58 protein-coding genes, 1 tRNA gene and 1 pseudogene (1 of these 60 running past the window's edge) are annotated in these 54,197 nt (G+C 71.2%); 32 read left to right on the top strand and 28 right to left on the bottom strand.

Annotated elements, in window-relative coordinates:
- Window positions 1–156 precede the first annotated feature (156 nt).
- Window positions 157–324: a CysS/YqeB C-terminal domain-containing protein gene (locus ABT116_RS50810; protein WP_502983805.1), complete on the top strand. Its 168-nt coding sequence runs from the start codon at window positions 157–159 to the stop codon at window positions 322–324.
- 107 nt (window positions 325–431) lie between these two features.
- On the opposite strand, the gene ABT116_RS01940 is transcribed toward ABT116_RS50810, so the two are convergent.
- Window positions 432–851 carry a nuclear transport factor 2 family protein gene (locus tag ABT116_RS01940; RefSeq protein WP_351626441.1) on the bottom strand — a complete coding sequence of 140 codons (420 nt, stop codon included), beginning with the start codon at window positions 849–851 and terminating at the stop codon, window positions 432–434.
- A gap of 110 nt (window positions 852–961) precedes the next feature.
- Here ABT116_RS01940 and ABT116_RS01945 point away from each other — a divergent pair, with 110 nt between their 5' ends.
- From ABT116_RS01945 to ABT116_RS01955, 3 genes are all read left to right on the top strand, one after another.
- A complete protein-coding gene (locus ABT116_RS01945; protein WP_351626444.1) occupies window positions 962–1,234 on the top strand; it encodes a hypothetical protein in 273 nt (90 codons plus the stop codon).
- 81 nt (window positions 1,235–1,315) lie between these two features.
- Complete coding sequence (locus ABT116_RS01950; protein WP_351626447.1) at window positions 1,316–1,651, top strand: DUF6233 domain-containing protein; 336 nt, start codon at window positions 1,316–1,318, stop codon at window positions 1,649–1,651.
- Between the two features lie 306 nt (window positions 1,652–1,957).
- Complete coding sequence (locus ABT116_RS01955) at window positions 1,958–2,110, top strand: hypothetical protein (protein WP_351626450.1); 153 nt, start codon at window positions 1,958–1,960, stop codon at window positions 2,108–2,110.
- A gap of 175 nt (window positions 2,111–2,285) precedes the next feature.
- Here ABT116_RS01955 and ABT116_RS01960 read toward each other — a convergent pair whose 3' ends face one another.
- Complete coding sequence (locus ABT116_RS01960; RefSeq protein WP_351626588.1) at window positions 2,286–3,554, bottom strand: MDR family MFS transporter; 1,269 nt, start codon at window positions 3,552–3,554, stop codon at window positions 2,286–2,288.
- A gap of 169 nt (window positions 3,555–3,723) precedes the next feature.
- On the opposite strand from ABT116_RS01960, the gene ABT116_RS01965 reads away from it, so the two are divergent.
- The 3 genes and pseudogenes from ABT116_RS01965 to ABT116_RS01980 all read left to right on the top strand — a co-directional run bounded on the left by ABT116_RS01965 (window position 3,724) and on the right by ABT116_RS01980 (window position 6,830).
- On the top strand, window positions 3,724–4,485 hold the full coding sequence (locus ABT116_RS01965; RefSeq protein WP_351626452.1) for a phosphoglyceromutase: 762 nt from the start codon (window positions 3,724–3,726) through the stop codon (window positions 4,483–4,485).
- Window positions 4,486–4,704: 219 nt separating this feature from the next.
- Window positions 4,705–4,839, top strand: a pseudogene (locus ABT116_RS01970) (ATP-binding protein); the annotation flags it as partial.
- Window positions 4,840–6,173: 1,334 nt separating this feature from the next.
- Entirely contained in the window at window positions 6,174–6,830 is a 657-nt protein-coding gene (locus ABT116_RS01980; RefSeq protein ID WP_351626454.1) for a hypothetical protein, read from the top strand.
- 109 nt (window positions 6,831–6,939) lie between these two features.
- Here ABT116_RS01980 and ABT116_RS01985 read toward each other — a convergent pair whose 3' ends face one another.
- Window positions 6,940–7,830, bottom strand: a complete 891-nt coding sequence (locus tag ABT116_RS01985) for a LysR family transcriptional regulator (protein WP_351626456.1) — start codon at window positions 7,828–7,830, stop codon at window positions 6,940–6,942.
- A gap of 133 nt (window positions 7,831–7,963) precedes the next feature.
- On the opposite strand from ABT116_RS01985, the gene ABT116_RS01990 reads away from it, so the two are divergent.
- The 3 genes from ABT116_RS01990 (at window position 7,964) to kilB (ending at window position 9,898) form a co-directional block, all read left to right on the top strand.
- On the top strand, window positions 7,964–8,416 hold the full coding sequence (locus tag ABT116_RS01990) for a nuclear transport factor 2 family protein (RefSeq protein WP_351626459.1): 453 nt from the start codon (window positions 7,964–7,966) through the stop codon (window positions 8,414–8,416).
- A gap of 74 nt (window positions 8,417–8,490) precedes the next feature.
- Window positions 8,491–9,333 carry an NAD(P)H-binding protein gene (locus ABT116_RS01995; RefSeq protein WP_351626461.1) on the top strand — a complete coding sequence of 281 codons (843 nt, stop codon included), beginning with the start codon at window positions 8,491–8,493 and terminating at the stop codon, window positions 9,331–9,333.
- Window positions 9,334–9,433: 100 nt separating this feature from the next.
- Entirely contained in the window at window positions 9,434–9,898 is a 465-nt protein-coding gene (gene kilB / locus ABT116_RS02000; protein WP_351626464.1) for a plasmid transfer protein KilB, read from the top strand.
- A 401-nt stretch (window positions 9,899–10,299) separates the two neighbouring features.
- Here kilB and cdgB (ABT116_RS02005) read toward each other — a convergent pair whose 3' ends face one another.
- The gene (gene cdgB / locus ABT116_RS02005) at window positions 10,300–11,832 is read right to left on the bottom strand and encodes a diguanylate cyclase CdgB (RefSeq protein WP_351626591.1); all 1,533 of its coding nucleotides are present in this window, start codon (window positions 11,830–11,832) and stop codon (window positions 10,300–10,302) included.
- 1,776 nt (window positions 11,833–13,608) lie between these two features.
- On the opposite strand from cdgB (ABT116_RS02005), the gene ABT116_RS02010 reads away from it, so the two are divergent.
- From ABT116_RS02010 to ABT116_RS02025, 4 genes are all read left to right on the top strand, one after another.
- A complete protein-coding gene (locus tag ABT116_RS02010; protein WP_351626465.1) occupies window positions 13,609–13,809 on the top strand; it encodes a hypothetical protein in 201 nt (66 codons plus the stop codon).
- A 299-nt stretch (window positions 13,810–14,108) separates the two neighbouring features.
- Window positions 14,109–14,738 carry a DinB family protein gene (locus ABT116_RS02015; RefSeq protein WP_351626467.1) on the top strand — a complete coding sequence of 210 codons (630 nt, stop codon included), beginning with the start codon at window positions 14,109–14,111 and terminating at the stop codon, window positions 14,736–14,738.
- Window positions 14,739–14,848: 110 nt separating this feature from the next.
- Window positions 14,849–15,271 carry a YciI family protein gene (locus ABT116_RS02020; protein WP_053670840.1) on the top strand — a complete coding sequence of 141 codons (423 nt, stop codon included), beginning with the start codon at window positions 14,849–14,851 and terminating at the stop codon, window positions 15,269–15,271.
- Window positions 15,264–16,409 carry an RNA polymerase sigma factor gene (locus ABT116_RS02025; protein WP_351626470.1) on the top strand — a complete coding sequence of 382 codons (1,146 nt, stop codon included), beginning with the start codon at window positions 15,264–15,266 and terminating at the stop codon, window positions 16,407–16,409. The genes ABT116_RS02020 and ABT116_RS02025 overlap by 8 nt, the downstream gene beginning before the upstream one ends.
- Window positions 16,410–16,473: 64 nt before the next feature.
- On the opposite strand, the gene ABT116_RS02030 is transcribed toward ABT116_RS02025, so the two are convergent.
- The 3 genes from ABT116_RS02030 to phoU all read right to left on the bottom strand — a co-directional run bounded on the left by ABT116_RS02030 (window position 16,474) and on the right by phoU (window position 17,860).
- Window positions 16,474–16,725 carry an SCO4226 family nickel-binding protein gene (locus tag ABT116_RS02030; protein ID WP_351626472.1) on the bottom strand — a complete coding sequence of 84 codons (252 nt, stop codon included), beginning with the start codon at window positions 16,723–16,725 and terminating at the stop codon, window positions 16,474–16,476.
- A 128-nt stretch (window positions 16,726–16,853) separates the two neighbouring features.
- On the bottom strand, window positions 16,854–17,009 hold the full coding sequence (locus ABT116_RS02035; RefSeq protein WP_167345925.1) for a hypothetical protein: 156 nt from the start codon (window positions 17,007–17,009) through the stop codon (window positions 16,854–16,856).
- Window positions 17,010–17,158: 149 nt separating this feature from the next.
- Window positions 17,159–17,860, bottom strand: coding sequence for a phosphate signaling complex protein PhoU (phoU, locus tag ABT116_RS02040; protein ID WP_351626475.1), 702 nt, complete (start codon window positions 17,858–17,860; stop codon window positions 17,159–17,161).
- 246 nt (window positions 17,861–18,106) lie between these two features.
- Between phoU and phoR the strand changes: the two genes are divergently transcribed.
- Window positions 18,107–19,396, top strand: a complete 1,290-nt coding sequence (gene phoR, locus ABT116_RS02045; RefSeq protein WP_351626478.1) for a two-component system sensor histidine kinase PhoR — start codon at window positions 18,107–18,109, stop codon at window positions 19,394–19,396.
- A gap of 5 nt (window positions 19,397–19,401) precedes the next feature.
- Entirely contained in the window at window positions 19,402–20,073 is a 672-nt protein-coding gene (gene phoP, locus ABT116_RS02050; protein ID WP_502983806.1) for a two-component system response regulator PhoP, read from the top strand.
- A gap of 75 nt (window positions 20,074–20,148) precedes the next feature.
- On the opposite strand, the gene ABT116_RS02055 is transcribed toward phoP, so the two are convergent.
- A complete protein-coding gene (locus ABT116_RS02055; protein WP_351626483.1) occupies window positions 20,149–20,835 on the bottom strand; it encodes a copper chaperone PCu(A)C domain-containing protein in 687 nt (228 codons plus the stop codon).
- Between the two features lie 581 nt (window positions 20,836–21,416).
- On the opposite strand from ABT116_RS02055, the gene ABT116_RS02060 reads away from it, so the two are divergent.
- The 6 genes from ABT116_RS02060 (at window position 21,417) to ABT116_RS02085 (ending at window position 27,840) form a co-directional block, all read left to right on the top strand.
- The gene (locus tag ABT116_RS02060; protein WP_003953493.1) at window positions 21,417–21,899 is read left to right on the top strand and encodes a CarD family transcriptional regulator; all 483 of its coding nucleotides are present in this window, start codon (window positions 21,417–21,419) and stop codon (window positions 21,897–21,899) included.
- A 331-nt stretch (window positions 21,900–22,230) separates the two neighbouring features.
- The gene (ispD, locus tag ABT116_RS02065; RefSeq protein ID WP_351626489.1) at window positions 22,231–22,995 is read left to right on the top strand and encodes a 2-C-methyl-D-erythritol 4-phosphate cytidylyltransferase; all 765 of its coding nucleotides are present in this window, start codon (window positions 22,231–22,233) and stop codon (window positions 22,993–22,995) included.
- Complete coding sequence (gene ispF, locus ABT116_RS02070; RefSeq protein WP_351626497.1) at window positions 22,985–23,479, top strand: 2-C-methyl-D-erythritol 2,4-cyclodiphosphate synthase; 495 nt, start codon at window positions 22,985–22,987, stop codon at window positions 23,477–23,479. The genes ispD and ispF overlap by 11 nt, the downstream gene beginning before the upstream one ends.
- Window positions 23,480–23,579: 100 nt before the next feature.
- Window positions 23,580–24,977, top strand: a complete 1,398-nt coding sequence (cysS, locus tag ABT116_RS02075; protein WP_351626500.1) for a cysteine--tRNA ligase — start codon at window positions 23,580–23,582, stop codon at window positions 24,975–24,977.
- A gap of 107 nt (window positions 24,978–25,084) precedes the next feature.
- Window positions 25,085–26,026: a 23S rRNA (guanosine(2251)-2'-O)-methyltransferase RlmB gene (gene rlmB / locus ABT116_RS02080; protein WP_351626503.1), complete on the top strand. Its 942-nt coding sequence runs from the start codon at window positions 25,085–25,087 to the stop codon at window positions 26,024–26,026.
- A gap of 128 nt (window positions 26,027–26,154) precedes the next feature.
- The gene (locus ABT116_RS02085; RefSeq protein ID WP_351626506.1) at window positions 26,155–27,840 is read left to right on the top strand and encodes a DoxX family protein; all 1,686 of its coding nucleotides are present in this window, start codon (window positions 26,155–26,157) and stop codon (window positions 27,838–27,840) included.
- Window positions 27,841–28,076: 236 nt separating this feature from the next.
- On the opposite strand, the gene ABT116_RS02090 is transcribed toward ABT116_RS02085, so the two are convergent.
- The 4 genes from ABT116_RS02090 to ABT116_RS02105 all read right to left on the bottom strand — a co-directional run bounded on the left by ABT116_RS02090 (window position 28,077) and on the right by ABT116_RS02105 (window position 31,919).
- Complete coding sequence (locus ABT116_RS02090; RefSeq protein WP_351626508.1) at window positions 28,077–28,808, bottom strand: nucleotidyltransferase family protein; 732 nt, start codon at window positions 28,806–28,808, stop codon at window positions 28,077–28,079.
- A 99-nt stretch (window positions 28,809–28,907) separates the two neighbouring features.
- Window positions 28,908–29,357, bottom strand: a complete 450-nt coding sequence (locus tag ABT116_RS02095; protein ID WP_351626511.1) for a hypothetical protein — start codon at window positions 29,355–29,357, stop codon at window positions 28,908–28,910.
- A 219-nt stretch (window positions 29,358–29,576) separates the two neighbouring features.
- The gene (locus tag ABT116_RS02100; RefSeq protein WP_344466332.1) at window positions 29,577–30,665 is read right to left on the bottom strand and encodes an ABC transporter ATP-binding protein; all 1,089 of its coding nucleotides are present in this window, start codon (window positions 30,663–30,665) and stop codon (window positions 29,577–29,579) included.
- Window positions 30,666–30,950: 285 nt separating this feature from the next.
- Window positions 30,951–31,919 carry a helix-turn-helix transcriptional regulator gene (locus ABT116_RS02105; RefSeq protein ID WP_351626515.1) on the bottom strand — a complete coding sequence of 323 codons (969 nt, stop codon included), beginning with the start codon at window positions 31,917–31,919 and terminating at the stop codon, window positions 30,951–30,953.
- Window positions 31,920–32,021: 102 nt separating this feature from the next.
- Between ABT116_RS02105 and ABT116_RS02110 the strand changes: the two genes are divergently transcribed.
- Complete coding sequence (locus ABT116_RS02110; protein ID WP_351626516.1) at window positions 32,022–32,477, top strand: DUF3224 domain-containing protein; 456 nt, start codon at window positions 32,022–32,024, stop codon at window positions 32,475–32,477.
- A gap of 57 nt (window positions 32,478–32,534) precedes the next feature.
- Window positions 32,535–32,608, top strand: a tRNA-Thr gene (locus ABT116_RS02115).
- Window positions 32,609–32,679: 71 nt separating this feature from the next.
- On the opposite strand, the gene ABT116_RS02120 is transcribed toward ABT116_RS02115, so the two are convergent.
- Both ABT116_RS02120 and ABT116_RS02125 read right to left on the bottom strand, forming a co-directional pair.
- On the bottom strand, window positions 32,680–33,330 hold the full coding sequence (locus tag ABT116_RS02120; RefSeq protein ID WP_351626518.1) for a L,D-transpeptidase: 651 nt from the start codon (window positions 33,328–33,330) through the stop codon (window positions 32,680–32,682).
- Window positions 33,320–33,832: a SigE family RNA polymerase sigma factor gene (locus ABT116_RS02125; RefSeq protein WP_351626521.1), complete on the bottom strand. Its 513-nt coding sequence runs from the start codon at window positions 33,830–33,832 to the stop codon at window positions 33,320–33,322. Before ABT116_RS02125 ends, ABT116_RS02120 begins: the two co-directional genes overlap by 11 nt.
- Before the next feature lie 149 nt (window positions 33,833–33,981).
- Here ABT116_RS02125 and ABT116_RS02130 point away from each other — a divergent pair, with 149 nt between their 5' ends.
- Entirely contained in the window at window positions 33,982–34,365 is a 384-nt protein-coding gene (locus ABT116_RS02130) for an SH3 domain-containing protein (RefSeq protein WP_351626523.1), read from the top strand.
- 71 nt (window positions 34,366–34,436) lie between these two features.
- On the opposite strand, the gene ABT116_RS02135 is transcribed toward ABT116_RS02130, so the two are convergent.
- From ABT116_RS02135 to ABT116_RS02145, 3 genes are all read right to left on the bottom strand, one after another.
- Window positions 34,437–35,363 carry an aminoglycoside phosphotransferase family protein gene (locus ABT116_RS02135; protein ID WP_502983804.1) on the bottom strand — a complete coding sequence of 309 codons (927 nt, stop codon included), beginning with the start codon at window positions 35,361–35,363 and terminating at the stop codon, window positions 34,437–34,439.
- Between the two features lie 42 nt (window positions 35,364–35,405).
- Entirely contained in the window at window positions 35,406–36,389 is a 984-nt protein-coding gene (locus ABT116_RS02140) for a zinc-binding dehydrogenase (RefSeq protein WP_351626529.1), read from the bottom strand.
- A 62-nt stretch (window positions 36,390–36,451) separates the two neighbouring features.
- Window positions 36,452–37,612 carry an FAD-dependent oxidoreductase gene (locus ABT116_RS02145; RefSeq protein WP_351626531.1) on the bottom strand — a complete coding sequence of 387 codons (1,161 nt, stop codon included), beginning with the start codon at window positions 37,610–37,612 and terminating at the stop codon, window positions 36,452–36,454.
- A 129-nt stretch (window positions 37,613–37,741) separates the two neighbouring features.
- Between ABT116_RS02145 and ABT116_RS02150 the strand changes: the two genes are divergently transcribed.
- Entirely contained in the window at window positions 37,742–38,419 is a 678-nt protein-coding gene (locus ABT116_RS02150) for a pentapeptide repeat-containing protein (RefSeq protein WP_351626533.1), read from the top strand.
- A gap of 26 nt (window positions 38,420–38,445) precedes the next feature.
- Here the strand turns inward: ABT116_RS02150 and ABT116_RS02155 are convergent, their stop codons facing one another.
- Window positions 38,446–39,102, bottom strand: a complete 657-nt coding sequence (locus tag ABT116_RS02155; protein WP_351626535.1) for a hypothetical protein — start codon at window positions 39,100–39,102, stop codon at window positions 38,446–38,448.
- Between the two features lie 79 nt (window positions 39,103–39,181).
- Complete coding sequence (locus ABT116_RS02160) at window positions 39,182–39,682, bottom strand: hypothetical protein (RefSeq protein ID WP_184910036.1); 501 nt, start codon at window positions 39,680–39,682, stop codon at window positions 39,182–39,184.
- 7 nt (window positions 39,683–39,689) lie between these two features.
- On the opposite strand from ABT116_RS02160, the gene ABT116_RS02165 reads away from it, so the two are divergent.
- Entirely contained in the window at window positions 39,690–41,135 is a 1,446-nt protein-coding gene (locus ABT116_RS02165; protein WP_351626593.1) for a M1 family metallopeptidase, read from the top strand.
- 4 nt (window positions 41,136–41,139) lie between these two features.
- On the opposite strand, the gene ABT116_RS02170 is transcribed toward ABT116_RS02165, so the two are convergent.
- Complete coding sequence (locus tag ABT116_RS02170) at window positions 41,140–41,652, bottom strand: GNAT family N-acetyltransferase (protein ID WP_351626537.1); 513 nt, start codon at window positions 41,650–41,652, stop codon at window positions 41,140–41,142.
- Window positions 41,653–41,821: 169 nt separating this feature from the next.
- Entirely contained in the window at window positions 41,822–42,397 is a 576-nt protein-coding gene (locus tag ABT116_RS02175) for a TerD family protein (protein ID WP_033312269.1), read from the bottom strand.
- A 159-nt stretch (window positions 42,398–42,556) separates the two neighbouring features.
- Between ABT116_RS02175 and arfB the strand changes: the two genes are divergently transcribed.
- Window positions 42,557–42,994 (top strand): alternative ribosome rescue aminoacyl-tRNA hydrolase ArfB, encoded by a 438-nt coding sequence (gene arfB, locus ABT116_RS02180; RefSeq protein ID WP_351626540.1) that lies wholly within the window; start codon window positions 42,557–42,559, stop codon window positions 42,992–42,994.
- 42 nt (window positions 42,995–43,036) lie between these two features.
- Here the strand turns inward: arfB and ABT116_RS02185 are convergent, their stop codons facing one another.
- Window positions 43,037–43,504 (bottom strand): GNAT family N-acetyltransferase, encoded by a 468-nt coding sequence (locus tag ABT116_RS02185; protein ID WP_351626542.1) that lies wholly within the window; start codon window positions 43,502–43,504, stop codon window positions 43,037–43,039.
- 46 nt (window positions 43,505–43,550) lie between these two features.
- A complete protein-coding gene (locus ABT116_RS02190; RefSeq protein WP_351626545.1) occupies window positions 43,551–44,135 on the bottom strand; it encodes a flavin reductase family protein in 585 nt (194 codons plus the stop codon).
- A gap of 337 nt (window positions 44,136–44,472) precedes the next feature.
- On the opposite strand from ABT116_RS02190, the gene cdgB (ABT116_RS02195) reads away from it, so the two are divergent.
- Together cdgB (ABT116_RS02195) and ABT116_RS02200 are read left to right on the top strand one after the other, a co-directional pair.
- Window positions 44,473–46,131 carry a diguanylate cyclase CdgB gene (gene cdgB, locus ABT116_RS02195; protein ID WP_351626547.1) on the top strand — a complete coding sequence of 553 codons (1,659 nt, stop codon included), beginning with the start codon at window positions 44,473–44,475 and terminating at the stop codon, window positions 46,129–46,131.
- 117 nt (window positions 46,132–46,248) lie between these two features.
- A complete protein-coding gene (locus ABT116_RS02200) occupies window positions 46,249–47,211 on the top strand; it encodes a carbohydrate-binding protein (protein ID WP_351626550.1) in 963 nt (320 codons plus the stop codon).
- Between the two features lie 5 nt (window positions 47,212–47,216).
- Here the strand turns inward: ABT116_RS02200 and ABT116_RS02205 are convergent, their stop codons facing one another.
- The 3 genes from ABT116_RS02205 to ABT116_RS02215 form a co-directional block, all read right to left on the bottom strand.
- Window positions 47,217–48,146, bottom strand: a complete 930-nt coding sequence (locus ABT116_RS02205) for a 1-phosphofructokinase family hexose kinase (protein ID WP_351626553.1) — start codon at window positions 48,144–48,146, stop codon at window positions 47,217–47,219.
- 120 nt (window positions 48,147–48,266) lie between these two features.
- Complete coding sequence (nagA, locus tag ABT116_RS02210; protein WP_351626556.1) at window positions 48,267–49,478, bottom strand: N-acetylglucosamine-6-phosphate deacetylase; 1,212 nt, start codon at window positions 49,476–49,478, stop codon at window positions 48,267–48,269.
- Window positions 49,478–50,419, bottom strand: coding sequence for an ROK family protein (locus ABT116_RS02215; RefSeq protein WP_351626558.1), 942 nt, complete (start codon window positions 50,417–50,419; stop codon window positions 49,478–49,480). The genes nagA and ABT116_RS02215 overlap by 1 nt, the downstream gene beginning before the upstream one ends.
- 135 nt (window positions 50,420–50,554) lie before the next feature.
- On the opposite strand from ABT116_RS02215, the gene ABT116_RS02220 reads away from it, so the two are divergent.
- Together ABT116_RS02220 and ABT116_RS02225 are read left to right on the top strand one after the other, a co-directional pair.
- On the top strand, window positions 50,555–51,808 hold the full coding sequence (locus ABT116_RS02220) for an ABC transporter substrate-binding protein (RefSeq protein WP_351626560.1): 1,254 nt from the start codon (window positions 50,555–50,557) through the stop codon (window positions 51,806–51,808).
- Window positions 51,809–51,843: 35 nt separating this feature from the next.
- Window positions 51,844–52,089 carry a DUF3263 domain-containing protein gene (locus tag ABT116_RS02225; protein ID WP_351626562.1) on the top strand — a complete coding sequence of 82 codons (246 nt, stop codon included), beginning with the start codon at window positions 51,844–51,846 and terminating at the stop codon, window positions 52,087–52,089.
- Between the two features lie 82 nt (window positions 52,090–52,171).
- Here the strand turns inward: ABT116_RS02225 and otsB are convergent, their stop codons facing one another.
- Together otsB and ABT116_RS02235 are read right to left on the bottom strand one after the other, a co-directional pair.
- Complete coding sequence (gene otsB, locus ABT116_RS02230) at window positions 52,172–53,149, bottom strand: trehalose-phosphatase (RefSeq protein WP_351626565.1); 978 nt, start codon at window positions 53,147–53,149, stop codon at window positions 52,172–52,174.
- Between the two features lie 6 nt (window positions 53,150–53,155).
- Window positions 53,156–54,197: the 3' portion of an alpha,alpha-trehalose-phosphate synthase (UDP-forming) gene (locus tag ABT116_RS02235; protein ID WP_351626568.1), read on the bottom strand. The gene runs 347 nt beyond the window's last position; only the last 1,042 of its 1,389 coding nucleotides appear in the window; its start codon lies beyond the right edge, outside the window; the stop codon is at window positions 53,156–53,158.

The raw sequence follows: 54,197 nt of genomic DNA on the forward strand, positions 1-54,197 counted from the left end.
CCGTCCACTCCACCGGCGGCGCCCCGGGCGTACGGGCGCTGCGGCTGACGACCCGGATCCGCTCGGCGACGACGAAACAGGCCAGCCGGCTACCCATGGGCGGAGGTCGACCCGCACCGCTCCGAGTTCCGCCGCTGGGTCCCCGGCACTCCCGGCCTGCCCACGGGGGCGGACGCCCTGCTGCGGGCCCGCGCGCAGGCCCGCAAGGAGGAGGGCGGCGCCGAGGACGCCCGGGAGTTGCGCGGGGAACTGCTGCGGCTGGGGGTGGTCGTGCGGGACGAGGACCGGCGGCAGTACGTCCGGGTCGTGAGGGGTGAGGGGTGAGGGCAGGGGGCGACCTCGCCACGACCCTGCCCGGCCCCGCGTCGGGCGTCAGGGCGTGCGGGCCCGGTCGACGGTGTCCTTCGGCCCTGGTCGGCCCGCGCCGGGCGTCAGGGCGTGCAGGCCGCGGCGATCGACACGCTGTTCTCGTACAGGTGGTGCCGGGTGATCCGCCCGCCCTCGACGGTGAGGTGCAGCGCGAAAGGCCCCGCGAAGGACTTGCCGGTCGCCCGGACGGTCCCGGAGAGATGCCCCAGCAACACGGCGTCCGTCCCGTCGACGAGGAACGTGTCGACGGACGCGCGAGCGTCCTCGGGGACGGTGTACTGGGCCAGCTCATCGGCCTGCGCCGCACATTCGGCGGCGGTGGACCGAGGCCGGATCCACGGCACGGCGGGGTTCTCGGCGAGCATCCAGTCGACGGTGTCGGCGAAGAGAGCCGTCAGCCCCTCGGTGTCGCCGGCGAGCCGGAGTTCGAGGAACTTCCGGACGGTGGAGCGGGTGACTTCGGCGGTGTCGGCAGGTGTCATGGAACCCAGCCTGCCGGGATGCGCGGGGCGCGTCGATTACCTCGGAGGTAGCCTCTGCACCCTGCCGACGCCGGGGTGGGGCGCGGTACCCGACGGGCCATGGGGGGACCGTGAAGACACACCTTGCCGCCATGCATCTGAGCGGAGCGGTGCTGCTCCTCACCTATCTGGTGCCACCGGCCTGGGCCCTGGACGCCTACGGGGCGGCCCCGGCCCACGATCCGTCGGCGGACGTGCCGCCGTTCATGATCTTCCCGGTGATCGCGCTGAACTGTGTGGGTTACCACGTGGCGGTGCAGATCCCTGCCGGGCTGCTGGGCACCCGGCTCGGCTCGTCGGCCATGGCCGCGTACGTCTGGCCGAGCCGCCGCCTGGCGATCTGAGGGAGAGCCCGAACGGTCGTCGTGGGGCGGAGGCAGGGTGGGGGTGTGCCGCGGGAGCACCCTGCTCCTAGAATCGAACGCATGAACGATCCAGAGTCGCGGCTCGCGCTGCTCCGCTTCCTGGAGCGCGTGCAGGAGCGCGACCTGGCACGCACCCGCCGATGGATCGCGGACGAGGAACGCCGCCAGACCGAACGCCGACGCGGTCCCCTGGCCCGGCCCCCCGCGCCGGACTGGCTGATCGAGCACGGCCTGTCCGGACGGGAAGCCGTGTACGTCCATGCCGGCGGCTGCTGGAACGCGGGCCGGCGCAGCAAGGGCGTCGACCGCGACCATGCCCGGCGCGCGCTCGCCGACGGGGTCAAGGCCTGCCCGCAGTGCCGGCCGGATACGGAGCTCGGGTTCGTGGACGGGTAGCGCGGCCGGTTTCGGAGGGGGCGTTGTGGACGGCCGTCCCGGGAGGGGCGTTTTCGACGGCCTGCCCGCCGTGGTCGGGGGCGGGGCGCCGATGCCCGGGCCCGTTGTCAGTGCCCGGCGTTATGGTCTGCGATGCGCGGCCGGCTTCCGGGGGTTCCAGCTCTGCAGGGAATGGTTTGTATCCCCGGCCTGTCCGGGGGCGGCCCGGAGATGTCGTCCGGGACCCAACCGACGGTCGGGCTTCGTCGATCGCCAGGAGGAGACCTGCCAGCGCCGGCCGCGCAGCCCTGGATCATCCCTGTCGGTATGCCTGCGAACCAGTCTGTGAACCCGTCCGCGAACGAGCCCTCCGGCGCACCGGCCGTAACCCGGCTCTCCCGCTACCCGAAGACCGAGCAGGACGAGATCCTCGACAGCGGCGACGACCCCTTCGGTGTTGCCGCAGCCGGTCTGACCTAGGTCGGCGTGTGCCAGGAGCCGGCCGTCGAGCCCCTGCCGATGTGACGGGACAGGGGGCACGACGTCGCGCGTCACACGGGCACGGTCACACCAGGCCGCGGCTTCCAGCCGGGACGGCCACCGCCACCGACGGCAGGTCCCGCCTCACCCCGGACCGACCACGGCAGGTCCCGCCTCACCCCGCGCCGACCTCCGGCTGCGGCCGCACCGCCACCGACGGCTCGGCCACCTTCTCCTCGCCCGGCAGGTGCCGCATCAACACGGCGTACCCCACGCCGGCCACCGTCCCCACCACCGCGCACAGCCCCCACAACCACGCCGCCCCGAACCGGTCGATGACGAATCCGGACAGCAGCGGGGCGACGAGGGCGGCCACCGACCAGGACATCGTGTACATGCCCTGGTAGCGCCCGCGACCGTGCGCAGGGGACAGCCGTACGACGAGACTGGTCTGCGTCGGCGCGTTGACGATCTCCGCCAGGGTCCACACGCACACGGTGAGCGCGATGACGCCCAGGGACCCCGCGAAGGCGGTGAGGGCGAAGCCGTATCCCGCGAGGACGGACGAGACGACCAGCAGCCGGCGGGGATCGCGGTGTTCGATGAAGCGGGTGACCGGGATCTGGAGGACGACGATCATCACCCCGTTGACGGCGATGGCCATGCCGTACTCGGCCGGCGAGAAGCCCGCTTCGCCCATGGCCACCGGCAGCCCCACCGACCCCTGCTGGAAGACCATCGCGACGAGGAAGGACAGTCCGACGACACTCATGAACCGCCCGTCGCGCAGCACGGTGCGCAGACTCACCGAGTCGTCCCGGACGCCGCCCGTCACCACCCGCTCGGCCGGCTTGGACTCCGGCAGCCGCAAGAAGACGAGGATCGCGCAGACCAGCGTCATCCCCGCCTCGATCAGGAATCCGGCGCGGTAGCTGACCTCGGCGATGAACCCGGCGGCCATGGAGGAGACGGCGAAGCCGAGGTTGATCGCCCAGTAGTTGAGGGAGAAGGCGCGGATGCGGTCCTCGGGCCGGACGATGTCGGCCATCATCGCCTGCACGGCGGGCCGCGAGGCGTTGCTCGCCATGCCGACGAGGAAGGCGACACCGGCAATCGCGACCGGGTCGCGCACGAAGCCCAGCAGCGCGACGGACACGGCGGTCGAGGACTGCGCGATCAGCAGGGTGGGCCGCCGGCCCAGCCGGTCGGTCATCACCCCGCCGCCCAGCGAGGAGACCACCCCGCCGAGCCCGTGCAGGGCGGCGACCAGACCGGCGTACGTGGCGGAATAGCCGCGGTCGAGGGTCAGGTACAGCGCCATGAACGTGGCGACGAAGCCACCGAGGCGGTTGACGAGCGTGCTGGCCCACAGCCACCAGAACGCGCTGGGGAGACCGGAGACCGTCTCCCGGACGGCGCGTCGGGCACGCAGGGCGTACGGCATGGTTCCCCCGGAGGCAACAGGCATGGATGGCGTGTGTAAGTAGCGCTGGCGGTAGGCGCAAATTACAAGCGGGCGGTTGCCCGGAGCCACTCAATTAACAGATCCCGTCAAACGTCCGCCTGCCGGGCAGCCACGCGAACGGGCGAAAGCGTGGATTACGCTCTGAGGCATGGCCGACGCACCGTACAAGCTGATCCTCCTCCGCCACGGCGAGAGCGAGTGGAACGCGAAGAACCTGTTCACCGGCTGGGTGGACGTGAACCTCAACGAGAAGGGCGAGAAGGAGGCAGTCCGCGGTGGCGAGCTCCTGAAGGACGCCGATCTCCTCCCCGACGTGGTCCACACGTCCCTCCAGAAGCGCGCGATCCGCACGGCCCAGCTGGCCCTGGAGTCCGCGGACCGCCACTGGATCCCGGTCCACCGCTCGTGGCGCCTGAACGAGCGCCACTACGGCGCCCTGCAGGGCAAGGACAAGGCGCAGACGCTCGCCGAGTTCGGCGAGGAGCAGTTCATGCTGTGGCGCCGGTCCTACGACACCCCGCCCCCGCCGCTGGACGTCGACGCCGAGTACTCCCAGTTCTCCGACCCGCGCTACGCGACCCTCCCGCCGGAGCTGCGCCCGCGCACGGAGTGCCTGAAGGACGTCGTCGTCCGCATGCTGCCGTACTGGTTCGACGCGATCGTCCCCGACCTGCTGACCGGCCGCACGGTCCTGGTCGCGGCCCACGGCAACTCGCTCCGCGCCCTGGTCAAGCACCTGGACGGCATCTCCGACGCGGACATCGCGGGCCTCAACATCCCCACGGGCATCCCCCTCTCCTACGAGCTCGACGCCGACTTCAAGCCCCTGAACCCGGGCGGCACGTACCTCGACCCCGAGGCGGCGGCAGCGGCGATCGAGGCGGTCAAGAACCAGGGCAAGAAGAAGTAAGCCGACGCCATCAAGCCCTCTACCTGCGGCTTTTCCGCAAGTAGGGGGCTTGTTGCTGCACTGGGGCCGTCGCTGGGCCGTGAAAGGGATTTGGGGCCACTGCCAAGCCTTGCCGCCCCTCAGCGAATAACAGCATGACCGGTATGCTGGTGGCGCCTCACCTGATCCTTCCCTGAACTCCGCCCACTTGCGCGGGAGTTCCATGGCACCGGTCCTCCCGACGCGCAACACGGCTGGGGCTTGGGCATGGTCACCGCACTCGCACACCGATTCGTGATCCACGGCAGTCTCGGGGGCTACACCGTCACCGCAGAGCTCTTCACGAACAGCCGCCCAGGAAACCGCGCGTGCTGACGGAAGGCCAGCGTCGGGGCTACCAATGCGAGTTTGGGACAGCTGACGTCACCGACACGACTCGGTCGACGCTCCACGGCTCATTCGACGCCTACTCACCACCACAGGCCGACCGATGGGTGGCCGTTGCACTCAGGACCATCACACCGGAACTCGACTCCGACGCGAGCGACGAGGCATGGGCCTGGCTGTGCGAAGGCCGCATCGCGATACGACAGGCCCTCTTACGAGCGGAGCCCTGCACGATCACGGTCACACATGCCGGAACCCGCATCACATGGACGATCCGAGTGATGCTCTTCCTGCCACTCGCCCATCGACAGGGCGTCGAACTGCTGCCCTACGCATACGACTTCAAGCCCCAATCGCCCGACCGAGTTACAACTGCCTCTACTGGTTCAAGGCGGCCCGCTCCGCTCACCGTGCGCGGCACGGCCCCCGGCCAGGTCTGCGCTCCTATCTCCGCCCCGCTCCACCCCGGCCGGCACCCGTGCCGCGCGCACAGCAATCAGCCGCTTACCCTCAGAGAAAGGGGTACGTCGTGGCTGGGCGATCGGCTCCACGGCTTTACGGAGCCACTTTGGCGCGAGCCAAGATCATGGCTCCGACGTCGTGCTTACCGGGCAGGTTCACTACCGACCCGACGCGCCGCAAGCTTACGGAACCATGATCACTTGCGGCAGAGCGGCGCCACCCCAAAGCCGCTCCACCAACGTACCTCGTGGCTTGCCAGCACCTCAGGCTGAGATCACTACAGCACCTCGATCCTGCAAAGTCAGACTGCTTATTCCTCCCCAGATGCGCTCTTCGCGTATTCGTCGCAGTCTAGGAATGAGGGGCTGCCCGATTGCACCACGCATGGGGAGAAGAGATGAGTGGAGCGCTGCGCCACAAGAGCCACAGTACGACAACAGCTAGATGGATAACCGCAAGGCGCGGATGGTTCTTGCCGATAGCTGGAGTACTAGCGCTAGTATCGGCCCTTTTGGCCGCTCCCGCCACTTCAGCTCAGGTTCCATCCACTCCAGGCCGTATTGTGGGCGGCCTACCCGATCTCACCTCTTACTGCAAATCCAAGGGGTTCCAAGACGCCAATTGGCAGGTTGTTCGAACTGTCGGCGACTGGAAGTGCCTCAGCCCGCGAGGCGCTATGCCGATCACAAATGATGAGTCGAGTATTGAGACTCTCACATGGGATGAGGCGTGCGATCTCTTCTATGGGGTCAGGTTCGGCGACATGGAGCCTGTTAATTCTGATCCCGACGACCCAGCGGGTGGCGTTAAGTGCAATACAGCGCAGTAACTCCCCATTCCAGGGAGCCGGAAAAGCGTGCATGACTGCCCCTGTCGCGATCGCCATTCATTCAACAGGAACGAAAGGCGCGTGTACAAGTATGTTGAGTTATCGACTTCGCGCACTGCCGGCAGCCGCCATACTGGCAATCTCGGTGATTTCTCCTTATTCGGCCTCCGCAATGGCCGAAAGTTCCCGGGTGGAAGGCGGCGCTCCTGGGGCTGGGTGGTTCAACACAGGACCCGAGGAGCACAATCAAATATTCGAAAACTCGAATGTTCGCATTACTTGGGGACCTGTCTACGTGAAACCGTCAGACTCTGGCGGAGAGCCCTCGCGGGTCTACTACGTTATTCGATATGAGAATCATAGTGGCCCGGCCGAAGAGCTCGACTGCGAGGGCTATGCCCAGCCCGATACAGTGAGGCAGCTCATTGCGCCGACAAAGGACGATCTAGGTGAGCCCTACTACGCCACGGATACTGTCTGCAGCGAAACTGGCGGCCAATGGAGCACAACACTAGACCCGGGTGAGACCCTTGAGCAGGGCGCATGGTTCGACGAGGTCCCGTCGAACGGCAGCATCGTATCGCTGGAACTGGTGGACGAATATGGGTATCCGGGAGCTTCCGAATATCAGGATCCATACTGGCAGCCTTATGACGGACCACCCCGGGAGACCCCCAGCGATCCATAACCGGCGACTGCGCTCGGTGTCACCGTGACCGCACTCTTGAGAGCACACCACCAAGACCTACTGGTCTGTCATCGTTCCTCCCGGCCACCGACCGACTGACCCAGCGGTCTCAGAGCGCGATGGGCCCGAAGTCCGCCGCTGTTTCGGCCAGTGCTCGGATGGTCGGGTTGTCCGCGGTGGAGCGCCAGACGAGGGCCCATTGGAGGGTGGGGGCGTCATGGACGGGCAGGAAGACGATGCCAGGGGGGTTGTTGTAACGGGCGGCGACTTCACCGAGCGGATGGACGCATTCTCCGGAGGCGACCAGCGTGAGGACCTCGTGGAACGTCCGCGCGATCGGCCCGCGCGGGACGCGGCGGCCGAGCGGCGTACGCAGGGGGGCCATGGACGCCACCCAGTACTCGGGGGCGTCGGGACCCAAGTCGACCACGCGGTTGTCGCCGAGGTCCTCCAACGACGCGCTGCCGCGTGCGACCAGTGGATGGTCTGCCGCCACGGCCAGCACGCGGGCTCCGGTCAGTACGGTGGGGCCCACCGTGAGATCCGGCTCGGCGACGGGCAGCCATACCACGTGCACGTCGTGCTCGCCGGTGCGCAGGGCTGTGAACGGATCGCTGCCGTTGATCTCGCCGAAGTGGATGTCGCCGCCGGGGTTGCGCGTGCGGAACGCGTCGACGAGAGGGCGCAGTTCGTGCCCGGCGTGGCCGAACACGCCCAGCCGTAGTGTCTGGCCCGCCCCGGCGCCGGCTGCCCGGGCCCGGGCGAACCCTGCCTGGAGGAGGTCGACGGCCTGCTGGAGGTCTTCGCGCAGGCGCCGGCCGACAGGCGTCAGGGTCACTCGGCGGCTGGTGCGGTCGAACAGGGCGACGCCGAGGCGACGTTCCTGCCTGCCGATGGCCTGACTGACGCGGGCCTGGGACACGTGAAGCCGCTCGGCGGTACGGCCGAAGTGCAGTTCCTCGGCCAACGTCAGGAAGATCTCTATGTCGCGCAGCTCCATACATAACCCCCGCGTTATGGATAGCCTCGCACATCTTGTCTTGTTCGGTCGCTGACCTGCGCTGATGCTCGTAATCAGCCCCACTGGTCAGGCGGAGCCCGCCTGACCCACCGACCGACAAGGCAGGGTATCGATGAGCGACGTGCAGGCCATCGCCGACCGCTTCGAGATCGAGGCGCTGCGCGCAGAGATCACCGACGCGGTGATGATGCGCGACTACGACCGTGTCGCCTCGCTGTTCACCCCCCAGGGCACCATGCGGTGGCCGCACATCGACAAGGAGTTCGTCGGCCGGGAGGAGATCCGCGCGGGAGCCGAATGGGGGCAAGGGCTCTGGGAGTTCTTCGTGCAGAACGTCCACCCGGGCGTCATCCGGCTGGACGGCGACACCGCGGCCGGCCGTGCGTACGTCCATGAGTTCGGGCGGATGCGTGACGGCAGCTCGCACCTGAACTACGCCCTGTACCACGACCGTTACGAGCGCACTTCCGACGGCTGGAAGTTCAGCGAGCGCGTCTACGAGGTCAGGTACCAGGACTCGTCCCCGCTCGCGGGCTCCTCGGCACCCCGAGCACGGGTGGTCTGAAGCCGCCCCACACGCATGCACCTCGCCAACCGTCACCTCGCCACCTCCACGCATCGAGCGAAGGAGCAACCATCATGATCGTCATCACAGGAGCCAACGGCGTCGTAGGACATCAGGTGATGAACCAGCTGCTGCAGGAGGGCACGGCCGTCACCGCGGTCACGCGCGGGACCGGCGAGGCCCGGCTCCCCGACGGCGTGACAGCCGTCCGCGGAGACCTGTTCCACCCCGAGTGGATCGAGGCGGCGCTGCAGGGAGTGGAAGCGCTGCAGATCAGCCCCCGTGCCGTCGGGCCCGGCCTCGGCGAACTGCTGAGGCTCGCCGCCAAGCAAGGCGTACGGCGGGCGGTGCTGCTGTCGGCCACCACCGTTGAGTACCCGGTGGGGGAGGCCCGTTTCGCCGCCCAGTTCCAGCACGCCGAGGAAGCGGTCATGAGCTCGGGCCTGGACTGGACGATCCTCCGTCTGGCCGACTTCGCCGCCAACGCACTGGCCTGGGCGCCCCAGATCAGGGCCGGCGACGTGGTGCGCGGCGCGTATGGCCGGGCCGCCACCTCTCCCCTCCACGAAGCCGATATCGCGGCGGTCGCCGTACGCGCTCTGCGGGGCCGCCTTCACGGGGAGGCGATCCACACACTGACCGGGCCGCAGTCACTCGACCAGATCGAGAAGGTACGGCTCATCGGCACCGCCATTGGCCGGACGCTGTCCTTCCAGGAGCTCCCGCCCGAGCAGATACGGCAGGGCATGCTCGCGCAGGGGCTCCCCGAGGACGTTCCCGCCCGGCTTCTCGGCTCCCTGGCGGATTACGCCGACCGGCCGGGCCCCACCACCAGCACGGTGGCAAACCTGCTGGGCCGGCCCGCACTCACCTTCGCCGACTGGGCACACGACAACGCACGCGCCTTCGGCGGCTGATCAGTCCCATGGCGGTGGTCACCCCTTCGACCGGACGTCCAGAAGCACCGGCGTTGGGCAACACCCCACGGAGGACGGCAATGCGTGATCAGCTTGGGATGTGGAGACCATCATCGCCAGCGGCATAGCCGTCCTGGGAACGCTGCTCGGTTCGGGGATCACGCTGGCGTTCCAGCAGCGCACCGCCGACAGGGGCCACCGGTTCACCCGTCAGGAGAAGCTGCGACAAGAGCGGCTCGATGCCTACTCCGCCTACGCCGGCGCACTGGTCAACTACCGCCGCTGCCTGGTTCACCTCTGGTTCTGCGAACACGAACAGCCACCACCGGAGGACCCCGACACGGTGCGGATCCGCGCCTACGATCTACGATCCAACGCCCAAGAGGCACTGTTTCGCGTACAGATGCTCACCGACGACGAGACGCTGGGCCAAGCCGCGGAGGACGTGCTCGCCGACGTCACGGCACTGTCCAAGACAGACGGCAGAGCGGAACTCGATGACGCCAGGGTCCGGACTCGTGACGACATCAGCCGACTGGTCAGGGCAGCCAAGCAGCACCTCTGAGGGACTCGCTGACGGGCCGGCGCATGACCACTGCTATTTCACGTTGTGGGAGAACCAGCCGTGGGAGCAACTGCCGCATCTGCCGTTGCTGCCACGGGTCCACCCCTCACACACAACGCAGACCAGGCAGTTCAGTATGTCCGGTCCACCCGCCAGCCCGGCGTTCTCCAGGCGGGACATGGCCGTTCTGCGCACCTCGTCCAGCTGAGGTTCCAGCTGTGCGAGGTCGTCTGCGTTCTCTTTGAACGCTTGCTCCTGTGCGTCGGTCAAATGCGTGTTGAGGCCCACTGTCCTCCCTCATTTCACCGTAGAGCATGCCGTGCATTTGTATCTATTGTCGCCCAAGTCGGGCATGGGGGCATCTGATGCAAGGCGCATCACTGGTGCTCCGGCCGCCCCCCTCACGACGCGAACCCCCGTGCCGCTCGCAGGATGTCGCCGGGGGCCGTCCCGCACTGGGCCCATGCGATGCCGACACCTGCGTGCATACGCACCGTCCGGTCGCCCAGGGTGATCGGCAGGTGGATCCGGGACTGCATCCAGACCGCGGCGGTGTGCGCGTCGGCGGGGCCCAAGTCGTCGGCCAGGACGACGAACTCGTCACCGCCGTACCGGGCGACCGTGTCGCCGTCGCGTACGGCCTGACCGAGCCGCCGGGCGACCTCGACGAGGACGCCGTCCCCCGCGTCGTGCCCGAAACGGGTGTTGATCGCCTTGAAGTCGCGGAGGGCGAAGAACACCACGGCCAGGCCATGGGTGCGGTCGTCGCCCACGGGGGCCCATACGTGAGTGTGGGGGAGCGCGGGTTCGTCGGCGTGGCCGAGGTAGGGGGCGTCGGCCCCCTCTGCGGTGGCATCGGACCTCTCCTCCCGGAGTGCGCAGAGCCGGGCGTCGATGCGGGCGTGCAGCTCCGCGGAGTTCGGCAGGCCGGTGAGGTCGTCGTGCGAGGCGCGGTGGGCGAGGACGAACTCGCGTCGCTTGCGCTCTTCGATGTCCTCGACGTGGGTGAGCAGGAAACGGGGGCCGTCGTCGGTGTCCGCGACCACACTGTTGCGCAGCGAGACCCACAGGTACGTCCCGTCGCGGCGCCCGAGGCGCAGTTCCGCCCGGCCGCCCTCGGCGCTGGTCCGGAGCAGGATGCCCATGTCCTCGGGATGGACGAGGTCGGACAACGAGTAGCGGCGCATGGCGGCGGCCGGACGGCCCAGCATGCGGCACAGCGCGTCGTTCGTCCGGAGGATGCGGCCGTAGCGGTCGCCGGCCATGTCGGCGATGGCCATCCCGTTGGGCGCGTACTCGAAGGCCTGCCGGAAGGATTCCTCGCTGGCCCGCAGCGTCTGCTGCTCCCTTTCCAGTCTGACCAGTGCGCGTTGCATGTTCGCACGCAGTCGCGCGTTGCTGATGGCGATGGCGGCCTGGAAGGCGTACTCCTCCAGATCGCGGCGCTCCTCCGGCCTGGGACGGCGGCGGGTGAGGGGCCGGTCCACAGAGATCACACCGATCACCTCACCGTGGGAGGCACCGGAAGCGCTGCGGGCGTACATCGGCGCGAAGAGGCGGTCGGCCGGGTGCCACTCGTCCTCGAAGCGGGGGGCGGGCCCGTCCGTGTACCACTGCGGTACGTCGTCGCCGTCCAGGACCCAGCCCTCGGTGTGCGGGATGAACACCAGGTCGCCCCAGGACTCGCCCATGCCCAGCCTGCGCTCCCAGGATTCGCGGGAGCCGACCCGGCCGGTGATCTGCGCCTCGGCGGCGGGGTCCCCGGCGAAGGCGGCGACGACGAGGTCGCCGTCCGGGCGGACGAGGTTGACGCACGCCAGCTCGTAGCCGAGACCGGTCACGACTCCGTCGGCGACGATCTGCAGGGTGTCCGCGAGGCTGCGGGCGAGATGGAGATTCTGGACCGCGGCCTGCAGATTGTGACTCTTGTCGATGGCGAGCGCGCTGCGGGTGGCGAACTCGGCGGCGACCGACAGATCGGCGTCCTGGAAGGCCTGTTCGGCGGGGTGGCGCAGGAGGACCGCCGTGCCGATGATCCGTCTGCGACCGTGCAGGGGCACGAGGACGGTGTAGCCTCCGCCGGGTCTCTCATGTTCCGCACCGAGCAGTTCCGGCAGCGCGGCCCCGCCGACCGGTGAGTCGCCGCCGACCGGCAGCGCCCCGTTCAGTACGTCGAAGAGCGCGCTGCCGGGGCGTACCTCGCACCGCGCGGCACCCCGGCCGGCGTGGATCGGGTGCACCTGTTGCAGGCGCAGCACCAGCGGGCCCACGTGCTCTTCGTCGCCCGTCGGGATCGGGTCCCGCAGATAGACCATGACCGCGTCGGCGACGGTGGGGACGACGGCCCGGCACAGCCGTTTCACGATGTCCTCCGGGTCCCTTCCCCGGGTGATCCGGTGGGCCGCCTCGGAGATGTCGCCCTGGGGGTCGGCGGTCGGAGAGCGTGGGGATTCGAGCGCGGGGAAGGAGGTCTCCTGGCTGGCCGGCGGGTTGTTCGGGGTTGTTCCGGACAACTCGGAGGGTTGTCCTCCGAGGTTCTGCCGAACCTGCCCGGGCACGGAGACGCCGGCTTCCATCGGAGCAGCCGACGGAATCGAGGGAGTCGAGGGAGTCGAGGGAGCCGAGGGAGTCGCGGAGGACCAGTAACCCACCTCGTCGGCGGCCTGCTGAACGGCCTCGTGCTCCTCGTCGAGGACGGCGCGCGCCTTCTCCAGCGCACGGTCCACGTCGTCGAGCGCGGCGTCGTCGGGGCTGAGCGTCTGCAGATCGGGCCGGGACAGCGGCGCGGCCGCCTCCTGTGCCCGGGAGGGTCCGTCCTCCCCCATGCGGAGCCGCAACTCGGCCAGCTCGGCTTCCAGCTGCTGAATACGGCGTGCCGCGTGGTCGGCGACCTGCTGGGCGATGCCCCGCTCCCGCTCGGCGCGAACCAGCTGTTCGCGCAGGTCCGTCTCCTGCCGCTGCGCCCGTGAGAGAAGCTCCATCACCCCTTGGCCGTCGGGAAGTTCGACCGTCACCGACTCCAGTGCGTCGAGTCGGCGCCGCAGTTCGGCGACCTTCGCCTGAGCCTGTCCGAGCATGACGAACAGCAGCGTGGCGATCGACAGGGCCTGTTGGCGCCCGTGTTCGCCGGCCTCGTAGGCCTGCCGGGCGCGCTGCATCTCCTGGAGGACCTCGATGGTGCGGTCCTTGGCCTCCAGTAACTCCCGGGCGGGCACCAGCTCCTGCGCCTCCGCGATCGCCGTGGGGTTCGTGCCCGCCCTGTCCCACAGCGTCCTCGCCTCCCCGAGGCGCCGCCGGGAGAGGTCGGCCGGTTCGTGGGGGAAACACACGTCGGCCACGGCCTCTACGAGATCCCACTCCAGCGACTCGCCGGCCAGCCGGTCACGCAACCGGCGTAACTCGGGCACCGTCCCGGCGACGAAGTGCTCGGGAGTGAGCCGGGCGTGCAACTCCCTTACGGAAACCGCCGATTCGTCGAGCCAGGACCGCACCACCGCGACCAGCTGGTTGATCTCGACGCACGAGCCCCGGGCCGGCCCCCACGGCCGCCCCGCCCGCTTCCTCTCGCCGGCCACTCGTTCTCCCCCGTGGTTTGTTCGCCGGACAACCCCCTGTTGTCACCGGAGAAACATCCAACCGTCCCACCTGCGGTTCCGCCCGGGGATCGTCGTAATTCCCCATCGACACCACACGACCCAGGCGGTGCCTTCATGAACCACACCTTCCCGGCGTTCCTGCTCCTCGCGCTGGCGGTGGCCGTCCTCTTCTCCGTCGTAGCCGCGGTGATCGCCTTCGCCCTCGCCCGCTGGGAGGGAGCCGCGGTGCCGACGGCCCTGTCCCGCTGCGGCATCGCCTTCGCCGCGAGCCTCACCCTGTGCCTGGCGGTGTTCGCGGCGCTGGACCGGACGTAGCGGAGGGGAGGGGAGAGGATCAGGGGAGGAGCACGCACAGTCGATCATGGTCCCGGCCCCGGGCACGGAGCCTTCTCCCGGGCTCCCGCGGGGGAGCCGGGTCGGCCGTGGCGAGTGCCCTGTGCTGAGCCGGCCCGGTCGTACCCCTCGGCTGCCCATCGCCCCATGGCGATTCTCCGCAAGGACCACGCCGGTGTCGTCGCGGACGACCTCGCGGCCGCTGTCGCGTTCTTCACGCAGATCGGCTGACGCCCCGATATTCGGTGGCGGGCCCGTCCCACTCCGGCCACCATGCCCGCATGGTCTCAGGTGAGCACACCGGCGAAGCAGTGACGCCCGCGGCAGCGGACACGACTCGGTGGACACGGGCGACCGTCTACCCCGACATGTGGGTCGACCCCGACGACGACCCGCGCGAGGCCGACGCCCAGCCCGTCGGCGAACGCGGCGTCCTCCTCGACTGCCTGCGCGCCTACCGCCTCACCCTCGAGATGAAGTGCGCGGGCCTGGACGCCGAGCAGATGGCCCGGAGATCCGTCCCGCCGTCCACGATGTCCCTGCTCGGGCTGGTGCGGCATCTGACCGAGGAGGAGCGGCACGTCCGCCGGGTGATGGCCGGCGAGGACGCGCCGAAGCTGTACCGCACGCCGGAGGACCGGGACGGCGACTTCAACGGGGCGATCGCCGACCCGGCGGTCGTGGAGGCCGCCTGGCGGCAGTGGCGTACCGAGGTCGAGCGCACCGACCGCTACCTGGCCGGTGTCACCGACCTCGGCACCGGCAACACCGGCCACTCCGACTTCGGCCCCGAACCCGGCGGCCGGGTCCGGCTCCGCGACATCCTGGTCGCACAGATCGCGGAGTACGCCCGGCACTGCGGCCACGCCGACCTCCTGCGCGAACGGATCGACGGCCGCGTCGGGCAGTGAACATCTCCCTGAGAAAAAACTTCGGCGGCGATGTCGAGAACCCGCGTCCAGCTCCGTCCCCGGGGTGAAGGCGGCCAAGATGGGCCGCACCAGCACCGAGGAGAACCACGATGGCCAAGTACCTGCTTCTGAAGCACTACCGCGGCGCCCCGTCACCGGTCAACGACGTGCCGATGGACCAGTGGACGCCGGAGGAGATCTCGGCCCACATCCAGTACATGAACGACTTCGCGGCGCGGCTGGAGAAGACCGGCGAGTTCGTCGACGGCCAGGCACTCGCCCCCGAGGGGGCGTGGGTCCGGTACGACGGTGAGGGGCGCCCGCCGGTCACCGACGGGCCGTTCGCCGAGACCAAGGACCTCATCGCCGGCTGGATGATCATCGACGTCGACGGCTACGACCGTGCCGTCGAGCTGGCCGGGGAACTGTCGGCGGCCCCCGGCGCGGGCGGGAAGCCGATCCACGAGTGGCTGGAGGTGCGCCCGTTCCTGACCGCACCGCCCACCATTCCGGAGTGCTCCGTCCATGGATGAGGCACTGCTCCGCAGCCTCACTCCGACCGTGCTCACGATCCTCGTCCGCCGCGGAGCCGACTTCGCGGCGGCCGAGGACGCCGTGCAGGACGCGCTGATCGAGGCGCTCCGCGTCTGGCCGGCCGACCAGCCCCGCGACCCGAAGGGCTGGCTGGTCACCGTGGCCTGGCGCAAGTTCCTCGACCAGGCGCGGGCGGACAGCGCCCGCCGCCGGCGTGAGGACCTCGTCGACGAGGAGCCGGCGCCCGGACCCACGCCCGACGTGGACGACACGCTCCAGCTCTACTTCCTGTGCGCCCACCCCTCGCTGACGCCGTCGTCGGCGGTCGCGCTCACCCTGCGCGCCGTCGGCGGGCTCACCACCCGGCAGATCGCCCAGGCCTACCTGGTGCCGGAGGCGACCATGGCGCAGCGCATCAGCCGCGCCAAACGCACCGTCTCCGACGTGCGGTTCGACCAGCCCGGCGACGTCGCGACCGTGCTGCGCGTCCTCTACCTCGTCTTCAACGAGGGCTACTCCGGCGACCTCGACCTCGCCGCCGAGGCCATCCGGCTCACCCGGCAGCTCGCCGCCGTGATCGACCACCCCGAGGTGTCGGGGCTGCTCGCGCTCATGCTGCTCCACCACGCCCGGCGCGCCGGCCGTACCGCGCCCGACGGCGGCCTGGTGCCGCTCGCCGAGCAGGACCGCGGCCGGTGGGACACCCGCCTGATCGCCGAGGGCGTCCAGATCCTCCAGGCGGCACTCGCCCGCGACCGGCTGGGCGAGTTCCAGGCCCAGGCCGCCATCGCGGCACTGCACGCCGACGCGCCCACCGCGGAGGAGACCGACTGGGTGCAGATCGTGGAGTGGTACGACGAGCTCGCGCGCCTCACCGACAGCCCGGTCGTCCGGCTCAACCGGGCGGTGGCCGTGGGCGAGGCCGACGGGCCGCGCGCCGGTCTCGCGGCGCTCGCGGCGCTGGACGACTCGCTGCCCCGCTACGACGCGGTGGCGGCCTATCTCCACGAACGCGACGGCGACCCGGAAACGGCGGCCCGGCTGTACGTCGAGGCGGCCCGCAAGGCCACCGACCTCGCCGAACGCGACTACCTGACCCGCCAGGCGGCCCGCCTCAACACCGGCCGGCGCCGCTGAAGGGCCGTTACCCGCGACACCCGGCGGGCGAGGACGCGACGCCGGGAACCGCGGGCCGGGCAGGTCACCGCACCATCAACGGCACGGGGTGCACCTCGTCCGCCTTGTGTCCGGCGCGCTCGTGAATGCGCTGGACCGCATCGGCCGAGGGGGCCTCGGAGAGGCAGTAGACATGGCCGGACTCCGGATCCGCCCAGGCCATCTCGAAGTGGACCTGCTCGTCCTTCTCTATCGCGAGGTCCGCGTTGTGGGCTTCACGCAGCTGCTCTTCCGTGATGCCCTCCATGCCGTGATGGACATCCATGAACTTGGGCATGCCTCGCGCCTCCTTCCTTGCCTACCTCTCATGCTCCGCCCGTACGGCCACCCGGGCGACCCCACGCCGAGGGGCCCCGGCGACAGGGCCGGGGCCCCACAGGTCGTACGAACAAAGAAGTGCCGGCGTCAGCCGCACTGGCAGGGGCTGCCCGACTGACACCCGCAGCCGCAGCCCGAGCCGCAGCCGCACGCGGCGATCAGGGGCAGGCTCCTGATCTCGGCGGGCTGCTCGGTCTCACGCTGCCGGGCGGGGTCGGGCGTGGTGCTGGGGGATTCGGCCATGGGTCCCTCCTCGAGGCTGGTGCCTGTGCCCATTGGATGCCCGCCCGGCTGGGCGCATCAACGGCGCACTGAGGCGCCCCCGCGCCCCAGCCGGCCCCCGGCCCGTTCCCAGCCGGCCTCAGCCGGGTACTCGGGCCCCGCCGGACCCGTCAGGCGCTCTCCGCCCCAGGTGCCGCCTGGATCTCCGGCTGCACATCCGCCTGGAGCTCGTCCGCGTGCTCACCCGTCACCAGGTACACCACGCGCTTGGCGACCGACACCGCGTGGTCGGCGAACCGCTCGTAGTAGCGGCCGAGCAGCGTGACGTCCACGGCCGTCTCGATGCCGTGCTTCCAGCGGTCGTCCATCAGGTGCTGGAAGAGCGTGCGGTGCAGCAGGTCCATCTCGTCGTCGTCCTGCTCCAGCTGGAGCGCCAGGTCGACGTCCTTGGTGATGATCACCTCGGCGGCCTTCGCCATCAGGCGCTGCGCGAGCTGGCCCATCTCCAGGATGGTGGCGTGCAGGTCGCTCGGGACCGCGCGGTCCGGGTAGCGCAGGCGCGCGAGCTTGGCCACGTGCTGGGCGAGGTCGCCCGAGCGCTCCAGATCGGCCGACATCCGCAGCGACGTGACGACGATCCGCAGGTCCGTCGCCACCGGCTGCTGCCGCGCCAGCAGGGCTATGGCCCGGGCCTCCAGCTCGTGCTGGAGCTCGTCGACCCGCTGGTCGGCCTCGATGACGTTCTCGGCCAGCTTCAGGTCGGAGTCGAGCATGGCGGTCGTGGCGCGCCCGATCGCCGACCCGACCAGCCGGGCCATCTCCACCAGACCGTCGCCGATCGAGTCCAGTTCCTCGTGGTACGCGTCCCGCATCAGGCTTTCCCTCTCGTGCGTCTCAGTCGGGGGTCCAAGGGCCGGGGCCCACCGGACAACCGGCGGTACGACCGTCGTATTACCAACGGTCCGAACCCCACGCTCCCACGTTCCGCCTCGTACGCGTCCGTTTCCGTCATCCCAAATGAACCAATACTGGCTCCAAGGTGAACTCTGGGCGACGAGTGTTCGAGCTCGCACCCCGACGGCTGTGGAGGGTGCCCGAGCCATGCCTAACCTGGGTGCATGGACGTGAACGCGGCGGTCGCCGCAGCGGCAGCGATCGCCGGGGTGCTCACCGGTGTCATCGCCATGCTGGCGTTCCGCTTCAGCGAGCGCGAGCAGAAGCGCCCCACCCGCAGCTCCCTGCACACCGACGCGGTGCTCCCGCCCGGCGTGGACACGGTCCTGTCGGTCCTCCGGTCGTCCGCCGTCGTCCTCGACGAGGCCGACGCCGTGGTCAAGGCCAGCTCGGCGGCGTACGCCCTCGGCCTGGTCCGCGGCGGCAAGCTCGCCGTCGAGCCGATGCTGCAGATGGCCCGGGACACCCGGCGGGACGGCGAGATACGACAGGTCGAGCTGGACCTGCCACGGCGCGGCACCGGACGCGGAGAGGCCCTGGCCGTCTCCGCGCGGGTCGCGCCGCTCGGCTCCCGGCTGGTGCTGCTGCTCGTGGAGGACCTGACCGAGGCCCGCCGCATCGAAGCGGTCCGCCGCGACTTCGTCGCCAACGTGAGCCATGAGCTGAAGACGCCGGTCGGAGCCCTCTCGCTGCTCTCCGAGGCCGTGATGGACGCCTCCGACGACCCCGAGGCCGTCCAGCGCTTCGCCGGGCGCATGCAGATCGAGGCCACCCGGCTCACCAGCCTGGTGCAGGAGCTCATCGACCTCTCGCGCGTGCAGAACGACGACCCGCTGGAGGACGCCGAGCCGGTCCGCGTCGACGAGCTGGTCGCCGAGGCCGTCGACCGCTGCCGGCACCAGGCCGGCGCCAAACAGATCACCATGGCCGCGGGGGGAACTGCCGACCTGCGCGTCTGGGGAAACCGCGGCCAGCTCGCCGCCGCACTCGGCAACCTCGTCGAGAACGCCGTCAACTACTCACCCGCCCGCACCCGCGTCGGCATCGCGGCCCGCAGTGTGAACGCCCCCGGCGGGGACCACATCGAGATCGCCGTCACCGACCAGGGCATCGGCATCTCCGACAAGGACAAGGAGCGCATCTTCGAGCGCTTCTACCGCGTCGACCCGGCCCGCTCCCGTGCCACCGGCGGCACCGGACTCGGGCTGGCGATCGTGAAGCACGTGGCCGCCTCGCACGGCGGGGAGGTCACGGTGTGGAGCGCCGAAGGCCAGGGCTCCACCTTCACCCTGCGGCTGCCGGAGGCCGGTGCGGCCCGCGGCGCACATCAGCAGCCCGCCCGAGAGACACGCGCAGGAGGCGCGGGCCTCGACGAGGAGGCCGGGCGGTCCACCCCCACATCCCCCGAATCAACCGCGTACGAAACGCTTCCCGCCCCGGAGGTCCTTCCGTGACCCGAGTGCTCGTCGTCGAGGACGAGGAGTCCTTCTCCGACGCCCTGTCGTACATGCTCCGCAAGGAGGGCTTCGAGGTCGCCGTCGCGACCACGGGGCCCGACGGACTCGACGAGTTCGAGCGCAACGGCGCCGACCTCGTCCTCCTCGACCTGATGCTGCCCGGCCTGCCGGGCACCGAGGTCTGCCGCCAGCTGCGCGGCCGCTCCAACGTCCCCGTCATCATGGTGACCGCCAAGGACAGCGAGATCGACAAGGTCGTCGGGCTGGAGATAGGAGCCGACGACTACGTCACCAAGCCGTTCTCCTCGCGCGAGCTGGTCGCGCGGATCCGCGCCGTGCTGCGCCGCAGAGGCGAGCCCGAGGAGATCACGCCGGCGGCCCTGGAGGCCGGCCCGGTCCGCATGGACGTCGACCGGCACGTGGTCACCGTCGGCGGCACCAAGATCGACCTGCCGCTCAAGGAGTTCGACCTGCTGGAGATGCTGCTGCGCAACGCCGGCCGCGTCCTGACCCGCATGCAGCTCATCGACCGCGTCTGGGGTGCCGACTACGTCGGTGACACCAAGACCCTCGACGTCCACGTCAAGCGCCTGCGCGCCAAGATCGAGCCGGACCCGGGCGCCCCGCGCTACCTGGTGACGGTCCGCGGTCTCGGCTACAAGTTCGAGCCGTAAGCCGGCCGCGTACGACGGCGACACAAAGGGCGGGACCTCTCCCAGGAGAGGTCCCGCCCTTCGCGTCGCGTCTTGTCAGTGCCCGGCGCCGGCGCTCGCGGAGGCCGCGTCGGTCGGCGTCCCGGACGCCTGGTGGCCACCCGGCGTCTCACCGCCCGCGGGCGCGCCCGACCCACCCTCGGCGGGAGAACCGGACGGCGAACCCGACGGCGAACCGGACGGGGACGACGAGGCGCCCGGCGCGGCCGGCACCTCGGTCGGGCCCCACTCCTTGAAGTAGTGCTCGGCGGGGACGACGAACGCGCGCAGGCTCACGGCACCCGTCTTGCTGAAGGTGAAGGTGACCTTCTGGGCGTTGCCGTCCTGCACGGCCTCACGGCTGCTCGGCAGCATCGCCGTGGCGTTGTCCTTGCCGCCCAGGACCAGCGAGCCGCCGGGCGGGATGCTCAGGCTGCCGCCCTTGGCGGGCTTGAGCTCGGCGGTCTTGCCGGTGCCGGGGAGGGTGATGGACTCCAGCGTCTCGGCAGTCCTGCCCGAGTTGAAGAAGGTCGCGGAGATCGCGGCCGGGCCGGTCGACTCGAGATCGGGCTGCGTGATGACGATCGCGTTCTGGATCTTGATGTCGCCGACGCTCGTCGCCGCGTTGTCCGGCTTGATCTCCAGCGTCTGGGCGTCGTTGCCGGCGCCGCACGCGGCGAGCGAGGCGATCGAGAACGCGATGGCGGCCGCGGCGAGAGTGCCGCGTCGAAGGCTGCTGCTCACGGCGGCGGCAACTCCTTGACTCGAGCGGAGCGGCCGATAAAGCCGCCCTAAGTGTCTGTCAGCGGGCCTTAGGTTACCGAGCCGTCCTCGTCCGGCCGCACCCGACCCCCCGGCACCGTTGATCCCACCTGGGTCACACCTGCCTCCCGCGCCGCATTGGCGTGGTGTCCGTCCGGCATTCACATAAGAGGCCCGGGCGGCACCGCAAATGTTCCGTGAAGGAATGCGCGGGCCCCCCGGAATTGATCACCGGCGGCCCGTCGGGGCACCTCGTGATCAATTCCGGATTCGACCGGAACCCGGCTCGGGCCACCGAACGGAGTAGCGGAAGTCGATCATACGGAACCGGACATTTAGGGATGTTCGGCCCTCTGGAGGATGCTCCGGATGTGTGTAACGTACGCGTTTCCCTCGCCCCGAAGAGCCGCTCCCACCTGCGAATACCTTCTTCCGATCCCTGTCCGAAGCACGTTCCTGTCGGAGTTGTCAAGCCCCGAGATATGCCCTGACCTGCGAAAACGCCATTCAGAACCCGCAGTTTCCGTGTTACTCTGGATAGCCACGGAAGGGGTACCTGTCACATGACGTTCAAGGTTGGCGACACCGTGGTCTATCCCCATCACGGGGCCGCGCTGATCGAGGCCATCGAAACTCGCCAGATCAAAGGCGTGGACAAGACCTACTTGGTGCTGAAGGTCGCCCAGGGCGACCTGACGGTACGTGTGCCAGCGGACAATGCGGAGTTCGTCGGCGTGCGTGATGTGGTCGGTCAGGACGGGCTGGACCGGGTCTTCGAGGTGCTGCGCGCACCGTACGCCGAGGAGCCCACGAACTGGTCCCGTCGATACAAGGCAAACCTGGAGAAGCTCGCCTCGGGCGATGTCATCAAGGTCGCGGAAGTGGTGCGTGACCTGTGGCGTCGTGAGCGTGAGCGCGGACTCTCCGCCGGTGAGAAGCGCATGCTCGCCAAGGCCCGCCAGATTCTGGTGAGCGAGCTCGCCCTCGCGGAGAACACCAACGAGGACAAGGCCGAGGCCCTGCTCGACGAGGTTCTCGCCTCCTGAGGCGAAGCCTGTCGCTCAGTGCTCTGCGCCGATCGAAGCTGCTGATCAAGGCTGCTGGTCGAAGCTGATCAAGCGCGCGCCTGCACATCGAAATGCCGCGGTGCCCGATGACGAAGTTCCTGTCGCCGGGCGCTGCGGCATGTTCGTACTCCGGCGCCGATGCGCCGTCACCCCGGGATGTGTTATCACTCACGCCCCGGTGTTTCGGGGGTGCCGGGCCCGGGCAGCCGGCTCGACCGGCGTCACGGAAGGGTCCGGTCGAGCGCGTCGCGCCCGGCACTCCTCCAGGCCATACCCACGCCAGGCCAGCACACAAACCTGACAGGAACCGATGTCTGACGATTCGCGTCCCTCGCCGTCCGCCGGCCCCTCCGCGGCCCGAACGGCGGCCGTGATCCCGGCCGCCGGCCGTGGTGTCCGGCTGGGCCCGGGCGCCCCCAAGGCGCTCCGTGCGCTCGGCGGTACCCCCATGCTGATCCACGCGGTCCGCGCGATGGCCGCCTCCCGTGCCGTCGGCCTGGTGGTCGTCGTGGCCCCGCCCGACGGCGCCGCCGAGGTCAAGTCGCTGCTCGACGCGCACGCCCTGCCCGAGCGGACGGACTTCCTCGTCGTCCCGGGCGGGCAGACCCGCCAGGAGTCCGTGAAGCTCGGCCTGGACGCGCTGCCGTCCGGCCACGACATCGTGCTGGTCCACGACGCGGCCCGGCCGCTGGTGCCGGTGGACACGGTCGACGCCGTGATCGAGGCGGTACGGGACGGCGCCCCGGCCGTCGTCCCGGCGCTGCCGCTCGCCGACACCGTCAAGCAGGTCGAGCCCGCCGGCACCCCCGGCGAGCCGGAGCCGGTCGTCGCCACGCCGGAGCGCGCCCTGCTGCGCGCGGTGCAGACCCCGCAGGGCTTCGACCGGGCCACGCTGGTCCGGGCGCACCAGTCGGTGACCGGCGAGGTCACCGACGACGCCGGCATGGTCGAGCAGCTCGGCCTCACGGTCGTGGCCGTCCCCGGCCACGAGGAGGCCTTCAAGGTCACCCGTCCCCTGGACCTGGTCCTCGCGGAGGCGGTCCTGGCCCGCAGGAGGCTCAACGATGGCTTCTGACCAGCCCGTTCTGCCCCAGGTGGGCATCGGCACCGACATCCACGCCTTCGAGGAAGGCCGTGAGCTGTGGTGCGCCGGCCTGAAGTGGGAGGACGCGGGCCCGGGCCTGGCCGGCCACTCCGACGCGGACGTCGTCGCCCACGCCGCCTGCAACGCCCTCTTCTCCGCCGCCGGCCTCGGCGACCTGGGGCAGCACTTCGGCACGGGCCGCCCCGAGTGGTCGGGCGCCTCCGGGGTCACCCTCCTGACGGAGGCCGCGCGCATCGTGCGCGAGGCCGGCTTCCGGATCGGCAACATCGCCGTACAGGTGGTGGGTCCTCGCCCGAAGATCGGCAAGCGCCGGGACGAGGCCCAGAAGCTCCTGTCGGCGGCGGCCGGAGCCCCGGTGTCGGTCTCGGGCGCGACGACGGACGGGCTGGGCTTCCCCGGCCGGGAGGAAGGGCTGATGGCCGTGGCCACGGCCCTGGTCGTACGCACCGGCTGAGGGGCGGGCGCTCGGGGCGTTCCCGTCGTCTGTGTCACGAATCCGGACGCCCCGAGGGGAAGTACCCGAGGCACACCCCGGGGCCCACTACCCTGGAGGGGTGACTATTCGCCTGTACGACACCAGCGCCCGGCAGATCCGTGACTTCTCCCCGCTCCAGCCGGGTTGCGTCTCGATCTACCTGTGTGGTGCCACCGTGCAGGCCGCCCCGCACATCGGGCACATCCGCTCCGGGCTGAACTTCGACATCATGCGCCGCTGGTTCGCCTACCGCGGCTACGACGTCACGTTCGTGCGGAACGTGACGGACATCGACGACAAGATCATCGCTAAGTCGGCCGACCAGAACCGCCCCTGGTGGGCCATCGGCTACGAGAACGAGCGCGCCTTCAACGACGGCTACACCGTGCTCGGTTGCCTGCCGCCCACCTACGAGCCGCGTGCCACCGGCCACATCACCGAGATGGTCGAGATGATGCGCGGCCTCATCGAGCGCGGGCACGCCTACGAGGCCGACGGCAGCGTCTACTTCGACGTCCGCTCCTGGCCCTCCTATCTGGAGCTGTCCCGGCAGGACCTCGACGAGATGCGGCAGCCCGCCGAGGAGGGCATCACCGGCAAGCGCGACCCGCGCGACTTCGCCATGTGGAAGGCCACCAAGCCCGGCGAGCCCGACTGGGAGACGCCGTGGGGCCGCGGCCGGCCCGGCTGGCACCTGGAGTGCTCGGCGATGGCGCACAAGTACCTCGGGGCCGCCTTCGACATCCACGGCGGCGGCCTGGACCTGGTCTTCCCGCACCACGAGAACGAGATCGCCCAGGCCAAGGCCTACGGCGACGAGTTCGCGCGGTACTGGGTGCACAACGCCTGGGTCACCATGAGCGGCGAGAAGATGTCCAAGTCGCTCGGCAACTCGGTCCTGGTCAGCGAGATGGTCAAGCGCTGGCGGCCCATCGTGCTGCGCTACTACCTCGGCACCCCGCACTACCGCTCGATGATCGAGTACAGCGAGGAGGCGCTGCGCGAGGCCGAGTCGGCGTTCGCGCGGATCGAGGGCTTCGTGCAGCGCGTGGTGGAGAAGGCCGGCGTCGTCGAGCCCGCCGCCGAGGTGCCGCTCGCCTTCGCCGAGGCCATGGACGACGACCTGGGCGTGCCGCAGGCCCTTGCCGTGGTGCACACCACCGTCCGGCAGGGCAACAGCGCGCTGGCCGCCGACGACAAGGAAGCCGCCGTGGCCCGGCTCGCCGAGGTCCGCGCGATGCTCGGGGTGCTCGGCCTCGACCCGCTGGATGCCCAGTGGGCCGGGGAGGGCGACCGGGGCGAAGACCTGCACGGCGTGGTCGACACGCTGGTGCGCATGGTCCTCGACCAGCGCGAGGCCGCCCGGGCCCGCAAGGACTGGCCCACCGCGGACGCCATCCGCGACCAGCTGAGCCAGTCCGGCCTGGTCATCGAGGACAGCCCGCAGGGCCCGCGCTGGAGCCTCGGCCCCCGCTAGCCCGGCCGCGGTCGGAAGATCGATTGTGCCGCCCGGGCCTCCGGGCGGCACACTTCACAGACGTACGCAGTTCACCGCCTCAGGGCGACAGCAGAGACAGGTAGGTCATGGCAGCCAACAACCGCCGCATGTCCGGCAAGAAGGGCGCGCAGGTCGGCAGTGGCGGCCAGCGGCGCCGGGGCCTGGAAGGCAAGGGCCCCACCCCGCCCGCCGAGATGCGCAAGGGGCACAAGAAGAACCGCGTCGCCAACGCCAAGGCGAAGCAGGCCGTACGCCGGCCCACCGTGCGCGGCCGCGGCGGCAAGGGCACGTCCGAGCTGGTCGTCGGACGCAACCCGGTCCTGGAGGCGCTGCGCGAGGGCGTCCCGGCCTCGACCCTCTACGTCCAGCAGTTCATCGACAACGACGAGCGGGTGCGCGAGGCCCTCCAGGTCGCCGCCGAGCGCGGTGGCATCAACCTCATGGAGGCTCCGCGTCCCGAGCTGGACCGGATGACCAACGGCCTCAACCACCAGGGCATGGTGCTCCAGGTCCCGCCGTACGAGTACGCCCACCCCGAGGACCTGGTGGCCGCCGCCCACGACGAGGGTGTGGACCCGCTGATCGTCGCCCTGGACGGCGTCACCGACCCGCGCAACCTCGGCGCGGTCGTCCGCTCCGTCTCCGCCTTCGGCGGTCATGGCGTCGTCGTCCCCGAGCGCCGCGCGGCCGGCATGACCGCCGGTGCCTGGAAGACGTCCGCCGGTACGGCGGCCCGCACCCCGGTCGCCCGCGCCACCAACCTGACCCGGGCCCTGGAGGCGTACAAGAAGGCCGGCATCGCGGTCGTCGGCCTGGCCGCCGACGGCGAGTCGGAGCTCGGTGAGCTGGAGGCGCTGGACGGCCCCGTCGTCATCGTCGTCGGCAGCGAGGGCAAGGGGCTGTCCCGGCTGGTCGGGGAGACGTGCGACTTCCGGGTGCGGATCCCGATGCCGGGTGGCGCCGAGTCGCTCAACGCCGGTGTGGCGGCGGGAATCGTGCTGTACGAGGCGGCCCGCCGACGCCGCTGAACAAGCATCCGGAACTTCACCCGTACGGGGTAATTACAGTGTCATCGGGGCGATGAGGACAAGCTTGACGGGGTCCGGACAGATCCGGCGGGTCAAAGCAGTGTCCTAACGCGGCGTCACTCGGTTAGATGAGTGTGGACACCAGAACACCCCGCACACCCACGGGGGACCGCTCGTCGGGACTCGACGACGCTCCCGCGCTGAGCATGGTGAAGGTGCCGAGCGACCCGGCGCAGGTCATCGTCAATCACGCGAGTTTCCGCGTGCAGTTGGGCGTCTCGACGCGTCGCGTCCAGTCGCCCCGGGTCGCACGGCATCTGACCGCCACCGAGGACACCGCCCGCATCCCCCAGGTGAGGAGCGGGGCGGACGGGGCCACCGCCCGCCGCCGGCCCGTCGTCTGGAGCGGCAGATCCGCCCCCGACGACACCGGCGCGCACCGGCTCCTGCAGGCCGTGCGACACGAGAGCGTCCGCCACGCCGACGAGCCCGCCTCCGACGCCGGAGCCACCCAGGTCATCTCCCGCGTGGGCCCGGGCTACGACGGCCCCGGATACCAGGGCGCGGGCTACGGCGGCGACGGCTACGAGGGCGACCTCGCCCAGACCGTCGAGACCCCGGTCGTCGGCCCGCAGCGCACCCACGACCCGGCCGATGGCGCCCGGCTGCTGCCCCCCATGCGTACGGTCGGCAGCGCCTACGACGAACCCGCCTACCAGGACGGCGACTTCGAGGAGTCCGACACCGAAGCGGACGACACCGGGCGCCGGGCCAAGCGGCACGGCGACGACCCGGCCCGGCACGCCTACTACCCCGGGCGCCGGATGAATCTCGGCGTCGTCCTGCTCCCGCTGCGCGTCTTCCTCGGCTTCATCTCCATCTACGCCGGCATGGGCAAGCTGTGCGACCCCGTCTACTTCGAAGGCGGCAAGCGCGGCTCGATGGTCAAGTGGCTCAACACCCTGCACCCGTGGGAAGTCGCCGAGCCGCTGCGCCAGTTCGCCCTCGAGCACCCGGTCGGCGCGGGACTGGTCATCGCCTTCGCCCAGGTCATCGTCGGCGTCCTGACGGTGCTGGGCTGCTGGCAGCGCGTCGCCGCCTGCCTGGGCGCCCTGCTGTCGGCCGCGCTGCTCGTCACGGTCAGCTGGAAGAGCGTCCCCGCCTACGAGACCCCCGACATCATCTACCTCGCCGCCTGGTCTCCGCTGATCATCGCGGGCGCCCCCGTCTACTCCGTCGACGGCCGCCTGGCCGGCAGTGCCTGGCGCCGTCTCGGCCCCCGCGCCGACATCTGGGACCTGCGCCGCTACGTGCTGCGGCGCGGCGCCCTCGTCACCGCCATCGCCACCGGCGTCACCCTGCTCGTCGGCTCGCTGCTCGGCGGCGCCGTCCGTGACGCCGACCGGGTCGTGGTCCCGGGTCCCGGCGAGGCCCCGCGCAACGAACTGCCCGGCTCCCCGCTCCCGGGCGAGCCCGGCAAGCGCAAGGAGAAGCGGACCCCGTCGGCTTCCTCCTCGCCCACCCAGGGCGCCACGGCCGGCTCGGCGAGCCCCAGCGCGGGCACCACGACCCGGCCGGACGCCCCACGCGACACCGGCACCGTCACCGGCGGTTCCCCCAGCCAGACCCAGGGCACCGCGGGCCAGGCCCCGCCCCAGCAGTCCACCCCGGAGAACCAGGCGCCGAGCACCACGACCGGCCCCACCTCCGGCGGCGGCACGGCGGCGGGCGGTTCGGGCTCGACCGGCGGCTCGGGCACCGGAGGCTCCTCCTCCACGGGCCGCCCGGGCTTGGTGGGCGGCTTGCTGGGCTGACCCCCGACCAGAAGCCAGAAGGCCCCGCATCACGCAGATGCGGGGCCTTCTCACGCCTTAGGGGGCAAAGGGCTCGGGGACAAGGCCCTCAAGGGGCGCGGGGAACTGCGCGACAAGCCACGACGAACGGTCAGCCGCCGACGGAAAGCAACCGGCCGAGCTCTCAGCGCTCAAACACGCCCGCAGCACCTTGACGGGGGGCAGGCACCCGCCCCCCGCCCCAACCGGCGGAGCCCTCAGCGCCCCAACGCCGCCAGTTCCTTCGCCGCCTCGGTCAGGTCCTTCGCCGTGTCGATGGCCCGCCAGTACGACCCCTGGGGGATCGTGAACCCGGCCAGCCGCCGCTCACGGGCCAGATGTGGGAACGTCGTCCGCTCATGGTCGCCCCGGTGCGGCAACAGCCCGGCGAACTCGGGGGAGAAGACGTACACGCCGGCGTTGATCTCGAACGTCGACGGCGGTGCCTCGATGAAGTCGGTGATGCGCCCGAAGCCGTCGGTCCGCACCGCGCCCCACGGCAGCCGGGGCCGCGCCAGCGCCAGGGTCGCGAGGGCGTCCCGCTCGGCGTGGAAATCGGCCATGTCCCGCAGCGAGAACCGCGTCCAGATGTCGCCGTTGGTCGCGTACCAGGGCTGGTCGGGGTGGGGAAGGTGCGCCGCGGCGTACTTGAGGCCACCGCCGCGCCCGAGCGGCTCCGGCTCGACGACCGTCGTGACGGAGACGGGCAACTCGGCGGTCTCCAGCCACTTCTGCAGCACCTCGGCGAGGTGGCCGCAGGAGACCACGACGTCCGTCACACCCTCGTCGGCGAGCCAGGACAGCTGATGGCCGATGATCGGCGTCCCCGTCCCGGGGATCTCGACCATCGGCTTGGGCCGGTCGTCGGTGTACGGACGCAGCCGGGAGCCCTGGCCACCGGCCAGAACGACGGCTTGAACGGGGCGGGACGCGGCGCTCGGATCGCTCATGGATACGAACTGTACGTGGCGTCCCGCCCGGGACTGCGGCCGACGATCGTTCCCACGTCGGCCGTGATGGACTTCCCACCCGGTGGCAGGGCGGTGTGCTCAGCTGTGGGCGGCGGCGACGCCGGTGGCGAAGGCGGTGTCACAGACCGGGCGGGCGTAGGACTGCGCGCGGGTCGGGCCGTAGACCGCGACGGCGGCCTGGCCGAGGGCGCGGGCGATGGACGCGCAGTGCTTCGCCAGCGACGGGCGGCCGTTGACGGCCTGCTGGAGGTGGGTGAGGGCGACGCCCGGGTCCTCCTCCTGCAGTTCGGTCAGCAGCTTGTCGCGCAGGACCTCCTGGGGCGCGCGCTTGGCCGCCCGCGGGGTGCCCACGGAGGTGTCCGCGGCGGTGAGCACCGGGTCGGTGGAGTTCCCCGACCAGTTGACTCGGGTGACCGCCAGGGTCCCGGAGAGCACCAGGACGACGGGCAGGACGAAAGCGAGGGTGCGGCCGATCCGGCGGGCGTGGCCCCGGCCGCGTCGCGTCTGTTGGTTCATGGAGTGCTTCACGCGTGTGAGGGTAGCGCCCGGTAATGGTTTGTAGACATTTAGTCACCGGTTCGGGGGATGAGAAAGGGCCACTTTCTGGGTAAGGCGTTGACGCACAACGCTCGAAACGTCCGATCTGCCGGGGTATTTGTCGACAACGAAGAGGGCCCCACGGCACGCCGCGGGGCCCTCTTTCGTCAACCTGGGTGATTCACCCGGGGTTGTGCGCTTGCTGGTTGATCAGTCGGACAGGCGCGCACCGGTCGACGTCGAGAACACGTGGGTCTCGCCGGAGCGGGGCACGACGTGCAGCTGGCTGCCCTTCTCCGGGACGTCACGGCCGCTGACGCGGACCACGAGGTCCTTGGACTCGTCGCCGACCTTGGCGGTGCCGTAGACGTACGCGTCGGCGCCGAGCTCCTCGACGACGTTGACGGTGACCGCGAGGCCCAGCTCGGCGTCCGCGCCGGCCACCTCGAAGTGCTCGGGGCGGACGCCGACGGTGACGGTCTTGTCGGTGGCGGCGGCGATGGCGTCGCGCTGCACCGGCACGACCGACTTGCCGAACTTCACGCCGCCGTCGGTGATCGGCACCTCGACGAGGTTCATCGCCGGGGAGCCGATGAAGCCGGCCACGAAGAGGTTGGCGGGCTTGTCGTACATGTTGCGCGGGGTGTCGATCTGCTGGAGCAGACCGTCCTTGAGGACCGCCACACGGTCGCCCATCGTCATGGCCTCGACCTGGTCGTGGGTGACGTAGACGGTGGTGATGCCCAGGCGGCGCTGGAGCGAGGCGATCTGCGTACGCGTGGACACACGGAGCTTGGCGTCCAGGTTGGACAGCGGCTCGTCCATGAGGAAGACCTGGGGCTCACGCACGATGGCGCGACCCATGGCGACACGCTGGCGCTGACCGCCGGAGAGGGCCTTCGGCTTGCGGTCCAGGTACTCGGTGAGGTCGAGGATCTTCGCGGCCTCCTCGACCTTCTGCCGGATCTCCGCCTTGTTGACGCCGGCGATCTTGAGCGCGAAGCCCATGTTGTCGGCGACGGTCATGTGCGGGTAGAGCGCGTAGTTCTGGAACACCATGGCGATGTCCCGGTCCTTGGGCGGCAGGTGCGTGACGTCACGGTCGCCGATGCGGATGGCTCCGCCGTTGACGTCCTCGAGCCCCGCGAGCATGCGGAGCGAGGTGGACTTGCCGCAGCCGGAGGGGCCGACGAGGACGAGGAACTCGCCGTCCTCGATGTCGATCTCCAGCGCGTCGACGGCGGGCTTGGTGGAACCCGGGTAGATCCGGGTCGCCTTGTCGAACGAGACAGTGGCCATGGTGAATGAACCCCTTCTACCGGCAGGAACGTGCCGGACGATCCGAGTAGGAAGGCGGTGCCACGACGGTGATTCCGTTGTGGTGTAGTCCACGCGTGTGAACTGGCTCAGGACGGTACCCGGCGTTCACACGTCTGTCAGTAGTTCCGGGCCTGTGAACTTCGCGGAAATTTTCGAAGCGGCACGTCACGGCTGACCGGATCTGCTCACGGCTGCTCGACCCTGTTCAGGCTGCCCGAGCCTGCTCAGTGCTGCCCGAGCCTGTTCACGGCTGCCCGAGCCTGTTCACGGCTGCCCGTACCGGTCGGCCAGCGTGGCCACCGCACGGGCGACGGCCTGCCGGAGCCCGGGAGGGCCGAGCACCTCCGCCTCCGCGCCGAGCCGGAGCAGGTCGCCCACGGCCACCGCCTCCGACTCGACGGTCAGCTCCACCTCCACCCAGCCGTCCCCGTCGGGCGGGCCCGCGCTGTCCAGGGCCCGTACGCCCGCCGCGCCGAACTGCATCGGCAGCAGCTTCCGCGCGCGGGGCGAGATCCGCAGCCGGGCGGTGTCCTGCCGCAGAGCGGCCTCCAGACGCCGGGAGGACTCGGCCCAGTAGGCGGCCAGGTCGAAACCGGCGGGCCGCTCGAAGACGTCCCCCGTCTCCTCCACGGCCAGTACCCGCGACACCCGGTAGGTCCGTACGGCCTCCTCCGCGAGGGCGACCAGGTACCAGATGCCGCCCTTCAGGACGAGCCCCAGCGGCCGCACCTCCCGGCGCACCTCGCCGCGCCAGCGCCGGTAGTGCAGCCGCAGCACCCGCCGCTCCCACACGGCCGCCGCCACGGCCTCCAGGCACGGCACCGGGTCGGCCTCCCGGAACCAGGCCGGCGCGTCCAGGTGGAACCGCTCCTGCACCCGCCGCGCCTGCCCGGCGAGCTCCGCGGGCAGCGCCGCCTGCACCTTCAGCTGGGCGCTGGCCAGGACCGCGCCCAGCCCGAGATCCCGCGCGGGCCCGGGCATCCCCGCGAGGAACAGCGAACCGGCCTCGGCGTCGGTCAGACCGGTCAGCCGCGTCCGGTACCCGTCGATCAGCCGGTAGCCGCCCTCGGGTCCCCGGTCGGCGCACACCGGCACACCGGCCGCCCCCAGCGCCTCGACGTCCCGGTAGACCGTCCGCACCGACACCTCCAGCTCGGCGGCGAGCTCGGGCGCGGTCATCCGCCCACGGTTCTGGAGCAGCAGGAGCAGGGAGAGGAGCCGGTCGGCGCGCATGGGGGCCATTGTCGCGGTGTACGTCGCCGTACCTGACAGAAGATGTCAGGTACGGCGTCCAGGCTGGTCGAGGACATCCGGAGCCGACCGAGAGGACCACCCATGCCCGGCACCACCAGCACCACCACCGGCCACTTCACCTTCGCCGACTGGCAGGAACGCGTGATCGGCCCCGGCGAGGACGCGAACCCCCGCCTCTCCCACGCCTCGGTCCGCAACACCTTCACCGGCGGCATCGAGGCGGCCGGGACGACCTGCGAGTACGCGATCGTCTACGTCACCGCGAAGACCGGCTCCTTCAGCGGCATGGAACTCCTCACCGGCCGCGTCGAGGGCCGTGAGGGGAGCTTCGCGGTGGAGGAACGGGGGTTCTTCGGCGAGGACGGCACCGTGCACTGCACCTTCGAGGTGGTGCCGGGGTCGGGGAGCGGAGAGCTGACCGGCCTCACCGGAAAGGGCGACTTCACCGCACGGCACGGTGAGCAGGAGGTGGCGTATCGGTTCGCCTACGAGGTCGAGCAGGGGGCCGGCCGAACGGAACTTCGTGGCTCGGCGTAACGGGCTCTGTGTACAGTGGTGCCGCCCTCACGCGCGGCAACGCGGTGCACGGCACCCGCCTCCTTAGCTCAGCTGGCCAGAGCAACGCACTTGTAATGCGTAGGTCGTCGGTTCGAATCCGACAGGGGGCTCTGTTGAAACCCCAGGTCGGATGCTGTCTGACCTGGGGTTTTGTTGTCAGCGGTCTTGAGCGTGCTCGGCCTCAGCCCGGGGCCGGGCCTGTGCGGCTGATGCGGACGACGTCGCCGGGCTGCAGCAGCTGGTAGCACCACTTCGCGTCCGCCGAGCGCAGCCCGATCCAGCCGTGTGTGACGTCGCGCTCGCCGGGGGCCTGCTCGTTGAAGGTCAGGGCGACGAGGTAGTTGGTCGTGCCGTCGGCGGCCCGCAGCTCGACCACCCAGCGCATGGCGACGTCGTACTCCTCGCCCAGCCCGACGGTCGCGCCCGGCAAGCGCCGTTCGGGGTACTTGGCGACGACGGTCATCCGGCCGGTCGGCGTCGGATGCTGGGCGGTGCCGCCGGATACGGGCAACCGGCGCCCGGACAGAGTGAGTTCGTGGTGCGTGAGGTCGACCGTCGCCGTTGCCTGCCGCTGTGGCGGTGACGGCCGTGGTGGCGCGGTGGCGCTCGCGGCGGCGGGTGGTGCGGGGCGGGCGTCGTCGTGACCGGTGAACGCCACCGCCAGACCACCGGCGAGGGCCAGTGCGACGGCGGCGGCCCCGCCCGCGTACGCCGCACGGCGCCGGCGTCCACGGCGCTCGGCCAGCCGTCTGATCTCCTGCGCCGGCACCGACGGGGCGGCCCGATGCCGGTCGGCGACCTCGTGCAGCAGGTCGGTGAGGTCATCGGACACGGTCGCCCTCCTTCTCACCGCTGTTCCGCTCGGGGTCGTCGAGATGCACGGCGAGCGCGGCCCTGCCGCGTGACAGGCGGGCCTTGACCGTTCCCACGGCCGCGCCGGTCTCGGAGGCTACCTGTTCCACACTCAGGTCGCACAAATGGTGCAGAACGATCGCGGTGCGCTGTGCCTGCGGCAGCCTGCGCAGGGCCTGGACCAGCGCGGTGTGCTCCGGGCCGGGGCCCGGTACATGCTCGGGGGCCGCGTGGTGGCGCACCAGCTCCAGCCAGCGCCGGGCACGACGCCAGCGGCTGACCGCGAGCCGTACCGCGACCGTACGCACCCACGCCTCCGGTGCCTCGTCGGTCAGCATCTCGCGCCGCCGGTCCCAGGCGCGCACGAACGCTTCCTGGACGACGTCCTGCGCCTCTGCCAGATCCCCCGTCACGGCGTAGACCCGCCCGACCAGCCGCGGGAAGGCCGAGGCGTAGAAGATGTCGAACTCCTCCTCCGTCATGCCCCGTTGCGCCCCCGTGTGGTCCTCGTCCGGAAGTCCGGGAAAAGAATCCCGTATCCGCTGCAACCCGACTGCCGTGCCGTGCGTACAGGTGGCGTACATGGAAGCACAGGCAGCGAGTTGCGCGTGATCGAAGGAGACAGACGACGATGCAGCGTTTCACCTCACGTTCGCGGATCAAGCTCATGACGGCGGCGGCCGCGGCGATCCTCGTCGGGGCCGGTACGGCGGCTCCGGCGGTCGCCGCGCCGGGCCAGCAGGCCGAGCGGGCCGCCGCGACCGTGCGTGCCAGCCAGACGGTCGTCACCTGGATCAACGGCAACGTGCGGATCGGGCCGGCGGTGGGCTACCGGATCGCCTACACCGTCGCGGCGAACCAGAGCCTCAGCGCCGAATGCTGGCTCGTGGGCGGTCCCGTCACCGCCAACGGCATCAGCCACGACAAGTGGGTGCTGCTGTCGGACGGCAACTACATCTGGGGCGGCCTGCTCAAGGGCAACGAGGTGGGCAACGTGTCCAGGCCCTGCTTCTGACGGACCGGCACCGGGCCGCGGTACGACGAGGGGGGTACCGCGGCCCGGGGCTGTTCGCTTCCCCTCCCGCGTCAGCGGTCGCGACCGCGCAGCCGCCGGGCGATCTCCAGCTGGGCGTCGTCGACGGGCCGGGCGTCCTCGATGTCCCACAGGGTGTTCTGGAGGAGGCGGGCGAGGGTCCAGGCTCGGGCTCGGGGGCGGTCCAGGGTGAGGATGTCGGTCATGGCGTCGAAGCGCCAGAGGATGTCGTCCGGGTCGTAGCGGTTGTCGAGGGCGGGCCACAGTTCGAAGCCGGGGTCGCCGGCGAGGGGCTTGGGGTCGATCGCGAGCCAGGGGGCGCGGCCGGAGGCGAGGACGTTCTCGTCGTGGAGGTCCCAGTGCAGGAGGCGGTCGCCCGGCTCGTCCATGACCTCGCGTACGGCTGCCGCGCAGTCGGAGATCAGGCGGCGGGCCTCCGGGTCGGGGATGCGGGCGAGGGCCCAGGGGGTCCGGTCCAGCATGCCGCGGGCGATGTCGCCGAGGCGGCGCATGCCGGGCGGGGCCGGGAAGGACGTGAGGTGGGCCAGGAGCTCGGCGATGGTGACAACGGCCTCATGGGCGTCCGGCACGTGGGACAGCATGCGGGTCTCGTCGAGGCGTTCCAGCAGCATGGTGCCGGTGGGTTCGTCGTGGTCGAGGAGACGGACGGCTCCGTCGCCGTTCCAGGCGCGCAGCGCGACCGGTTCGCCCTCGCTCTCCTCGTCGAGGATCTGGAGCTTGAGGACCGCCGGGGTGCCGTCGGCGGTCTGGATGACCGGGAGGACCAGGGCGGAGACGCCGTGCATGGATGGTCCGTCGGGTCTGAGGTCCCAATGGTCGAGGAAGCGGGCCGACTGCTCCGGCAGTCCGGCGATGAAGACGCGGCCCGCCTCGCCGTTGAACTTCTCCTGTGATGCCGCCAGTTCCCGGGGGATGTCGATCACTCCCGGCACGGTAGTGGGGCGTGCCGGGCGGGGCATGCGATTTTGCGGGGGGCGTATCAACCTGGTCGCCGGGGCCGGTCAGGGCTCCAGAACCACCTTTCCCGTGGTGCCCCGGTTCTCCAGCGCCCGGTGCGCCGCCGCGGCCTCGGCGAGCGGGAAGCGCTGTACCGCCGGGGTGAGCCGGCCGGACGCGGCCTCGGTGAGGGCGCGCAGTTCGAGGGTGCGAAGGGGGTCGGGTCCGCCGGCCCTCCCCAGCATCGCCGGGCCGAGGACCTGCTCGGAGACGCCGTCGACGAGGTAGGGGCCGCCGTCCCGGATGCCCTCGCCGGACCAGCCGAAGACGATGTGCCTGCCGCCGGGGCCGAGGAGGGCGACGGCCTCGCGGGCGACGTCGCCGCCGACGCCGTCGAAGACGACGGTCGCGGTCCGGCCGCCGAGGTGCGCGCGGACCTTCGCGGGCCAGGCGGGGTCCTTGTAGTCGACGGCGAGATCGGCGCCGCCCGCCTGCACCCGGGCGGTCTTCTCCGGCCCGCCCGCGAGGCCCACGACTCTCGCCCCGGCGTTCTTGGCGTACTGCACGAGGAGGGTGCCGATGCCTCCGGCGGCGGCCGGGACGACGACCACGGAGTCGGGGCCGAGGTCGGCGAACTGCAGGATCCCCATCGCCGTACGGCCCGTGCCGATCATGGCCACGGCCTCGGCGAAGTCCAGGTTGCCGGGGATCTCGTGCAGGCGCTGGGCCTCGGTGACGGCCAGTTCGGCGTAGCCGCCCGGGACGAAGCCGAGGTGGGCGACGACCCGCTTGCCGAGCCACGGCCCGGCGACGCCCTCGCCCAGGGACTCGACGACACCGGCGACCTCGCGGCCGGGGACGGTGGGCAGGGTCGCCGGCTCGTTCGCCGGGCCGCCCGGCATGCCCTCGCGCAGGGCGGCGTCCAGGAGGTGGACGCCCGCCGCGCGTACGGCGATCCGCACCTGGCCGGGGCCCGGGCGGGGGTCCTCGACCTGCTCGTAGGTGAGGTTCTCGGCCGGGCCGAAGGCGTGCAGGCGGATGGCGTGCATGACAGCTCCTCTGGTTCGTTCGCTTCCTCTGACGGGGCGTTCGATGCGACCAGCTTTCACCCTCAAGCTTGCTTGAGGTCAAGCTCGCGTCGGCCGAGGGCCAGGGAGACCGCCGTCAGGGCGCTGTTGAAGGACACCTCCGACAGCACGCCCGGGGCCGCGACCTGGTCGCCGGCGAGGTAGACCCCGTCGCCCCGGTCCACGGCCGGCCGGTCGCGCCAGCTGGTGCCGGGCGGATCGACCGCGCCGGTACGGCCGTTGGCGACCGACTCGCGCCGCCAGGTGACGCGCTCGCGCCAGCCCGGGAAACCGAGGTCCAGCAGCTGCTCGGCGCGGGCGGTGCCGTCGGCCTTGGACTCGTGCGGGGCGAGGGGGATCTGGCCCTGGATCAGCTGCTCCCCGGCCGGTGCCAGGCTGCGGTCCTGGGCGGTGAACCGCTCCAGCCAGCCGGGTGCGTCCAGGTCGGAGACCGCGAAGGCGTCCCCGCGCCGGGTGCGCACGGCCAGGTCGACGAGGGCGGTACGGCCGCTCGGCCAGCTCAGGGAGTCGTCGCCGAGCAGGCGGCGGGCGGCGTCGAGGGAGGTGGCGACGACGACAGGCGTGTCGGTGGGGAGCGTGTCGACGCGGGACAGCGTCTCCATCCTGACGCCCAGGTTCCAGGCGCGGGCGGCCATCCGGTCGATGAGGCTCGCCCAGCCGCCGCGCGGGTAGTGCGCCTCGGGCGGCAGCTTGGTGGCCCGGCGCAACCGCTGCTGCACGAATGCGGCCGACAGCGACCCGGGGTCGTGGTGGAACAGGGCGACCGCCGAGTAGTGGGCGGCGGCCCGGGCCCCCTCCTCGCCCGCGACGCCCGTCGCCCAGGTGAGGAAGTCGGCGTCGACGGGGGCCTGCCGGCCCGTCCGGCGCAGCAGTTTCAGCATCGGGAAGGGCGGGGTGCGGCGCAGCACGCCGTGGTGCCGCAGCCGGAGCCGGGCCGCCTCCAGGGGCGGGAGCGGGGCGAGCGGGCCGATGAGGTCGCGCTGCTTCAGCCAGGCCCAGTGCGGGCCGCCGTTGTAGAGGGCGTGCGGGCCCTCGTTGGTGCGGTACGGGCCCTCGGCGGTGCGCGCCCGGCCGCCGAGGGTGTGGTGGGCCTCGTGGACGGTGACCTTGGCGCCGGCCTCGGCAGCGGTGATGGCCGCGGTCAGTCCGGCGAAGCCGCCGCCGATGACGGTGATGCGATGCATGACTGTGGATCTCCCTCGGGTCGGGGCCGCCTTCTGGGAGTACGACCGATCGAGGGCGCCGGAATGTGACACCACCGGTGTCCGCGCAGGTCAGGGCCCTTTGTCAGTGGCGGAGTGCAGGATGGGGGCATGGCGAGGAGAGCGGCGGGCGGTACGGGTGTGAAGGGTGCGCGGCGACCGGAGGTGCGGCTGCCGGCGCTGGAGCCGTACGGGGGCGGGGAGCTGGAGCCGGACGGGGACTACGACGGGCTGGAGTTCCGGGACGCCGACCTGTCCGGGCAGGACGGATCGTGCGCCCGTTTCATGGACTGCGCCCTGACGGGCTGCGCGCTGGACGAGACCCGGCTGCGGCACGCCCGTTTCCTGGATGCGGCCCTCACCGGCGTCCGGGGCGTCGGCACCGACCTCGCCGAGGCGACCCTGCGCGATGTGGAGCTGACCGACGCCCGGCTCGGCGGACCGCAGCTGCACGGGGCGGTGCTGGAGCGGGTGCTGATCCGCGGCGGCAAGTTCGACTATCTGAACCTGCGCACGGCCCGGCTCAGAGACGTCGTCTTCGAGGGCTGCGTCCTGGTCGAGCCGGACTTCGGCGGAGCCCGCCTGGAGCGCGTGGAGTTCGTGGACTGCGCCCTGAAGGGCGCCGACCTGCACGCGGCGACCCTCACGGACGTCGACCTGCGCGGCGCCGCGTCCCTGGAGATCAGCCGCGGCCTCGACCGGCTGTCGGGGGCGGTGATCAGCACGGCACAGCTGCTGGATCTGGCGCCCGTGCTGGCCGCTCAGTGGGGGATCCGGGTGGAGGGCTGACGCGCCGCCCGGCACCGCGGAGGGGCTCAGGTCTCGTACCAGCCCAGCGAGCCGGCCTCCTCCGCCGGGTCGTATGACTGGTGCAGCGCTATGAGGGCGTTGACCAGGCGCGGGTCCAGGTCGTGCCGCAGCATCCGGTAGTCCTCGGCCACCGCGCGGAAGACCAGGTGGGCGCCGCGGGAGGAGTCCCGCCAGATGATGCGCCGGGGCGGGCGGAAACCGTCGTCGGCTTCCGCCATCAGGACCCACAGCAGGAACAGCAGACGGACGGGCAGCCCCAGAGGCCACCACAGCGCCCACCACACGAGACGGCCCGCGTAGCCGTGGAGGACGGGCCCGGCGACAGGCTCCACGGTCCAGCGCTTGCGTCCCCAGCGGAAGGCGCGGCGCCGCCGGAAGGTGATCCGGCCGAGCGGCGCGCCGTGGGGATCCAGGACGTGGTACACCGCCGGGCGCCCGCTCAGCCGTGTGCCCAGGGGCTGTTCCGTGACCACACGGGCTACCGGTGTGCCGTCCTCGGCGCGCAGATGGAAGGCCCGGATCGAGCGAAGCCGGTCCGGAGCGGGACTGTCGAGGTCGCGGCTGAGCCGCGCGGAAGTGCCCTGCCCCGCTCCGTCGTCGCCGACCACGGCCGGTGGGTGCGCCTTGTGGTTCAGGTGGTACGTCACGCGCCTCGTGGTCATGCGCCCCGTGGTCATGCTCCCGCTCCCCGTGTCAGGTACTGATCACCGGCGATGGTGTCATCGCGGTCGCTGGAACGCGTCAGGAGACCCGGGGGAAGCGGGCCTGGAGGGTCCAGATGGCCGGGTTCTCCGCGAGGTCGTCGTGCAGGTCGGTGAGGTCGGCGATCAGGTCGTGCAGGAAGTCCCGTGCCTCGCGGCGCAGTTCGCTGTGGGAGACGGTCAGCGCGGGCTCCTCCGCGCGCATCCAGTCGGCCTCGATGTCCACCCAGCCGAAGCGGCGCTCGAACAGCATCCGGTCCGTCGACTCGGTGAAGTCCAGCTCCGCCCGCTGCGGCCGGGACGCCCTGGAGCCCGCCGGATCCCGGTCGATCCGCTCCACGATGTCGCACAGCGCCCACGCGAAGTCGAGCACCGGCACCCATCCCCAGGCTGTGGACACCTCGTGATCCGTCTTGGTGTCCGCCAGGTAGACGTCCCCGCAGAACAGGTCGTGCCGCAGTGCCCGGACGTCCGCGCGGCGGTAGTCGGTCTGCGGCGGGTCGGGGAAGCGGTTGGAGAGGGCGTAGCCGATGTCGAGCACGGAGGTGATGGTGTCACGCGCCCGTAGGATCGCGAACGTGGCCCGATCTGTACGCCTTGTCCCCACGCTGCCCGCAGCCACCCTGCTCGTCTGCTCCCTCGTCCTCACCGCCTGCGGCGGCGGGGTGCACGGCACCCCGGGCGGCTCCGGCGTCCGGGACCCCTACTTCCCGAAGGCCGGCAACGGCGGCTACGACGTCACCCACTACGGACTGCGTCTCGCCTACGACCCCGGAGCCCACCACCTCACCGGCACGGCCACCCTCACCGCCCGCGCGACCAAGGACCTCTCCGCCTTCAACCTCGACCTGCTCGGCATGGAGGTCGAGCGGATCACCGTCGGCCGCGAGGTCGCCCGCTGGAACCGCGCCGGGCAGGAGCTCACCGTCCGGCCGCACGGCGACATCGACCGGGACGACACGTTCCGCGTGACCGTCCGCTACTCCGGAGCCCCCGAGACCGTCACCGACCCGGACGGTTCCGAGGAGGGCTGGGTGCGCACCCCGGACGGGGCGCTCGCGCTGGGCGAGCCGACGGGGTCGATGGCGTGGTTCCCCGGCAATCACCACCCCTCCGACAAGGCGGCGTACGACCTCACGGTGACCGTGCCGAAGGGGCTGCGGGCCGTCTCCAACGGGGAGTTGCGGAGCGAGACGACCGAGCGGGGGCGTACGACGTCCGTGTGGCACACCGGTGAGCCGATGGCGAGCTACCTCGCCACCCTCGCGATCGGCCGCTTCGACATCAGCCGCTCCCGGGCCGGGGACCTGCCCGTGTACACGGCCGTCGACCCGGTCGAGGCGGCGGCGAGCCGGCCCGTGCTCGGGCGGCTTCCCGAGGTGCTGCGGTGGTCGGAGCGGCGATTCGGGCCGTACCCCTTCGCCACGACCGGCGTGATCGTCGACCGCGCGGGCTTCGTCGGCTACGCCCTGGAGACCCAGAGCCGGCCGGTGTTCCCCGGCGCCCCCGACATCACGTTCCTCGTCCATGAGCTCGCCCACCAGTGGTACGGCGACTCCGTCACGCCCGAGAGCTGGCGGGACATGTGGCTCAACGAGGGGTTCGCGCGGTACGCGGAGTGGCTGTGGGAGGAGGACCACGGAGGACGGAGCGCGCAGGAGACGTTCGACGCGGTGTACTCCGGCGCGCACTTCGACACGGAGGAGGCCGGGGAGGAGATCTGGGAGTTCCCGCCGGCGGACCCGCCGAGCGCCGCGCGGATCTCCGGCCCTCCGGTGTACTGGCGGGGGGCGATGGTGCTGCAGAAGGTGCGGCAGGCGGTCGGGGACGAGCGGTTCTTCTCGATCCTCAAGGGGTGGGCGGCGACGTACCGGTACGGGAACGCCGACACCGCCGACTTCACGGCCTACGTCGAGAAGCAGGCGCCCGGCGCGGACTTGGAGCAGGTCTGGGAGGACTGGCTGTACGGGGACGGCAAGCCGGAGCGGCCCTGAGGCCTCACGGGGTGGTCAGTTCCTTGCGAAGGACCGTGCAGGGGCGTCCGTGCTGCAGATCCTCACGGTGGTCGACGACCTGGTAGCCGAGGGCGGTCCAGAAGGCCAGGGCCTTCGGGTTGTTCGCCAGGACGGCCAGGCGGACCGCGCTGCGGCCGGTAGCGCGGAAGCGGTCCTCCACGAGTGCGGCCAAGCGGCGGCCGTGGCCCTGGCCGTGCAGAGGCGCGTCCACCATCAGCAAGCCGATCCAGGGGTCCGGGTCGGCGGGGTCGGGGTGGTGGGCGAGGGTGACGGCGATGCCGATGAGCCGGCCGAAGCTGCGGGCGAGCAGGATCTCGGTGCCGGGTTGCTCCCGTTCCTCCGACAGTGCGGCGGCGACCTGCTCGGGGCGGATGTCCTTCGGGTCGGGGAAGTCGCCGGTCAGGGTGTGGAACGCGTGGTTGGAGGCGTAGAGGGCGGTCAGCTCGGCGAGGAGGGGATCGCCGAGGGGGGCCGCCGGCAGAAGGTCGAGGATCACGTGGGGAACGTACCCGGGTGGGGAGGATTTCGACGCGCCGTAGGGGCTCAGGTGCTCTGTTCGGTGCGGGCAGGTTGTGGCTGGTGGCGCAGTTCCCCGCGCCCTCGAGGAGGACCCCCCGGGCCGGTTGTCCGGCCCGGGGGGTCTCTTCACAACGCTCAGGCGTGTGTCAGACGTTCACGCCGAAGTCCTGGGCGATGCCGACCAGGCCCGAGGCGTAGCCCTGGCCGACGGCGCGGAACTTCCACTCGGCGCCGTTGCGGTAGAGCTCGCCGAAGACCATGGCCGTCTCCGTCGCCGCGTCCTCCGACAGGTCGTAGCGGGCGATCTCCGCGCCGCCGGCCTGGTTGACGATGCGGATGTAGGCGTTGCGGACCTGGCCGAAGTTCTGGCTGCGGTTCTCGGCGTCGTAGATCGAGACCGGGAACACGATCTTGTCGATGTCGGCCGGGAGGGCGGCGAGGTTGACGTTGATCGCCTCGTCGTCGCCGGCGCCCTCACCCGTGCGGTTGTCGCCGGTGTGGACGATGGTGTTGTCCGGCGTCTGCTTGTTGTTGAAGAAGACGAAGTGGGCGTCCGAGTAGACCTTGCCCTGCGTGTTGACCGCGATCGCCGAGGCGTCGAGGTCGAAGTCCGTGCCGGTGGTGGTGCGGACGTCCCAGCCGAGGCCCACGGTGACGTCGGTCAGGCCCGGAGCCTCCTTGGTGAGCGAGACGTTGCCACCCTTGGACAGGCTTACAGCCATTGTTGGGAGTCCCTTCCCTCGTTTACGTGCGGCAAAGAAGCTGCGGCACCGAAGCTACAGCTACCCCCATGAACGTGGAGAGGGGTACGCGAGGTTCCAGGTCCTTTACTTTCTTTACTCGCGATATTCGGGTGACGTGGACGGGACAGGAGCGGGAACATGGACGGCATGTCCGGTCCCCATGTCATCCGCGGCTCCGTCTCCCTGCCCGAGGCCGAGCTCATGTGGCGTTTCTCGCGGTCGTCGGGGCCGGGCGGGCAGCACGTCAACACCAGCGACTCGAAGGTCGAGCTGAGCTTCGACCTGGCGAAGACCGAGGCGCTGCCCGCGGTGTGGAAGCAGCGTGCCCTGGAGCGGCTGGCCGGGCGCCTGGTCGACGGGATCGTCACCGTACGGTCCTCCGAGCACCGCTCCCAGTGGCGCAACCGCGAGGCCGCCGCCGTACGCCTCACCGCGCTCCTGGCCGAGGCCACCGCGCCCCCGCCCAAGCCCCGCAAGCCGACCCGGATCCCCCGGGGCATCAACGAGCGCCGGCTGCGGGAGAAGAAGCAGCGCTCGGAGACGAAGCAGGGGCGCTCCGCGCGGAACTGGGGCTGAGGGTGTTGCAGAAGGCTTAGGGCAGTTCCATGACGGCTGGGGTCACGGCAGTTCCAGGACCGCCACCGTCTGGCCCCCGCTGGTCTCCCCGTTCGGGCGGAAGCCCAGTCCCAGGTAGAACCGTTCCGGGCCGTCGGGCCCCGGGTGCCAGGTGACGTAGAGCTCTTTGCCGCCGCGCCGGCGCAGTTCGGCCGCCACCGACTCGACGGCGAACCGGCCGTACCCCTTGCCCTGCTGATCAGCCGCGATGTTCAGCCGCCACAGGCCCGAGCGGCGGACGCTGCCGTCCTCGTACCAGTCGATGTCGAGGAAGGCCATGAGGAAGCCGACCGGGCGGTCGCCGTCGACGATCAGGCGGGGCCAGGCGGCGCCGGGATGGACGTAGGCCTCGGCGAGGGACTTCACGACGGGTGCGACCGCGTGGTCCTGGTCGGGACGGACGCGGATACCGAGGGCGGTGTCGAGATTGGCGGCGGTGATCTCTTCGAGGCGCGGGCCGGTCGTGGTCATGCGCGCACCCTAGGCAGGCGGTTCGCGCCCGGGGCAACGGGTTTTCTCAGCCCAACTGCCGGTACCGGCCCCGGAAATACGTCAGCGGGCCCCCCTCCGCGCTCGGCACCCCTGCCGTCAGCACGCGGCCGATGACCAGCGTGTGGTCGCCCGCCCGGACCCGCTGCTCGGTGCGGCACTCCAGGACGGCCAGGGCGCCGCCGACCAGCGGGGAGCCGGTGTACTCGCCGCGCGTGCAGGGGATGTCCGCGAACAGCAGCCGGTCGCTGACGCGGCCCTTCATCGCGAAGCGGCCCGCGATGTGCCGCTGGCTCTCGGAGAGGACCGAGACCGCCCACAGCTCCTGCTCCTCCAGCAGCTCGTCCATGCGGGAGCCCTCACGCAGGCTCACCAGCACCAGGGGCGGGTCCAGGGACACCGACATGAAGGCCGTGGCCGTCATGCCCACGTCCTCGCCGCCCGGCGCCGTGGGGTCGTCCGGGTCGAGCGGCGGCTCCTGCGCGGTCACCAGGACCACGCCCGAGGCCAGCCGGGACATGGCGGCGCGGAACTCGTCGTTGCTCACCCCCTCAGCATGCCCGGAGGCGGGCGACGGAATGATCGGGGACGTGGCAGCGGGAGTGTTCGGCACACCCGGAACGCTAATCTCCGCCCCGCGGGCCCCGCATCGGACTCCCGCCCGATCACGGTCTTAGGACCACCGACGGACATCCGCGGTCGTGTGACGGGTACCGGGGAAATACATGGGCGCAACCTGACAAAGTTTGCGTTCGGTAGACGCACGCGAAAACGCAGAAACTCCACTCAATTGTTCAGGTTTGCCTGTGACTTGAGTCACAAGGGGCAGGAATTGTTGACCCTGTGTACCGAGTGAGCAGCGCGCTGTGATTCAGTGGCGGGGAAGCTGCCAGGGCGATACGCCGACGAGAACCCTTGAATCGCTGCGAGTACTCGGGGGGAGGGCGAGCATGGAGACCGAGTCGGAGCCCTACGTCCGTCTTGCGTCCCTGCGACAACTGCACCAGGTCATGGCCGACATGAACACGGCCCGCAGCCTGGCGGACACACTGCAGACCGTCGCGGAGGGCGTCGTCACCGCCCTCGGGTACGAGCTGGCGTGCGTGAACCTCGTACGGCCGGACGGCGACCTCGTCGTCGCCGCCTTCGCCGGGAACCCCGCCGCCGAGGCCCTCATCACCGGCCGTGTCGGCTCGCGCGAGTCCTGGGAGCGCCGCCTCGGCATGGGCGAGCACTGGGGCGACCTGGTGTTCATACCGCACACCGAGGGCTGGGTCCTCGACGACGACGACGTCCCGCAGTGGTACACCGACGGCCCCGCCCCCCGCTTCGAGGACGAGTGGCACCCGGCCGACCGCCTCTTCGCCCCCATGTACGCGCCCGGTCCGCAGGGCAGCGCGGCGGGCGGCGAACTGATCGGCGTGCTCTCCGTGGACCGGCCGCGCAACGGCCGCCGACCCGGAGCCTGGGGCCGCGAGGCGCTCCAGATGTACGCCTTCCAGGCCGCCATCGCCATCAGCAACGCCCGGCTGCGCGCCAACATGCAGCGCGCGCTGGTCCGCCTGGAGCGCGAGCAGCAGGCACTGCGGGCGAGCGAGGAAAGCTTCCGGCAGGCCTTCGAGTACGCACCTTCCGGCATGGCCATCGCCGAGATGGGCGGCGACCAGCACGGCCGGATCCTGCGCACCAACGACGCGCTGTGCCGACTGCTGGGCCGCCCCGCCTCCGCGATGCGCCGCTACTCCTTCTCCGACCTGGTCCACCCCGAGGACATAGGCACCCTGCTGCGCACCTCGGCGGAGGGCGGACGCGCGGAGCTGCGCCTCGGCCGCCGGGACGGCACGTACGTCTGGGTCAGCCTGCGCAACAGCGTGGTCGCCGACGCCGCCGACGGCCCGCGCTTCCTCCTCACCCACGTCGAGGACATCGAGGAGCGCAAGCGCCGCGAGCTCCAGCTCGCCCACCGCGCCTCGCACGACTCGCTCACCGGCCTGCCGAACTCCGCGGAGCTGCGCTCGCGCCTGTCCGCCCGGCTCTGTCAACGCGCGTCATCCCCGCACACCGCCGTGGAATCCGTCGACGCGGCCTACGGCCATCCCGACTTCGACGTGGTCGGGCCCGGCTTCGACTTCCGGCAGAGCGCCGAGCCGTACGACGCCTACGACCACCATGTGCACACCGTCGCCCCGGACGGGGGCCACGACGACGGCACCAAGGGGCTCGCCGTGCTCTTCTGCGACCTCGACGGCTTCAAGTCGATCAACGACCGGTTCGGGCACAACGCGGGTGACGCGGTTCTCATCGAGGTCGCCCGGCGGCTGAGCAACGGCGTCCGCGACGGTGACACCGTCGCCCGGCTCGGGGGTGACGAATTCGTCATCCTGGCCGACGGGCTCGGCCGCGCCGACGCGCAGGACCTCGCGGTCCGCCTCCGCAACGAGATCATCCAGCCCATCCGTGCCGAGGGGCGGGCCGTCCGGGTCGGTGCCAGCTTCGGCATCGGATGGGCACACTGTGGAATGACGGCGGACGAAGTGTTGAAATCCGCTGACGAGCGGATGTACGTCGAGAAACGATCTCGTCCCAAACAACACAGACGCGCCGGGTGAATCCCTGGTCAGCGAGTTGATGCGGTCTGGGTCACCCGTTTGGGTCTCTGGGAGCGGGTAGGCTCGCTAACTCACCCGTGTACCGCATGCACCGCACCTGACTGAGGAGACCAAGGGATGACGCCCGGCAACAACGGCGCGAGCACGCCCGAGGACGACGACCCGTTCGGCTATCTCTACGCCGACGGGCAGGCCAACGGAGCCCAGCCGCCGTCCGGGGGCTACGGCTACCCGAACTCGGTCAACCGGGTGCGGGCGGTCGGCACCCGACCCTACGGTCAGCAGCAGCCGCAGGCCGCTCAGACCGCGCCCTACGGCCAGGTTCCCCAGCAGGCTGCCCAGAGCCACGGCCGGCCGAACGCGCACTACGCGGCGCCGGAGACGCTGCCGGGTGGTGCGCAGACCGCGCAGCAGCAGATGCCGGCCGGCGGCGGTGGCGGCCGGGGTGGCCGCGGCCCGAACCACAAGGGCCTGCTGATCGGCGCGATCGCGGTGGTCGCCGCGGTCGTCATCGGCATCGGCGTGGCCATGCTGGGCGGCGACAAGGACAAGGACAAGGCGTCCGACGAGGTGGGCACCAGCCCGACCCAGTCCCAGGAGTCGAAGCCGAGCCCTTCGGCCAGCAAGGGTGGTGCGGCTTCGCAGGAGGAGCTCCCGGAGATCGACGCCAAGGCGCTGCGCCTCGGCGGCGGCGCGACCCTCGCCCAGGACGTCAAGGGCGCCCAGTCCGACGGCGGCATCTACGTCGGGAACCTCAACCAGGTCGGCTCCTCGGTGACGTGGACCGTCAACGGTGTCCCCAAGGACGGCCTCTACACGGTCTTCGCCCGCTACAGCACGGTGGACGAGGATCAGGAGATGACGCTCACCGTCAATGGCAAGCCGTTCGGTACCAAGCTGAACATGGGCAACTTCACGCACACCTCGGACGGCGACTTCGCCAAGGGCTGGACGAAGACCTACGCCTGGCCGACCCTCAACAAGGGCTCCAACACGATCACGGTCTCCTGCGGGGACGGCGACAAGTGCAATGTCCTGCTGGACAAGCTGTGGCTCAAGGCGGGCCAGGTCAAGGACTGAGTCGGCTAGGCCGCGCTCGCCTCTCCCGAAACCGTCACCCTCCCCAGCAACCCCTCGTACACCCCCCGGTCGAACTCCCCCGCCGCCGGTGCTTCCACCGTCGCTGCCGCGAGGGCCGTCGACCGGGTCAGGCGGGCAGGCCAGGGGAGGTGTTCGACCAGGCCGGACAGCAGGCCCGCTACCACCGCGTCGCCCGCGCCCGTCGGGTTGCCTCGTAGTGACGTCGGTGGGACGGCTCGCCAGCGGCCTTCTCGGGTGACTGCCAGGAGGCCCTGCGGGCCAAGGGACGCGACCACCGCGGCCGCGCCCCGGCGGCGGGCGTCCTGCGTCGCGCGCAGCGGCTCGTGGGAGCCGGTCAGTTCCGCCAGTTCGTCGGCGTTCGGCTTGATGATGTCCGGCCGGGCCGCGACGCCCCGGCGCAGGGGTTCGCCGCTGGTGTCCAGAAGGACCGGGACCGAGAAGGCGCGGGCCGTGCGGACCAGGCCCGCGTACGCGCCCACCGGGACGCCCGGCGGCAGGCTGCCGCACAGGGCCACCGCGGAGGCGGACGGGAGCAGGTCCTCGTAGGCCTCCTGGAAGGCGGACCACTCCGTGGGTGTGACCGTAGGGCCCGGTTCGTTGAGCTGGGTCGTGTCGCCGGTGCGCTCGTCGACCACGGCGATGGTGCGGCGGGTCGCCTCGGCGAGCGGCACGAGCGCGTCCACCACGCCCGGCACCGCCGCGAGTCCCTCCCGCACGACCCGGCCCGTCGCCCCGCCCGTGAATCCCGTCACCGTCACCTCGTGCCCGAGGGCCGCGAGCACCCGGGCCACGTTGACCCCCTTGCCGCCGGGGCGTTCCGTCACCTCGGAGACGCGGTGGGAGGCGTGCGGCCGGAGGGACCGTACGCGGTAGGTGATGTCGAGAGCGGTGTTCAGTGTGACCGTGAGGATCACCCGGGCCGACCTCCCCCGATGCGCTTGCCGACGTGAACGTGCAGGTAGCCCGATCATGCCAAAGAGACGGCGGTCGGCCCAGTCCTGGAGTCGGCCACCGTCTCCCGACTACGGGACGGATCAGCCCAGTTGGGGACCGACCACCCATTCGCCCCGGCGCATCACGCCCTTCAACTCGTAGGCCGAGTCCAGGATCAGCAGGTCGGCGTATTTTCCGGGCTCCAGTGAGCCGATCGTGTCGTCCAGGCCGAGCAGGCGGGCCGGGGTGGCGGACAGGGCCGTCACCGCGTCCTGGACGGACAGGCCGTCGACCGTGACCGCCCGCTTGAAGGCGCGGTCCAGGGTGAGGGTCGAGCCGGCGATCGTGCCGTCCGCCACCAGCCGGGCCACGCCGTCCGCGACCTCCACCTCCAGCGGGCCCAGCCAGTAGCGTCCGTCGCCGAAACCGGCCGCGTCCATCGCGTCCGTGATGAACGCGGCCCGGTCCGCGCCCGCGTGGTGGAACGCCAGTTGCAGCGCGGCGGGGTGGAGGTGCGTGCCGTCGTTGATCAGCTCGACCGTGATCCGGTCGTCCTCCAGCAGCGCGGTGATCGGGCCGGGGGAGCGGTGGCCGAGCGGCGGCATCGCGTTGAAGAGGTGGGTGGCGACCGTGGCGCCCGCGTCGATGGCCTGCACCGTCTGCTCGTACGTGGCGTCCGTGTGGCCGATCGCCGCGATCACGCCGTGGTCGGCGAGCAGGCGCACGGAGTCGAGGCCGCCGGGGAGTTCGGTGGCCAGCGTGAGCATCCTGGCCTGGCCCCGGGCCGCGTCGATCAGCTTGCGGACGTCCGCGGGGTGCGGGTCGCGCAGGAGGGCCTCGGAGTGGGCGCCCTTGCGGCAGGGGGAGATGAACGGGCCCTCGAAGTGGACACCGGCGATCTCGCCCTGCTCGGCGAGTTCGCTCAACAGACCGGCGCGGCGGGTGAGGAAGTCCATGTCGCCGGTGACGGTGGAGGCGACCAGCGTGGTCGTGCCGTGCAGGCGGTGGGTGTGGATGCCCTTGAGGATGTCGTCGACCGTGCCGGAGGTGAAGGAGGCTCCGCCGCCGCCGTGGTTGTGCAGGTCGACGAAGCCGGGGATCACGTAGTGGCCGGTTACGTCGATGAGCTGGGCGTTTTCGGGGGCCGCAGTGGCGATGCTGGTGCCGTCGATCACCAGACGGCCATTCTCGACTTCTCCTGTGGGGAGGACCACGGTCGCGCCGATGAGGACCGTGGGGTGTCCGGCCGTGGCGGGGTGCGGGTGCGTTGTGGTTGCTCGCGCAGTTCCCCGCGCCCCTGGGGCATCGGTCATCAGGGCGTTACCTCCATGCGGTCGGTCGATGCCAGAAGATCCCAGGCCAGTAGGCCCGCCCCCAGGCAACCGGCGCCGTCACCCAGCGCCGCAGGGACGAGTGACGGCTGTTTCTGGAAGGTGATCCGCTGCCGGATGGCCTCCCTCAACGGCGTGAAAAGGGTTTCTCCCGCCTCCGCAAGGCCGCCGCCGATGATCAGGGTGCGGGGGTCCAGCAGGGTCAGAGCCGTGACCAGGCCGTCGGCGAGGGCGTCGACCGCCTGCTGCCAGACGGCCCGGGCCTTCGGGTCGCCGGAGTCCACCGCCTTCGCGCAGTCCGCCGCGTCCGCGCCCGGGTCGCCGGAGGCCGCGGCCCAGGCCTCGCTCACGGCCGCCGCCGACGCGAAGCGCTCCAGGCAGCCGCGCTGTCCGCACGGGCAGGGCGCTCCGCCGGGGCGTACGACGATGTGGCCGATCTCGCCCGCGAAACCGTGCGCGCCCGCCTCGACCCGGCCGTCGACGCCGATGGCGCCCGCGATGCCGGTGCCCAGCGCCACGAACAGGAACCGGTCCGCGCCCCGGCCCGCGCCGACCCGGCCCTCGGCGAGGCCGCCGGTGCGCACGTCGTGGCCGAGGGCTACGGGGACGTCCAGCCGCCGCGCCAGCAGGTCGCGCAGGGGGACGTCGCGCCAGCCGAGGTTGGCCGCGTAGGCGGCGACGCCCCGGGCTTCGTCGACGATGCCGGGGACGGCCACGCCGGCGGCGGACGCGGGCGTGCCGAAGTGCTCGGTGCCGTAGGCGTGCAGCTCGGCGGCGAAGTCGAGGATGCCCGCGACGACGGCGTCCGGCCCCTGGGCGCGTCCGGTGGCCCGGCGGGCCCGGTGCAGCACCTCGCCCCCCGGCCCGGCCAGAGCGGCCTTCATTCCGGTGCCGCCCACGTCGAGGGCGATGACATGTCTCACGGGAACAGTGTGACCCGGGGACCCGCAAGAGGTCTAGTCCACTCACGTGGTGTAGACCTTGTTCCGGATATCGAAATGTGTTTCGGCGGCGGTACACGCCGGGGTTGGGGAAGAACAGCAGTGCAGCGGCGGCGGATGGCAGGAACGATCGCGGTGGTGTCCGCACTGGGCATGACGGCGGTCCTCGGCGGCTGCGGCCTCACGGGCGGCTCGGCCGACGTGACCCTGAAACTGGTCGCCGCCGACTACGGCGACAACGCGGCCAACAGCTCGAAGAAGTACTGGGACAAGCTGGCCGACGAGTACGAGGCCGACCACCCCGACGTCGAGATCGACGTCAGCGTCTACTCCTGGAACGACGTCGACCGCAAGGTCCGGGAGATGGTCGCCGCCGGTGACCCGCCGGACATGGCGCAGATCGGCGCGTACGCCGACTACGCCGCCAAGAACCAGCTCTACAAGGCCGACGACCTGCTCTCCATACCCGTCCAGGCCGACTTCGTCGGGCAGCTGGCCTCCGCGGGCCAGGTGAAGGGCGTGCAGTACGGGATGCCGTTCGCCGCCTCCACGCGCGTCCTCTTCTACAACAAGACCCTCTTCGCCAAGGCCGGCATCACCCCGCCCGAGTCCTGGAAGGACCTGGCCGAGGACGCCGAGGCGCTCAAGGCGAAGGGTGTGAAGTTCCCGTACGCGCTGCCCCTCGGCCCGGAGGAGGCGCAGGCCGAGACCATGCAGTGGATGCTCAGCGGCGGGGGCGGCTACACCGACAGCGTCGACAGCTACGCCATCGACTCCCCGGAGAACATCGACACCTTCTCCTGGCTGAAGGAGGACCTGGTCGGCAAGGACCTGACCGGGCCGGTCGCGCCGGGCGAGCTCAACCGGGCCGCGGCGTTCGCCGCCTTCGCCAAGGGCGAGGTCGGCATGCTCGACGGCCACCCGTCGCTGATGAAGATCGCCGCCAAGGGCGGCGTCAAGTACGGGATGGTGCCCACGCCGGGCCACGAGGGCCCGAGCAGGTCCACGCTCGGCGTCTCCGACTGGATGACGGCGTTCCGCAAGAACGGCCACCGCGACCAGGTGGGCGACTTCCTCGACTTCGTCTACAGCGAGAAGAACGTGCTGGCCTTCTCCCGCGAGTACGACCTGCTGCCGGTCACCTCCTCCGCGTCCGGCACCATGGCCGCATCCGAGGAGGACCGGCACCTCAAGCCGTTCCTGGAGGAGCTGTTGTCCTCCGAGCTCTACCCGGTCGGCAAGACCTCCTGGGCCGACGTCAGTGCCCAGATCAAGCAGCGCATCGGCAAGGCCGTCGCGCCCGGTGGCACCCCCTCGGGAGTTCTCGGCAACCTCCAGGCGGCGGCGAGCCGGGCGGAAAGCGCGGAGTAGCTCCGCTGTCGGTGGCGGGCGTTACGGTGCCGGGTATGGACGAGGACGCGGGTGAGCAGGGGCTCGGGCGCAGGGAGCGGGACATCCTGGCGCTCGAACGCCGTGGCTTCTCCGGGCCCGGTGTGAAGGAACGGGCCATACGGGAGGAGCTGGGGCTCGCGCCGGTGCGGTACTACCAGTTGCTCAACGCCCTGCTGGATGATCCACGGGCCCTGGCTCATGATCCGGTGACGGTCAATCGGCTGCGGCGGGTACGGGAGAGGCGTCGGACGGAGCGCTGAGGCCCCGGGGCGCCCGGCCGTCGCGGGGTGCGGGTGCGTTGTGGTTGTTCGCGCAGTTCCCCGCGCCCCTGAAGGGGCGCGTTCACCTGAGCTGGTTCGCGAGTGCTGCCAGCAGGCCTACGACCCCCTCCGGGCCCTCCACCACCACGTCCGCGCGCTCGCGCAGCTCGGTCACCTCGTCGCTGCCGCTGCACACCAGCAGGCCCGGGGTGCCGACCGTGCGGAGGGTGTCGACGGCGGTGTAGGCGGGCAGGTCGCCCAGGTCGTCGCCGCCGTAGAGGACGGAGCCGGCGCCGATCTCCCGGGCGAACCCGGTGAGGGCGACGCCCTTGTCCATGCCCGGTGGGCGCAGTTCGAGGACCATGCGGCCGGGCTCGACGATCAGTCCGTGGCGGGTCGCCAGGTCGGTGAGCGGCTCGCGCAGGGCCTCGAAGGCGGCCTGCGGGTCGGCGGCCCGGCGGGTGTGCACGGCCACCGCCCGGCCCTTGTCCTCCACCCAGGTCCCGCTCCCTTCGAGCAGCCCGGGAAGCTCGGCGCGGACGGCGTCGACGCCGGGGTGCGGGTCGGGTGCGGTGACCTTGCCGCTGCGGGCGTCCCACCGCTCGGCGCCGTAGTGCCCGAGGACGACGAGGTGCTCGAGACCCGGGGCGTCCGCGAAGCCGCCGTTGCGCACCGCGACCTCGGCGGGCCGGCCGGTGATCACCGCCACGGCGGCCACCTTCGGCGCGAGCGCGGCCAGCGCGGGGAGCGCCCCGGGGTGGGCCCGGGCCCGCTCCGGATCGGCCACGATCGGCGCGAGCGTCCCGTCGAAGTCCAGGGCGATCAGTGCCTTGCCGGGATCGGCGAGCAGGGCGGCGAGCCCGTCCTGCCCGGCCTGCGTGGCGGGGGCGGGGAGGGGGTGTGCGCCGGGAGCGCCCGTCGAGGGCCCGGCGCCGGGGCCGCCGGGAGCGTCCTGCGGGCCCGACGGGGTCGCGGCTCCGGGCAGATCGCCCTGCCCTCGCCGCGTGGCCGGGGCATCGTTCGCCGGGCCCCGGCCCGACGCGCCCGTCTGGCTGCTCATCAGGTCTCAGCCCCTCAACGCGTCGAGCTGGTCCAGGAACCACTGCGCCGGTGGCAGGGACGTCGCCGCCGCGGCCAGGCGCTTGGTGCGTTCGGCGCGTTCCTCCGGGCGCATCGACAGCGCCTCGTGCAGGGCCGTCGCCGTGCCCGTCACGTCGTAGGGGTTCACCGTGATCGCGTCCTCGCCGAGCTCCTCGTGCGCCCCGGCCTCCCGGGACAGCACCAGCGCGCAGCCCGCGTCGGAGACGACCGGGACCTCCTTGGCGACGAGGTTCATGCCGTCGCGGATGGGATTGACGAGGGCCACGTCGGCCAGCCGGTAGGCGGCCAGGGAGCGGGCGAAGTCGTCCTTGACGTGCAGCACGACCGGCTTCCAGCCCGGCGTCCCGTACTCGGCGTTGATCTCGTCCGCCAGCCGCTGCACCTCGGCCGTGTAGTCCCGGTACACCGCGAGGTCCTGCCGGGAGGGGTAGGCGAAGGCCACGTGCACCACCTGCTCGCGCCACTCGGCGTGGGTCTCCAGCAGCCGGCGGTAGGCCAGCAGGCCGCGCACGATGTTCTTGGACAGCTCGGTGCGGTCCACCCGGACGATGGTGCGGCGGCCCTCGCCGATCTCCTCGCGCAGCGCGGCGATCCGCTCCTCCACGTCCGGCTCGTGGGCCCGCTCGCGCAGGAAGTCCGCGTCCGCGCCGAGGCCGTGCACCCCCACCCCGGTGCCGCCGAGCCCGCCCGCGAACCGCTCGGCGCACGCGGTGAACGCCTCCGCCCACCGCTCGGTGAGGAAGCCCAGCCGGTCCGCGCCGAGCATGCCGCGCAGCACCTGCCCCGCCACGTCGTCCGGCAGCATCCGGAAGTACTCCGGCGGCGCCCACGGCGTGTGCGAGAAGTGCCCGATGCGCAGGTCGGGCCGCAGCTCGCGGAGCATGCCCGGCACCAGCGTCAGGTGGTAGTCCTGCACCACCACCGCAGCGCCCCGCGCCGCCTCCTCGGCCAGCGCCTCGGCGAACGCCCGGTTGTACGCCTCGTAGGACGCCCACTGCCGCCGGAAC

It is taken from the genome of Streptomyces sp. NPDC002130, assembly GCF_040296465.1.
Lineage (GTDB): Bacteria > Actinomycetota > Actinomycetes > Streptomycetales > Streptomycetaceae > Streptomyces.

Excerpts from the sequence above, each read along its gene's own strand:
- ABT116_RS01940 (WP_351626441.1), bottom strand. The coding sequence starts at position 851 with ATGACACCTGCCGACACCGCCGAAGTCACCCGCTCCACCGTCCGGAAG.
- ABT116_RS01950 (WP_351626447.1), top strand. The coding sequence starts at position 1,316 with ATGAACGATCCAGAGTCGCGGCTCGCGCTGCTCCGCTTCCTGGAGCGC.
- ABT116_RS01955 (WP_351626450.1), top strand. The coding sequence starts at position 1,958 with ATGCCTGCGAACCAGTCTGTGAACCCGTCCGCGAACGAGCCCTCCGGC.
- ABT116_RS01960 (WP_351626588.1), bottom strand. The coding sequence starts at position 3,554 with ATGCCGTACGCCCTGCGTGCCCGACGCGCCGTCCGGGAGACGGTCTCC.
- ABT116_RS01965 (WP_351626452.1), top strand. The coding sequence starts at position 3,724 with ATGGCCGACGCACCGTACAAGCTGATCCTCCTCCGCCACGGCGAGAGC.
- ABT116_RS01980 (WP_351626454.1), top strand. The coding sequence starts at position 6,174 with ATGACTGCCCCTGTCGCGATCGCCATTCATTCAACAGGAACGAAAGGC.
- ABT116_RS01985 (WP_351626456.1), bottom strand. The coding sequence starts at position 7,830 with ATGGAGCTGCGCGACATAGAGATCTTCCTGACGTTGGCCGAGGAACTG.
- ABT116_RS01990 (WP_351626459.1), top strand. The coding sequence starts at position 7,964 with ATGAGCGACGTGCAGGCCATCGCCGACCGCTTCGAGATCGAGGCGCTG.
- ABT116_RS01995 (WP_351626461.1), top strand. The coding sequence starts at position 8,491 with ATGATCGTCATCACAGGAGCCAACGGCGTCGTAGGACATCAGGTGATG.
- ABT116_RS02010 (WP_351626465.1), top strand. The coding sequence starts at position 13,609 with ATGAACCACACCTTCCCGGCGTTCCTGCTCCTCGCGCTGGCGGTGGCC.
- ABT116_RS02015 (WP_351626467.1), top strand. The coding sequence starts at position 14,109 with ATGGTCTCAGGTGAGCACACCGGCGAAGCAGTGACGCCCGCGGCAGCG.
- ABT116_RS02020 (WP_053670840.1), top strand. The coding sequence starts at position 14,849 with ATGGCCAAGTACCTGCTTCTGAAGCACTACCGCGGCGCCCCGTCACCG.
- ABT116_RS02025 (WP_351626470.1), top strand. The coding sequence starts at position 15,264 with ATGGATGAGGCACTGCTCCGCAGCCTCACTCCGACCGTGCTCACGATC.
- ABT116_RS02030 (WP_351626472.1), bottom strand. The coding sequence starts at position 16,725 with ATGCCCAAGTTCATGGATGTCCATCACGGCATGGAGGGCATCACGGAA.
- ABT116_RS02035 (WP_167345925.1), bottom strand. The coding sequence starts at position 17,009 with ATGGCCGAATCCCCCAGCACCACGCCCGACCCCGCCCGGCAGCGTGAG.
- phoU (WP_351626475.1), bottom strand. The coding sequence starts at position 17,860 with ATGCGGGACGCGTACCACGAGGAACTGGACTCGATCGGCGACGGTCTG.
- phoR (WP_351626478.1), top strand. The coding sequence starts at position 18,107 with ATGGACGTGAACGCGGCGGTCGCCGCAGCGGCAGCGATCGCCGGGGTG.
- ABT116_RS02060 (WP_003953493.1), top strand. The coding sequence starts at position 21,417 with ATGACGTTCAAGGTTGGCGACACCGTGGTCTATCCCCATCACGGGGCC.
- ispD (WP_351626489.1), top strand. The coding sequence starts at position 22,231 with ATGTCTGACGATTCGCGTCCCTCGCCGTCCGCCGGCCCCTCCGCGGCC.
- ispF (WP_351626497.1), top strand. The coding sequence starts at position 22,985 with ATGGCTTCTGACCAGCCCGTTCTGCCCCAGGTGGGCATCGGCACCGAC.
- rlmB (WP_351626503.1), top strand. The coding sequence starts at position 25,085 with ATGGCAGCCAACAACCGCCGCATGTCCGGCAAGAAGGGCGCGCAGGTC.
- ABT116_RS02085 (WP_351626506.1), top strand. The coding sequence starts at position 26,155 with ATGAGTGTGGACACCAGAACACCCCGCACACCCACGGGGGACCGCTCG.
- ABT116_RS02090 (WP_351626508.1), bottom strand. The coding sequence starts at position 28,808 with ATGAGCGATCCGAGCGCCGCGTCCCGCCCCGTTCAAGCCGTCGTTCTG.
- ABT116_RS02100 (WP_344466332.1), bottom strand. The coding sequence starts at position 30,665 with ATGGCCACTGTCTCGTTCGACAAGGCGACCCGGATCTACCCGGGTTCC.
- ABT116_RS02105 (WP_351626515.1), bottom strand. The coding sequence starts at position 31,919 with ATGCGCGCCGACCGGCTCCTCTCCCTGCTCCTGCTGCTCCAGAACCGT.
- ABT116_RS02110 (WP_351626516.1), top strand. The coding sequence starts at position 32,022 with ATGCCCGGCACCACCAGCACCACCACCGGCCACTTCACCTTCGCCGAC.
- ABT116_RS02125 (WP_351626521.1), bottom strand. The coding sequence starts at position 33,832 with ATGACGGAGGAGGAGTTCGACATCTTCTACGCCTCGGCCTTCCCGCGG.
- ABT116_RS02130 (WP_351626523.1), top strand. The coding sequence starts at position 33,982 with ATGCAGCGTTTCACCTCACGTTCGCGGATCAAGCTCATGACGGCGGCG.
- ABT116_RS02135 (WP_502983804.1), bottom strand. The coding sequence starts at position 35,363 with ATGCCCCGCCCGGCACGCCCCACTACCGTGCCGGGAGTGATCGACATC.
- ABT116_RS02140 (WP_351626529.1), bottom strand. The coding sequence starts at position 36,389 with ATGCACGCCATCCGCCTGCACGCCTTCGGCCCGGCCGAGAACCTCACC.
- ABT116_RS02145 (WP_351626531.1), bottom strand. The coding sequence starts at position 37,612 with ATGCATCGCATCACCGTCATCGGCGGCGGCTTCGCCGGACTGACCGCG.
- ABT116_RS02150 (WP_351626533.1), top strand. The coding sequence starts at position 37,742 with ATGGCGAGGAGAGCGGCGGGCGGTACGGGTGTGAAGGGTGCGCGGCGA.
- ABT116_RS02155 (WP_351626535.1), bottom strand. The coding sequence starts at position 39,102 with ATGACCACGAGGCGCGTGACGTACCACCTGAACCACAAGGCGCACCCA.
- ABT116_RS02165 (WP_351626593.1), top strand. The coding sequence starts at position 39,690 with ATGGTGTCACGCGCCCGTAGGATCGCGAACGTGGCCCGATCTGTACGC.
- ABT116_RS02175 (WP_033312269.1), bottom strand. The coding sequence starts at position 42,397 with ATGGCTGTAAGCCTGTCCAAGGGTGGCAACGTCTCGCTCACCAAGGAG.
- arfB (WP_351626540.1), top strand. The coding sequence starts at position 42,557 with ATGGACGGCATGTCCGGTCCCCATGTCATCCGCGGCTCCGTCTCCCTG.
- ABT116_RS02185 (WP_351626542.1), bottom strand. The coding sequence starts at position 43,504 with ATGACCACGACCGGCCCGCGCCTCGAAGAGATCACCGCCGCCAATCTC.
- cdgB (WP_351626547.1), top strand. The coding sequence starts at position 44,473 with ATGGAGACCGAGTCGGAGCCCTACGTCCGTCTTGCGTCCCTGCGACAA.
- ABT116_RS02200 (WP_351626550.1), top strand. The coding sequence starts at position 46,249 with ATGACGCCCGGCAACAACGGCGCGAGCACGCCCGAGGACGACGACCCG.
- nagA (WP_351626556.1), bottom strand. The coding sequence starts at position 49,478 with ATGACCGATGCCCCAGGGGCGCGGGGAACTGCGCGAGCAACCACAACG.
- ABT116_RS02220 (WP_351626560.1), top strand. The coding sequence starts at position 50,555 with ATGGCAGGAACGATCGCGGTGGTGTCCGCACTGGGCATGACGGCGGTC.
- ABT116_RS02225 (WP_351626562.1), top strand. The coding sequence starts at position 51,844 with ATGGACGAGGACGCGGGTGAGCAGGGGCTCGGGCGCAGGGAGCGGGAC.
- otsB (WP_351626565.1), bottom strand. The coding sequence starts at position 53,149 with ATGAGCAGCCAGACGGGCGCGTCGGGCCGGGGCCCGGCGAACGATGCC.